This is a genomic window from Microbacterium tumbae, from assembly GCF_054780175.1.
On record NZ_BAAGWV010000001.1, the window covers coordinates 224,555 to 279,661 of the forward strand.

A 55,107-nucleotide genomic window follows, 5' to 3' on the forward strand; every position below is an offset into this window, starting at 1 on the left:
CGTGCCGCTGGACCACACCTCGGTGTCGGTCCCGGCGATGAGAACCTGGAACTGTGGCTGCACCGTCCCACCGTCCGGGTCGCTGACCACACCCGCGATCGTCGGAGTGGTCGACGCGATCGCCTGGCGTGCGGTCCCGGACGTGCAGGTGAGCGCCGGCGACGTCAGCCGCACCGAGGTGGGAGCGTTCGGGGGGCGGTTGTAGACGATGTCCAACCGAGCGTCCGCACGATAGGTCTTGTACCCGTTCGAGTTGGACTCGGAGTTCGCCTTCAGGCCGATGTTGATCGATGCGGCGTTGCCATCCGCCGCAGTCATGACGGCCGATCGCACATCCCAGCCCCGCCGCACACCCGAGTCACTGCAGGAATCGCCCTGAGGCGCCGTCACGTTCGCCAGGTACGAGGAGAAGGTCAGCGTGCTCCATGTCCGCTGCTCCTGCGTGATCGACACCGTGCGATAGGCATCCGTCCGCGTCGAGGTGCAGCTGCCGCGTCCACCGGGATCAGCGGTGAACGACGCCGAGATGATGTCCGAGCCGTCCAGCGTCTTCATCCAGGTCGACAGCGTGCCACCGAACTCCCATACCAGTCGCGACGTGAAGGTCGTCCCGCACGATGAACTCCAGCTCAGAGAACAGAGCCCCATCGATTCGCCGTTGCGCGCCGAGGTGTCCGTCCACTTGTAGATCGGGCTCGTATAACCGCCCGTGCGGATCGCCACCCATTCCGCCGGCGTCCGACCGCCCAGCGTCGGATCGATCCGCACCGGCCATACGGTCTCCGCCGCGGTGAGCATCTCCTCATCGGGCGACATCACGACCGTGCCGGCCCCCTCGTCCGCATCCGCCACGTGGACCGGCATTCTCACTGAGCGGTCCCCCGGCCGCGGGAACTCCGCGCGCTCCGGCCCCTCTGCCTCGTCATCTGGCCCAGCGGCTGAATCCCACATCGTCGAAGGCGGCGACCAGAACAGCACCTCCCCCTCTGCATCCGCGAACTCGAAGCCGACCTCGTCGACGCTTCGCAGTTCGAGTCCTGCCGATGCCTCCACGCGATACGCGATGTCGAATCCCGTACCCGGGAGCCCGTCCTGAACTCGCGCGTCCTCGAGCGCGTCACGGAACCAGGCAGCCGCATCAGGCGAGTCCAGTTCCACAATCGGCCGGAATCCCGATCCGTCCGCCATTACGGCGACCACGAGGCGAACGCCCGGTGCGAGCTCATACGTCACGAACCGATCCTCGACCACCGGCACCGGAAGCTCGAGCGGGAACCACAGCTTCACCCATGCGCCGTCCCGTTCCACAGCACCCAATGGCAGATCAGCTCCCGCCTCTCCGCCGGGGTTGAACTGCATCGGGAAGACCGGCGCGGCCACAGGCAACATGCCGCCCTCATCAGGGTCCTCCGCCGATGCCGGGACCCTTGCTGTCGACACGATGCCGCCCGATCCTGCTCCGCCACCGGATCCGGGACCGACGCCGGCTGCCGAATCGTCCTCCTCCGCCGGCTCCACCAGCACATCGGTATTCAGCGGCTCCCACTCGCCGTTCACGTCCGTCTGGGACGGCACCACGCTCACAGACATCCGGGAGGTTCCGTCCGGCCGCGCGAACACGCTCATCCACGGAGACCGTTCGGCGACGATCTCCACGTCGTCCCCGCATGCGGCGGCGAGCACCGCCGCGTCCGCCGCGTCCTCGCGTTCCAATCGCGAGCAGTCCGCCGTCTCGCTCGTCCCGGCCACGTGGATCACCACGAGACCCGTGGCAACTGCGAGGACCCCGGCGATCAGCATCGCCAGCCCCCGACGCCTCATCGGAACAGCCTTCACCGTCGACGCATCGCTCACGCCTGTCCTCCGCGACCCACACATTCAGGGGTCTCGAGAACGATCACGCTGACCCAGCCAATACTCTGCGAACCTGAGCATAGCCTGAAAGCGGCCCGCTGCTATACCCCGGCAGCCCGCCCCTACTCCACCTCGAACGCCTCCGCACCGGTCTGCGGGAACGGGTGCTGTCCGCGCGGCCCGAAGACGAGCACGAGCTCGGCCGGGGCATCCGATTCGTTGCGCACCCCGTGCTTCATGCCTTCCGGGGCATAGAAGGCGTCGCCGGAGCGCAGGACCCTGCGATCCTCTCCGGAGGTGATCACCACCTCACCCGCGGTGACGACGTACAGCTCGTCGGAGCTGTTCGGCGAGCAGCTGTCCTCGGCGCCGTCCAGGTGGAAGTGCTGCCCCTCCTCCGCTCCGGGCTCCAGATGGTAGAGCATGACCGAGATAGGCAGCGCGGTGGTCTGCTGGAAGTACCACTCGATGCCGATCCGTCCCTCCCCGTGGTAGAGCTCCCAGTCGTGGGCGTTGTCGCCCCGGCGTTGCACGCGCATCAGCTTCTCCAGACCTTCTCGTAGAGACGGAGCCAGTTCTCCCCCATCACTTTGGCGATCTCGTCCTCGGAGTATCCCCGCTCGCGCAGGCCCTCTGCGACGTTCGGCATCTCCGAGCTCCCGTCGAGACCTCTGAGCCTCGGATCCGGATCGGGCACCCGCGTGTCGAACTGCGGGGTCGTGCCGTGCAGGCGTCCGAGGTACGCCCAGAACTCGTGATCCCGGCCCTCGCAGAAATCGCTGGCGAAGCCGACGTGATCGATGCCCGCGACCTCGATGAGCCGTTCCACGCCGTCGAGGTACTCGCCCAGATCCGCGTCGAAGCCGCTCGGCAGGAACTGCGGGAAGGCGTTCGCCCCCACCACCCCGCCCTTCTCGACGAGCGCGCGGATGAGGTCGCGCGGCTTGTTGCGCGGGGTGTCGAAGAAGTCCCGCAGATGCGTGTGGGTGAAGGCCACCGGCTGCTCCGAGAGCTCGATCGTCTGCCTGGCGCTCTCGTCGCCGACATGGGAGAGGTCGATGAGGATCCCCAGCTCGTTCAGCTTGCGCACGGTCGCGATGCCGAACAGGCTCAGTCCGCCGTCGTGCGGCTCGTAGCATCCGTCCGCGACGAGGTTGCGGATGTTGTAGGCCAGCTGTGCGATGCGAACCCCGAGCACCTCGAAGGCCTCGAGCCGGTCCGGGTCGTTCTCGATCGGGGCGATGTTCTGCCAGCCGAGGATGATCCCGACCCTGCCCTCCCGGTGCGCCCTGCGGATGTCCTCCGCGGTGCGCACGTGCAGCAGCAGATCCGCGCGCTCCCGGAACCGCCGATGCCAGCGGGCGGTCTCGTCGACGGTGTCCGCGAAGCCCTCCCAGATCGCGGTCGTCGCGTTCACAGCGGTCACGCCTCCCGCCCTGAGGTTCTCGAACACCCCCGGCGCGTTCCAGTCGCTCGGGTTGCACCCGTCGATCGTGATGTGCTGCGGCATTCCTGCTCCGTCCTGTTTTCAGCTGCGGTACAGCACCGGCATCGACTCCAGCAGCCCCTGGGTGTAGGGATGCTGCGGGTCGGTCATGATCTGCTCGCCCGCACCCTCCTCGACGACCCGCCCGTCGTGCATGACGGCCACCCGGTGGGCGACGTGGTGCACCACGGACAGGTTGTGGGTGATGAACAGATAGGTCACCCCGGTCTGCTCCTGGAGGCGCACGAGCAGATTCAATACCTGCGCCTGCACGGAGACGTCCAGTGCCGAGGTCGGCTCGTCGAGCACGACGAACTCCGGCTCGGCGGCCATCGCACGGGCGATGGCGATGCGCTGGCGCTGCCCGCCGGAGAACTCGTGGGGATACCTCCCGGCAGCATCGGCGGGTATCCCCACCTGCTCCAGCGACTCGAAGACCCGCATCCGCCGCTCCGCTCCGGGGATGCCGGCGGCGACGAGCGGCTCGGCGACGGAGCGGGCGATCGTGAACCGCGGATCGAGGGAGTCGTTCGGATCCTGGAAGACCATCTGCACGCGCCGTCGATGGCGGCGCAGCGCACGTCCGCGCAGGCTCGTGACGTCCTCGCCGTCGAACTCGATCGCCCCCGCCGTCGGCCGGCGCATGAGCAGGACCGCCCTGGCCAGCGTGCTCTTCCCTGACCCGGACTCGCCGACGAGGCCGAGGGTCTCCCCGCGGCGCACGTCGAGGCTCACGTCGTCGAGCGCCGTCATGGCGCCCTCCCCGTGCCCGAAGCGCTGGGTGACGTTCCTCACCCTCAGGACGTCGTCGTTCACAGCGCCTCCTCGAGCACGGCGGGGACATCGGCGAAGTCGTTGTCCGCCGGGATCACCGCGAGCGGCGACCGCACGGGCACCGACGGACGCGGGATGCTCTCCAGCAGAGCCCGCGTGTACGGATGCTGCGGATCCGTCAGCACGCGCTGCGTGCGCCCGGACTCCACGATGCGGCCGCGGTACATCACGGCGACGCGCTCGCACAGCTGACCGATCACGCCGAGATCATGGCTGATGAAGAGCACGCCCATCCCGGTCTCGTCGCGAAGCGTGCGGATGAGATCGAGGATCTGCGCCTGGACCGTGACGTCCAGCGCGGTGGTCGGCTCGTCGGCGACGAGCAGGGTCGGATCGGCCGCCACGGCGATCGCGATCACGACGCGCTGTCGCTGCCCGCCGGAGAGCTGATGGGGGTAGTAGTTCATGCGGCGCTCCGCGTCCGGCATCCGCACCAGTCTCAGGATGTCCAATGCCCTCCTGCGCGCCGCCCGCTTGTCGGCCACGCCGTGGATCAGCAGCACCTCGGCGATCTGCGCGCCGATCCGCATGCACGGGTTCAGTGCGGACATCGGCTCCTGGAACACCATCGAGGCGCGCACGCCGCGCACGGCGGCCCACTCGCGCTCTCCGGCGTCCTTCATCTCGATGTCGGTGACGGACATCGTCTTCGCCGTGACCTCCGCGGAGTCGGGCAGCAGCCCCATCATCGCCAGGGCGACGCTGGACTTCCCGCTGCCCGACTCCCCGATGACGCCGACGATCTCCCCCGTGCGCACGCGCAGCGAGACATCGATGACAGAGGGAGCCGCTCCTCCGTACGCGATGGACAGGTCTTCCACCCGGAGAGCGTCGACGTCGCTGCTCACTGCTCCAGCCAGCTCTCCGTCAGGGTGTACATCGACGTGTACGGGTCGCTGTCGTAGCCGTGCAGCGTGCTCTCGTCCCAGATCTCCATGTACACCGGCAGGGCGAGCGGCATGAGGACGAGGACCTGCTCGGTGACCTCGGTCGTCAGCTCCGCGACGAGCTGCTCCTTGCGGTCCGCGTCGCCCTCCGCCCTGACCTGCTCGAGCAGTTCGCGCGCGTGCTCGGCATCCGGATCGTCGCGCCAGTAGTTGTAGAGACCGGCATCCGAGAGGAATCCGTCGAAGTACAGCGCGGGATCGGGCCGGTAGCTGCCCGGCAGCGAGACGAGGTCCGTGAACGACTCGCCCGTCGTGTAGATCGGGGCGAGCTCCGCGGTCGGCGTCGCCTTGAGCACGAGGTCGATCCCCGCCTCGGCCAGCTGCTGCTGCATCATCTCGTAGATCGGATGGTGCGCGGCGGCGACGTCGCCGAAGTAGGAGAGCTGGATCTCCGGGTTCGGCTGCCCGGCCTCGGCGAGAAGGGCCTTGGCCGCATCGACGTCGCGCACGTAGTAGGGCGTGCTCTCGTCGATCTCCGGGGCGGCGGGGTCGCCGGCGGGGATGATGGTCGAGACCTCGCCGCTGCCGAGCATCGCGGTGTCCACGAGCGCCTGCCTGTCCAGCGCGAGCGACACGGCCTGCCGCACCCGCACGTCGGCGAGCGGCCCGTCACCCGGGTTGATGTAGATGCCGACGCCCTGGGTGTTGGCGGGTGCGCCGAGCGTGTACCCGCTCTGCACGGCCTGATCGGCGATCACCTTGTCGATGAAGAAGCCGCCCTGGATCGTGCCCTGCTGGAGAGAGGCCAGCCTGGTCGCCTCGTCGGGGATGTACTGGTAGACGATGCTGTCGAAGTGGGGGCCCTCACCCCAGTAGTGCTCGTTCTTCTCCAGCGTCAGGGACACCCCGTCCTGCCACTCGACCACCTGGTAGGGCCCCGTCCCGTATGTGTGGGTCTGCCGGTCCTCCTCGGAGGCGCCGCCGTAGCCGTCGCGCCCGACGATGAAGAGGGTCTGATATCCGGACAGCGAGTTCAGGAAGGTCCCGTTCGGCTCCGCGAAGTGGAAGACCACCTCGAGGTCTCCGGTCGCCTCGACGCTCTCCAGACCCGCGAGGTACGCCTTCTTGCCGGTCTGCGCCTGCTGATAGGTCTCGAACGTGTAGACGACGTCGTCGGCCGTGAACTCCTCGCCGTCCGCGAAGGCGACCCCGTCGCGGAGCTCGAAGACGTAGGTGAGCTCGTCCGGCTGCTCCCAGGACGTGGCCAGCCCTGGCTGGATCCCGCCCTCCTCGTCCTTGGTGAGAAGCGTCTCGTAGGACTGGTCCATGATGACCTGGGCCGCCAGCGCGGCGGCGACCATCGGGTCGACGCCGCCGGCGGCGGGCTGCGCGGGGATGCCCCAGTTCAGGGTGCCGCCGTCGACCGGCTCGGCGGCGGCGTCCTCCGGGGTCTGCTCGGTCGTCGCGCAGCCGGTCAGCGCCAGCGCCCCGACGAGGGAGGCGATGAGGCCTGTTCTGATGGTTCGGGATCTCACTGCTGTGGTGGGGGATTTCACTGCTGCTCCTTCGGGAAGGTCCTGCGTGGATTCGGGATGCTTCGGGAACTGCGTATCGATGTGCCCCGGCGCCCTCGGGCGCCGGGGCACGGGTCATTCGCTCAGCCAGGCCGAGTCGAGTCCGGAACGGGAGTAGAAGACGTCGTTCTCATAGCCCTGCAGCCTGCTGCTGTCCCAGACCTCGAAGTACACCGGGACCGCGGCCGGCACGAACTCGAGGACCTGATCGGCCGCCTCCGTCGCAAGCTGCTCGACGAGATCCGCGTACTCCTCGGGAGTGGCGGCCGCCTTCGCCTGCGTGAGCAGCTCGCGCGCCTTCTCGGCGTCCGGGTTGCCGTCCCAGTGGTTGTAGACGCCGCCGGGGAGCAGCACGGGCTCGAGGTAGAACACCGCAGAGGCGCGGGGGCTGCCGGGGATCGCCACGAGATCGGTCCAGGTCTCGCCCGTGGTGAAGACCGGCGCGATCTCGGAGAGCGGCGTGGCCTCGAGGTTCAGGGTGATGCCGGCCTCCGCGAGCTGCTGCTGCATCATCTCGTAGACCGGGTGATGCGCCTGGGCGACGTCCCCCATGTAGCTGAGGGTGATCTCGGGGCTGGGCTGCCCCGCCTCTTCGAGCAGCCGCTTCGCCTCCTCCACGTCCCGCGTGTAGTAGGGCAAGTCGGCGGTGTCCGTGGCGCCGGGATCACCGGCGGGCGGGACGAAGGACACGCCGGCGTTCCCGAGCATCGCGGTGTCGACGAGCGCCTGCCTGTCCAGCGCGAGCGAGAACGCCCGGCGCACGTCCACGTCGGCCAGCGGCCCGGACTCCGGGTTGATGTAGATCGCGAGGTTCTGCCGGAACGCGGCATCCCCGAGCGTGAAGCCCGCCGTCTCGGCCTGCTGCGCGAGACTGCCGTCGATGAAAGAAGCCGCCTGGACGGTGCCCTGCTGCAGGGCGGCGAGCAGCGTGTTCTCGTCGGGGTAGAGCTCGAACACGATCGTGTCGAGGTACGGCTCCTCCCCCCAGTAGTTCTCGTTCTTCTCCATCGTGATGGAGACGCCCTGCTCCCAGTCGGTGACCTGGAAGGCCCCGGTGCCGACGCTGAGCGTCTGGCGCTCCTCCTCCGTCGCCCCGCCGTACGCCTCCTCGCTGACGATGAAGAAGGTCTGACGCGCCGAGACCGCGTCGAGGAAGGTGCCGTCCGGCTGGCTGAAGTGGAAGGTCACCTCGTGGTCGCCGGTCGCCTCCACGCTCTCCATGCTGCTGAGATAGGTGGCGTTCGAGCCGCCGTCCTTGCGGGTCTCGAAGGAGTAGACGACGTCACCGGCGTCGAACGGGGATCCGTCCGCGAAGGTCACGTCGTCGCGGAGCTGGAAGACCCAGGTCAGCTCGTCGGTCTGCTCCCACTCGGTCGCCAGGGCCGGTTCGACCGTGCCGTCGTCGTCGCGGGTGAGCAGGGTGTCGTAGGCGATCGAGTCGATCACCTCCGCGGCGATCGCCGAGGCGACCATCGGGTCGATGCCGCCGGCGGACGGCTCGGCGGGAACGCCCCAGGTGAGGGTCCCCCCGGCGACGGGATCGCCCGCGGGCTCCCCGGTCGGGGTGTCGCCGGTGGACGTGCAGCCGGTGAGCGCGAGAGCGGCGACGGCGACAGCGGCCGTCCCGGCGAGGATTCGCTTCTTCATTGCGGGCTCTCTTCTGTGAGGGTGTTCGGGACTTCTCCGGTGCGTGCGGTGCGAGGAGGACGACGGCGGCGACCGCCGAGCGAGAACGCGGGCTCGCGACGCGGGGCGAGCCAGTCCTGCAGGCCGTCGGCGAGCAGGTTCCAGGCGGCGGAGAGCAGGATGATGACGAGCGACGGCAGGATGATCAGCAGCGGCTGCATCTGCATGAACCGCGTGAACTCGCTGATCATCCGGCCCGCGGAAGGCTCCGGCGCCTGGACCCCCTGCCCGAGATAGCTCAGCGCCGCCTCGATGAGCACGATCTGCGAGGCGACGGAGGCGAACTGGACGAACAGGGGGGTCAGGACGTTCGGCAGCAGGTGCAGGGCGACGACGCGCGAGCCCCGGACGCCGGAGAGCGTGGCGGCAAGGACGAAGTCCCGCTCCCGCAGGGCGATCACCGGCGCCCGCATGACGCGTGCGAACCCGGGGGCGAAGACGAGCCCGAGCGCGACGATGAGCGGCCAGGGGCCGTTCCCGATCACGACCCCGACGACCAGCGCGACGAGGATCGCCGGAAGGGCGAGCATCGCATCGACGACGCGCATGATGACGGCGTCCACCCAGCCGCCGAGATAGCCGGCGACGAGTCCGAACGCGGTCCCGACGACGGCCCCGAGCAGCGCTCCAGCGCCGGAGATGAGCAGGCTCGTCCGCGCCGCGAGGATGAGACGCGTGAAGGTGTCCCTCCCGAGGTTGTCCGTGCCGAGCAGGTTCGCGGCGCTCGGGCCGGCCATCGGCGCTCCCGCGGTGCCGAGCGGGTCGTAGGGCGGCCACAGGCTCATCCAGCCAGCCAGCAGGAGGATGACCGCGAGGATGCCGGCGCCCGCCCAGAAGGCGGGACCGAGCTTCGGCCGACGGCGGCGCGTGCCGGCGGTCAGCGACAGGGCGAGCTCTCGGGTGACGGTCATCATCGCGCGTGCACTCTCACTCGGGGGTCGATGAGGGGATAGAGCAGGTCGACGATGAAGTTGATCGCGACGTAGACGGCGCCGATGAGGAGCACGGTCGCCTGGATGATCGGGTAGTCGGAGCTGCGGATGCCGGTGAGGAGCAGCTGTCCCATGCCGGGGAGGGAGAACACCTGCTCGATCACGACCGTGCCGCCGACGAGTGCCGCCAGCTCGATGCCCACGACGGTGGTGACGGGGATGAGCGCGTTGCGCAGCGCATGCCGTCCGACGAGGCGGCCCGGTGCGGCGCCCTTCGCTCGGGCGGTGCGGACGAAGTCCTGGCCGAGGGTGTCCAGCAGAGTCCCGCGGGTGTATCGCGCGATGATCGCGGCCAGCACGATCCCGATGAGGAGGGCCGGGAGGACGAGGACGCCGACGGCCCGCAGCGGATCGCCCGCCGCCCCCGCATAGCCCACCAGCGGCAGACGGAGGGTCAGCGAGTTCACCAGGATGAGCACGGCGCCGAGCACGAACGGCGGCGTCGCCAGGAGGACGAAGGAGGTGCCGCGCACGATGTGATCGCTCGGCCGGCGCCAGCGCGTCGCAGCGAGGACGCCGGCGGGCAGGCCCAGCACGACGCCGAAGACGGTCGCCATGACCGCGAGGGTGAGGCTCAGCGGGAGACGCGTCGCGATCATGTCGGACACCTGGCCGGGCAGGGTGATCGCCGCCCCGAAGTCGCCGCGCAGGACGCCGGCGAGCCAGACGAAGTACTGCGTGACGGCCGGCTGATCGAGCCCCAGCTCGTGGCGCAGCTCCGCCAGCGCTTCCGGATCCGGGTTCGCCGGGTCCGCGAAGGCCGCCAGCGGGTCGCCGGGGATGATGCGGACCATCGAGAAGACGATGACCGACAGCACGAGGAGGACGAAGAGCGAGGACAGCACCCGCGTCAGGATGTACCGGACCATTCAGCGGCTTTCGGCCGGGGCCGGGGCCGCGAAGGCGGCGATGTCATCCGCCGTCTCGCCGTCCAGGGCGAGCTCCGCGAGGATGCGCCCGAAGGCGGGCGTGAACTTGAAGCCGTGTCCGGCGGCGAGCGCGACGATGATGTCGGGATGCTGCGGCAGGGGGCCGAGCACGAAGCGCCGATCGGGGGTCAGCGCGTACTGGCAGGTCACCGTGCGCAGCTGCTCGCCGGCGTCGGGGATCAGCCCGTGCACGAAGGCGTCCAGCTGCGCGGTGAGCTCCGGCGATGGCACGAAGGTGCGCTCCTCCGGCGACATGCGGTTCTCCGAGACGTCGCGAGCCGCCTTCACCGTCGGCTCCCCGTAGGTGGGGAAGCCGTAATAGCACTCCTCGTCCTCCCAGATCCAGACCGGGAGGCGATCGGCGCCGAGCGGCGCCGGATCCGCCGGGCGGAAGTAGGTGACCTGCTCCTGCATGACATCCAGCGGGATCGCGGCGCCGAGCGGCTCGAGCAGCGTGTTCGTCCAGGCGTCAGCCGCCAGCACCACACGACCCGCGCGCACCTCCCCGTTCGCCGTGCGGACGATCACGCCGTCGCCGTCGGGGACGAGCGCCTGAACCGCCGTCCGGTCCCGGATGTCCGCGCCGAGCGCACGCGCACGCAGCTGCAGGGTGGCGACGGTCCTGGCGGCGTGGGCGATGCCCGAGTCCGGGGTGTAGACGGTCTCGACGTTCTCCGGCACCCGGAACTGCGGCCAGCGGCGGCGCACCTCGTCGGGGGCGAGCAGCTCGTGCTCGACTCCGCACTCCTCGAGCGCGGAGGTGAAGTCGGATGCCGAGTACGGACCGTCGATCGGCAGGAAGATCACGCCTCCCGTGATCGTCAGCAGACGCTCGCCCGACTCCTGCTCGAGATCCGCCCAGTCGCGGTATGCGGATTGGGCGAGGCGGACATACTCCGGCGCTCCGTAGGAGGTGCGCACGATGCGCGAGGTGTCGTGCGACGCCCCGCGCACATGGCCGAGGTCGTACTGCTCGAAGGCCACGACCTTCGCCCCTCGACGGGCGAGGTGATATGCGGCAGCGCTGCCGAGCGCTCCCATCCCCACGACTGCGACCTCGAAGGACTCCATGACGCTCCGCTCTCTGCACCGGCTGTTGAGAGCCCAGTGTGCTGGAGCGCGGAAACGGGGCCTATGGATCGATGACCCATGGTGGCGCGACGGAAGTGTGCGAGGAGCACGGGATCGCGGCTCGCATGGCCCGAGCGTGTCGTGCACGTTTCCGAGAGATTGCCGTCTGCTTTGTTTCGTCCCGTTTCGCGCGCGGTTGGCGGCGGTGGAGGGCAGACCTACTCTTGCCTGAACGCACCCGTCGATCGGAGATCATCGTGTCCAGCCCGCAGCCCGCCTTCTCGCCCCTTCAGGTGCGTGAGCGTGCGGCGTGCATGTGCGACCACGGTGATGTCTGCTCCTCCTTCGCACCCGGTCACGCGCTGCACCTGATCCAGGCGCGGCTCGCATCGGCGACGCCCGGCGAGTGGATCGACGGGATCGTCGAGTCGTCCGACGCGGTCTCGGGCGACCTGGTGGTGCGCGATCTCGAGGGTGCGGCGCACGTGCTGTGGAACGGTTCGGGAGCCGCTCTCGAGGCGGCCGAGGGAACACCGGTGGCGCTGCACGCCCGGTACCACGTCCTCGCCGTGGGGCGCGTGCAGTTCAACGTCGCGCTCTGACGGTTTCCTCCGCCAGTCGGTCGTTGAGCGAGGACGCGCAGCGACCGAGTCGAGACGCACCCACCCCGAACCCCGTTTCGACTCGCTCCGCTCGCTCAACGAACGGGGAGACCACGACTCGCTCCGCTCGCCCAACGAATGACCCGGACGAAGCGGGCCTCCTTCACCCGCCCACCGGACCACGACGCGCAGCACCCCACCCGCTCGTTGAGCGAGGACGCGCAGCGACCGAGTCGAAACGCACCCCGCTCAGGCGGCTGCCATCATCATGTCCTTCATGGCCATGCAGGCATCCATGCAGGCCTTGCACGCCTGAGCGCACATCTTGCAGACCTCGCTGTGGTCCGCGTGCTCCATGCAGGCGTCCATGCACATCTGACACATCGCCATGCAGGCGTCCAGCATCGACATCATCACCGCGGGGGTCATGCCCTGCATGCGCATCATCGAGCGCATCATCGTGTTGCACATGTCGGCGCAGTTCATGCACGCCGGCGCGCAGTCCATCAGCTGCATCGAGCAGACCGTGCAGGCCTGTTCGCAGGCCGAGCACGCGTCCATGCAGGCCTGCATGACGGCCATGTCCATCATGTCCATGCCCGGCATCGACATCATGTCCGACGGCACGGCGTCCATCATCATCGAATCCATCTCATACCTCGCTCGTCTAGCGGCTCTCGCCGGTGAGAAGCGGGCAGGAGACCCGCCTGAGGTCAGAGTAACCCCGTAAGCCCCCGCGCGTCGATGGTGTCCTTGATGCGATCAGACGACGGCGCGTGCCTCGTCGGGGTTCGACAGGAGCCGAGGAGCACGGCTCGTGATGCTGGTCAGGCGTTGTCCTCGGGGCGCACCCGGAATCCCTTCGCGAGGTTCTCGCGGAGTTCGTCCGCGTCCTGTCGCACGACGTAGGCAGGACGGTCGCGCTCGAGCCGCCATGACTCGCTCAGCGGGCCGGCCGAGACGGTGTCGAAGCCGATGCGGTCGTAGAGCTCCGCCACGAAGGCGATCGCCTCGTCGTGGTCGGACGCGGTTCCCAGCGCTCTGCGCCCCGGGGTGCCGGCGGGGCTGCCGGTCGTCGTGATGTCGGGTGCCATGATGTGGTTGAAAGCCTTGACGACCTTGGATCCGGGAAGATGCGCCTGGAGCAGGCCGGATGTCGTGGCCTCTCCGCGATCGAGCTCCGCGATGTGCCCGTCGCGCTCCCAGTAGTAGTTGTTCGTGTCGAGCACGATCTTGCCGTCGAGGGGCCCGGCGGGGATGTCGCGGTACGCGGCCAGCGGCACCGTCACCACGACGACGTCGCCCGCCTTGGCCGCCTCCTCCGCGGTCGCGGCTCGTGCCGAGGATCCGAGCTCTGCGACCAGCGACGAGAGCGTCTCCGGCCCGCGCGAGTTCGCGATCACGACCTCGTAGCCGAGACCGGTGACGGCGCGCGCCACCTGCGATCCGATGTGTCCTGCTCCGATGATTCCGACGGTCGTCATGCATGTGACAACCGCGCCGAAGGCGCGACGATTCCCGCAGAGGCCCGTCTTCCGCAGCGCAGGTCCCCCGATGCGCCTCCTGCGACGGCCTCCCGCAGCGCGCATCCTGCAGGGCGCCTCCCGCAATGCAGCTCCCACAACTCCACCTGGCTGCGCCAAGAGCCACCTGGCCGCATCGCCGCGCGCGGACCGCCTTCACTTCGAGCAGCCGGACATGAAGGCGGCGTACACCTGCATCGCCGCGCACGACCGCTTTCACACCGCGAGGTCGTATCGCGCCCGGCCGCCCAGGCGTGGCGTACGCGCCGGATCGACATGCGGCGGCGGGGTGAACCAGACCTTCGCGCGGACACCGGCGCCCTCGACGAGAATCTCCCAGCCGTTGTCGTGGATGCGATGGTGACACGTCTCGCACAGCAGCACCCCGTCGGCGAGATCCGTCCGCCCGGCATCGCGATGCCACCACCGGAGATGATGCGCCTTCGTCATGCTCGGCGGAAGCCCGCACATCGCGCATCCGCCATCCCGTTCGACCAGGGCCAGCCGCTGCGCCAGCGTGAACAGGCGCTTCTCCCTGCCCCAGTCGAGGATCTCGCCCTCGGAACCGCACACCCAGGGGATGACGCCTCCACCGGCGGCGAGCCGCCGCGCGGCGGTCGCGCTGATCGGCTGGTCGATCCCGTCGATCGTCCCGATCCCGGTGCCGGACTCCAACGACGGGAGATCGATGCGCACCACGACGCGCGCGCCGTTCAGGGGAACGTCCTTCTGCTCACAGCCGAGAGCGTGATCGGCCAGGGCCGCGAGCGCGTCGGCGCGGAGCTGCGCCACCGTCCGGCGGTCCTCCTCGTCGGGGTCGCTTCCGCGTGCCTGGAACTGCGCAGAGACATAGCCATCGATCGCGGTCTTGACCGATGCTCCCGCGATCGCATCCAGGACAGCAGTGATGTGCAGCGATCCGTCACGCTCGAACATCGTCATCGATCGGGCCGCCCTGGCCTCCTCCGCCCGCGGCTCGACTCCGTCCGGATCCAGCCACGCCTCCACCCGCACGATGAGCTTGCCGACCTGATCGAGACTGAGCCCCGGCGCCTGCTCGGCGAGCAGGCGCTCGCCCTCCTGCACCCGCTCACGACCCGCCGCGACCGCGACGCGATCGAGCATCGTCACGATCCGCGACGCCGCAGGCATCCCGAGCCGTCCCGCGCGCAGAGCCTCGGCGACGTGCGGATGCCGCGCCGGAGCCGGCTCCCCTCCGAACGTCATCCGCGGCGCCGTCGCCTCCCCCGCCTTGACGAGGCGGACGGCCTCCCCTGTCGACGCCCCTGTACCTGCCGCCACCAATTGCGCGGTGTTGCGGAAGCCCTGCTGCTTCGCGAGCGACTCCGCACCCAGCTCAGGGCGCGACTCCTCGGCGATCCGCGCCGCCACCTCTGCGAGCGCCGCATCCGTGAGCCGGTGCACCAGCCCGAGGGCGTCCAGCAGCCCGATCAGCGGAGAACCCGTGAGGCCCGCCACGTCGGGCGCATCACCCCATGCGGAGCGGAGGGCGTCGACCGCCTCCACAAGCCCCTGCATCGGATTCTTCATAACTCAAAGATACCAAACAGGAGTGTTCAGAGCAAGTATTTCTTCGTCCTTTTGTTCTATAAATACGTAAGAGCTCGATGTCCGTGGAAGGGCGTAGAGTCGCGCTGTGCCCGCCTTCTCATCCCTGCAACGCCTGGTGATCGCCATCGCCGTGCTCGCCTCTTTCGTCACCTTCCTGGACGGCACGGTCGTGACGGTCGCGCTCCCGGCGATCAGCGCGGAGCTCGGCGGCGGCATCACGACCCAGCAGTGGGCGGTCGACGCCTATCTCATCACCCTCAGCGCCCTGATCCTGCTGGCAGGCTCCGCCTCGGACGCCTACGGACGGGTCCGCATCATGCGCATCGGGCTGGCAGCGTTCGGCATCGCCTCGATCGCCGTCGCCGCATCCGTCGACCCCACCATGCTCATCGCCGCCCGGGCCGCGCAGGGAGCAGCGGGCGCCCTGCTCGTGCCGAGCTCCCTCGCCCTCATCACCGCGACCATGCACGCAGACGTCCAGTCGCGCGCGATCGGGGTCTGGACCGCGTTCACCACGGCGGCCCAGCTGGTCGGGCCGCTCATCGGCGGCCTCTTCGTCGACTACCTGACCTGGCGGCTCGTCTTCCTCATCAACGTCGTCCCCATCGCGGTGACACTCGTGCTGCTCGCCCGCCTGCGCCTGGAGGAGCGGCCCAGCGGCATCCGCGTCGACTGGCTCGGCGGGGCGCTGTGCGCGCTGGGACTCGGCGGCGTGGTGTTCGCCCTCATCGAGCAGCCGAACCTCGGATGGGCGTCACCGGCCATCTGGATCCCTGGCGGAGCTGGCGTCATCATGCTGCTCCTCTTCCTCCTACGCCAGCGCGCCGACACCGCGATGATGCCGCTGTCCCTGTTCCGGGTGCGCAACTTCGGATGGGGGAACCTCACGACGCTCTTCGTCTACGCCGCCCTCTCGCTGAACGGCTTCGTGCTCGGCGTCTACCTCCAGCAGGGCGCGGGCCTCAGCGCGACGGCGGCCGGCCTCGCCAGCCTGCCCATCACGATCCTCATGATCCTGCTCAGCTCGCGGGCGGGGACCTGGGCCGGGCGACTCGGCCCGCGCATCTTCATGACCGCCGGCCCGCTGCTGATGGCCGCGGGCGCGCTGCTCCTCCTGCTGGTCGGAACGGACTTCGACTACTGGTGGCAGGTGCTGCCGGCGATGCTGGTGCTGGGCGTCGGCCTGTCGCTGACCGTCGCACCGCTCACCTCCGCGATCCTCGGCGCGATCGACGAGGACCGCTCGGGCATCGCATCGGCCGTGAACAACGCCGTCTCGCGCGTCGCCGGCCTCCTCGTGGTCGCGATGCTGTCGACGATCGTGGGCGGCACGCTGGATCTCGCCGGCTTCCACAGCGCTGCGTGGGTGACGGCGGCGCTGTTCGCGGTCGGCGGCGCCGTCTCGTGGATCGGCATCCGCCGACCGGCCGCCTCTGCTCGGGCCGAGGAGCGCGTCAGCCCATGAACGGGCGCAGGTCCGGATACCCGGTCGTCGCCCACGCGCCATCGACGACGATGTTCTCGCCGTTCACGTATGAGGCGTCCTCCGACGCGAGGAACAGCGCGACGCCGGCGATCTCGTCCGGATCCGCAGGGCGCTTCGCGGGGATGCGGTCGAGGTAGGCGTCCATCACGCCGTCGATCGCGAGCAGTCCTCCGGTCAGCGGCGTGGAGACGAGGCCCGGCGACACCGCATTCACACGGATGCCCTTCTCGCCCAGTTCGAGGGCTGCGTTCTTCGTCAGCATCACGACGCCCGCCTTGGCGGTCGAGTACCCCGCGCCGAAGTGCATCGGCACCTGCGAGTTGAGCGAGGCGATGTTCACGATCGCGCCTCGCTTGCCCGCCGCGAGGAACTGCTTCGCGCCGAGCTTCGTGCCGAGGAACGCCCCGTACAGGTTGAGCCTGATGTTGAAGTCCCAGGTCGCGAGGTCCATGTCGATGACGGCGCCCGGCTTGGAGCCGCCCGCGACGTTGTAGACCGCGTCGATCGTCCCGAAGCGCTCCACCGTCGCGGCGAAGAGCGCCTCCATGGACGCCTCGTCGGTGACGTCGGTGCGGAGACCGGCGACGTTCGGTCCGAAGGTGTCGGATGCCGCCGCGACGGCGTCGGCGTTGATGTCGGCCACGAAGACCTTCGCCCCGCGATCCACGAGACGCTTCGTGATCGCGGCTCCGATGCCTGACACTCCGCCGGTGACGACGGCGACGCTGTTCTCGAATCCAGTCATAGCTCTCTCTCCGCGACCCGACTCCGGCGTCGCTTCCGCGCACAACACTACGCCCTATCTGACACATGTTGGATATAATCGAGACATGGACGCACGGTCGCGACGCTCGCAGGAGAGACTGCGCTCGGCCGTGCTGACCCTCGCGAGCCGGACGCCGATCGCCGACGTCACGGCATCCGCGATCTGTCTCGAGGCCGGCGTCACCCGCGACACCTTCTACCGCCACGCCGACAGCCCCGTCGAGCTGCTCGCCGACGCTCTCGCCGCGGAGATCGCCGAGGCCATGGACGTCCTCCCCGAGACGGACGCGATCGGCGACGGCGAGCGCGCTCTGCTCGAGCACATCCGGCACCGCCTCACGGTCTATCAGGGGGCGATGCATCCCCTGCTGGCAGCTCCCGTCCGCAGCAACCTGGAGCGCTCGATCCGGTCGGGGCTGGAGCTGTGGGCCCGCCTGCACCCGGGCATCCTGCCCGCGGTCTTCGCCGATGACGATGCCGCCATGCGGATAGCGACCGCCTACGCCGCGGCGGGGACGGTGGGGGCGATCGAGGAATGGGTGCGCGGCGGAGCGGCGGACATCGACAGAGCCGTCGAGCTCATCCTCGCGGCCTCACCCGAGTGGTGGCTGCGCTGAGGCGGCCGCGCGACAGAAAGAAGGAATCATGAAGGCAGCAGTGTTCCACGCGCAGGAGGATCTCCGCGTCGAGGAGGTCGCCGAGCCCAGCCCCGGACCCGGCGAGGTGAAGCTGCGGAACGCCTTCTCGGGCATCTGCGGCTCCGACCTGCACGTGTACTACTCGCCGGAGGCGGCAGGTCTCGACTTCGATCATCCTCATCCGCTGACGGGGGCCACCCTGCCCCAGATCCTCGGCCACGAGTTCTCCGGCACCGTCGTCGAGCTCGGCGAGGGCGTCACGGAGGTCGCCGTCGGCGATCGCGTCGCGGTCTGGCCGGTCTACTACTGCGGCGAATGCGCAGCCTGCCGCAAGGGCATGTACAACGCCTGCCAGAAGATCGGCTTCCACGGCCTGAGCTCGAACGGCGGAGGCATGGCCGAGTTCACCACGGTTCCGGCATCCAAGCTCCACGTCCTCCCCGAGAACGTCGACCTGCGCCTCGGCGCCCTCGTCGAGCCGATGTCGGTCGCGTGGCACGCGGTCTCCCGCAGCGGAGTGGATGCGGGCGGCACAGCCCTCATCGCCGGAGCCGGCCCCATCGGCATCGGCGTCTGGTTCGCCCTCAAGGCGCGCGGCGTCGAGAAGGTGCTCGTGTCCGAGCCCAGCGCCGACCGCCGTGCCACGATCGCGGCTCTCGGCGCCACGGTCGTCGACCCCGTGAACGAGGATCTCGCCGCCGCAGTCGCAACGCTCAGCGACGGCGACGGGGTGGACGTGGCGTTCGACGCCGCGGGCGCAGGTCCCGCGATCTCCTCCGGCCTGACCAGCCTCGCCCCCGGCGGACGCCTCGTCGTCGTCGCGATCCACGAGCGCACGATGGACTTCCTGCCGACGCAGCTCGTCATGGCGGAGACCGACATCGCCGGCGCGCTGGCGTATCTGCCCGAGGACTTCGATGCGGTCATCGAGGCGATGTCCCGCGGCGTGTACGACACCACCGGCTGGGTGCAGGACACCGCTCTGGAGGGCGTGGTCGACGCGATCCACGCCCTCCGCGGCGGCGTCGGGGCGAAGGTGCTCGTCTCCGCCGGCCCCGGCGCCTGAGCCGCCTCGGCGCACCCCGCACCCCGCACCCCGCACTAATCGGGAGTGTCTCGTCCGGCCGCCTCACTCCACGGGAGGCGACGAGACGAGGCACCCCACCCGAGCACAAGCGACCAGTCGGGGAACCTCCTCAGGCCGCGAGGGCACAACGGATGCGCGAGCACGGGGCGTGGGGGATCTCGTTCCTCCGTCCGTTGGCCGAGGACGGCGAAGCCAACCGAGTCGAAACGGAATACGGGTCGGGGGCGTTTCGGCTCGCTTCGCTCGCTCAACGAACGAGGCGGGGATGCTGGCGGAGGCTCAGTGCGGGGCGCCGATCTCGATCAGGAGCACACCGCCGACGATCAGGGCGATGCCGAGAGCCATCACCCAGGTGAAGGGCTCCTTGAACAGGAGCCGACCGGCGAGCGCGGTGAGTGCGACGCCGACCGCTGCCCAGACGCCATAGGCGACGCCCAGCGGCATCCCGAGCGCGAGGACCGCCGCCAGCGCGCCGAACGCGATGAGGTAGCCGACGACGACCAGCACGTACCAGCGCTTCGAGCCGTGCGTCGCCATGCGCAGCGACAGAGTGGCCCCGACCTCGCTGAGGATCGCCACGGCGAGCACGAGCCAGGCCATCAGGACTCTCCCTCCGCACGTCGCGCGGCGACCTGCGAGCCGAGCTCGACGCACAGCACCCCCGCCATCACCACGACGATCCCGAGACCCATGAGAGGCGTGATCGGCTCGCCGAACAGCAGGAACGAGAAGATCGCGGTCAACGCGACGCCGCACGCTCCCCAGATGCCGTAGGCGGTGCCGAGCGGCATCCCCACCCGCAGCGCCCCCGAGAGCATCGCGAACGCGGCGATGTAGCCGACCGCGGTGACGGCGTACAGCCATGGCGCGTCGAGCGCGGCCTTCATGGCCAGCGATCCGGTGACCTCCGTCACGATCGCTCCGCCGAGGTAGAGCCAGCGGATCATGTGCTCCTCCGGTAGATCACGACGCCCTGCCGCGGGCGACACGGGGTGAAACCGGCGAGCTCGAGCCTCCGTCGCACGTGGCGCGGCAGCTCGGGCAGCCGAGGCGCCGCGCCGGCCGGCACGCGGGCGAGGCCGGCATTCAGCGTCAGCTCCGCGGCCGCCGCCCGCACCTCGACGCGCGCGTAGTCGCTGTCGGTGCGCCACAGCAGCCGGTCGATCTGCTCGAGCGCGACGTCGAGGTCGATGTCCCCCGCATCCGCGCGCAACCGATCGGCGGAGATCGTGAGCACCGCGTCGACCGTGCGGAGGCGCAGCACGTGCCGGAGGACGAGGTATGCGGGAAGCACCAGCACCAGTCCGACGCCGACGATGAGCAGACGCGGTCCGAGCCGCTCGGCGAGATCGCCGGTCGCGACGAGCGCCCACGTCGCGACCGCGCCGAGCACGACGACGATGCCGACGATCGCCCAGGTGAGCGCACGCATCCGCAGCGGGATCGCGGCGAAGCGCAGCACGGATCGGTCCCCGTCGCGCAGCCACCCGGGGACGACGCGCTCCGGGGCCTTCGAGGCGTCGCGCCTCCCGATCGCGGAGGTCGCCCTTCCGAGCAGCCCCAGCCAGATCCAGCCTGCGGCCGGCGCGGCCGCCATCTGCATCACGACGACAGCGGCGCGGAGCACCTCCGGCGCCCGGGCCGAGAGCCCGTCGCCTGGCGACGCCAGCAGGAGCAGCAGGCCCCCCGCGCCGACGGCGCCGCACAGATGCACGAGGACACCGCTCGGCGCAGGCATCCGGAGCGTCGCGTTCACGAACCCGAATCCGCACAGCCAGCCGCCGCCGAGCATCAGCAGATAGCCGGGGAGCACCAGATCGTCCGCGGCGATCAGAATCGCGGTCGCCGTGACCAGGCAGAGGAGGGCCCACAGCCACGGGCCGGAGAGCCACCGCCGGAGGAGGGGCCTGCGCTCAGCGGAGGCGATCTCGGTCACCGCGTCAGTCTAGAGTCCCTCGATGGCGCCTCGGATCACCCCGTCGGCACCTGCGCGCGCACCCAGCCCAGGTGTGGTGCGACGTGCCCGGCGACCGAGGCGAAAACGCGCTTCTTCTGCGGCACGGTCAACTCGGTCAGCGGCGTCAGCACGAGTTCGTCGATGAGCTCCAGCGCAGGGTCCGCGGACAGTCGCTCGACGATCTCCTCCGGCGTCCCCGCGTACAGCGGGCTCGCCTGTCCGCCGGGTCGGGAGTCATCGGTGTAGCGGCCGTCCTCGGTGACAAGACGATCGTAGAAGTCCTTGAGCCCCGTGAACTCACCTCGATCCTCGTCCTCCAGGATCGGCAGGATCGAGCGCCCGAGCGCCACGCGCGGAGAACGGTCGGGATGGTGCGCCGCGAACTCGTCCCGATAGCGGCGGATGACCTCGGCCTGGGTATGGCCGAGCGTGGGTCCGGTCGCCTCCGAATGGATGGTCGACAGCACGAGGTTCAGCCCGAGACGCGCGGCGCGCAGCGCGCAGCGCGCTGGAGAGCGAACCCGCACCGTAGCCGAGCCTGTTCTCGAGCCCCGGACTCCGCGGAAACGCATGCAGCTGCTCCGGCGCCGAGCCGTACGGCCCGTGCGGAAGAGGGACGACGTCCCCGTCGCTCACCGCCTGAGCGACGGGGACGTCCCGTGCCCGGAACGGAGCGTCGCCGAGCGCCTCCCCGCGAACGGCTGCGATGATCCCGGACAGTCTCTCCTCGACTCGGCGCGTCCGATCGCCCGGGTCTTCGGAGGCCTTGATGAAGCCGCTGCTCAGTCCCAGGTCGAGGCGGCCCCCGCTGAACAGATCGGCCGTGGCGGCATCCTCCGCGAAACGCAGCGGATCCTCCCAGCCGATCGGGATGATGCCCGTCGCCAGCCGGATGCGCTCGGTGCGCAGTGCCGCGACGGTGAGGAACGGGAAGGGCGAGGACAGCGTGCGCACGCCGTGGTGGATGCGGATGCCCGCGCTGTCGTAGCCGAGCGCCTCGGCGTGCTCGAACAGCGACAGGCCATCCTCGAGCGCCTGTCGCGCATCGGCGTCCTCGTCGTAGTTGAGGAAGACCAGGAACCCCAGATCGACGCTCACAGCAGTTCCTTCCCGTCGAAGTCGATGGCGTGCTTCTCCCCCGCACGCACGGGGATGTCGAGGGTGTTCTCCGGCGCGGGGATCGGACAGTTCCACGCCAGGCTGAAGGCGCACGGCAGGAGCGACGCCCGGTTGAAGTCGAGCTCGACCCGGCCGGCACGACGATCCGGGAGGCGCAGAACACGGCCGGCGGCGTAGGTGCCCGCACCGTTCGTGGCGTCGCGGAACAGCAGCGTGATCCCGGCATCCCCCGGCCCTCCGGCCGTTCCCCACAGAACGTGCTCGCGTCCGTCGCGGGCGAATCGCACCTCGGCGATGATCGGCACGTCGACCGGGTTCGGATCGCGGTGGTGCGCGATCGCGACCGTGCGGCCGGAGTCCACCGGCGAGACCTCGCCGTCGACCGTCCAGGAGGCATCGTAGGGGTACGTGGAGATGCCGGCGAAGCGCTGCGCCCACGGCGAGCGCGGATTCCACACCTGCAGGGCGAAGGTCGCACCGTCGTAGCTGAAGATCACGCCTTCGGCGCCGTCCGCGAACTCCGCGACAGCGGGCCCGTCCGCCGCATCCGCGTGCAGGACGCCGATGCCGTCGACGATCTCGCCGCCGATGCGGATGCCGTCGGCGGCGGTCGCCGTCACGGCGAGGCCCGCACGTCCGTCCGTCAGCGGCGCCCAGGTGCCTGCGGCACCTGTCACGGTCGTGCCCGGAGCGGTCACGAAGTCGCCCCAGACGAAGGACGCCGGTCCGCGCCGGCTCACGGCGGCGGTGCGTCGCTCGGCGCGGTGCTGTTCGAGTTCACGCTCTGGATCCAAGACGTCGGTGGTGGTCATGACGCGACCATACCCAGCGTCGCGACGGCCCGTCCCCGGTCACGAGCCGTCGCCGTCATCCGCGTTCACATGGCGAAACAGACGGGCTCAGCGGCCGTACGGATCCCGGCAGCTCGGCACCGTGCCGGCGGGCGTGACGACGCTCGCGCCCGCCGGCCGTCGCCGCTCCGAGAGGCATGTCCCGCCCCGGCGCCGCCGGCGTCCGTGATCGCGTCGCGCGGGCCGGGGCGGATGCCGAGCGCGCCGCCGAGCATCCGGTCAAGCCCGCTGACGCTGCGCCCTGCGCTGACGGAGGTGCTCACCGATGCTGTTCCCCTCGTCGGCGCGGAACCGTCCGCGACGGTGGAGCTCAGGCAGGAGGAGCTCCGTGACCCCCCGCAGAGCACCGGGCAGCCACGGGAACGAGACCGTGAAGCCGTCGGCGGCCCCGGCATCCACGAACTCCTCGATGCGGTCGGCCACGTCCTGCGGCGACCCGATCACCGCGCCGTCGCCGGCGGAGATGAGCCGCACCAGATCGCCGATCGTGAGGTTCTCCCGATGCGCCTGCCGGTAGATCTCCGCCTGCGCTCCGCGGCTGGCGTTGTCCGCCGTCGGTGCGGGCAGCGGCGCATCGGACGGGAGGCCCGCGAGCTCCGCCCCGGTCCAGTACTCCAGGTCGGCCAGGGCGACCGCGGGGTCCAGCAGCCCGCGGACCCGGTCGAACGCATCCTCCGCCTCGGCCCTGGTGGGCGCGACGACGATCGACAGCTCGGGCAGGACGAGGACGGATGCCGGGTCACGCCCTTCCCGCGCGACACGGCGCCGGATGTCCACGGCGTACGCGAGCGCCTCGTCCAGCGGTTGGGCCCGGGTGAACACGAGGTCGGCGACACGGGAGGCCAGGGCTCTGCCCGCATCCGAGGATCCCGCCTGCGCGATGAGCGGATGCGCGATGCCCGCCGCGTCCCACTCCCGTCGTACGGCGTCGACGAACTCCTCGGCACGGCGGTAGCGATCGCCGTGCTCGGGGTGCGCATCGAGGCCGAAGTTGCGGGCCTCCGCGTCGTTGAGGCTCGTGACGGCATTCCACCCCGCCCTGCCCCTGGACAGTTTGTGCAGCGAGGCGAACTCGCGCGCCACCTCATCCGGCGTGGCGTAGGAGGTCGACGCGGTCCCGAGCAGGCCGATGCGCTGGGTGACCGCGGCGAGGGCGGCGAGCAGAGTGATCGGCTCGAAGGTGTCGTTGACCACGGCGACGCGTTCGAGGACCTCCGCGCGGACATCGGGAAGCCCGGCGAGATCGGGGACGAAGACGGCCGAGAATCCGGCCCGCTCCAGCCGCTGCACCTGCTCCGCCACGAACGCGAAGTCGGTGCCGGCGGCCGGCGGGCTCTGCGGGTGCCGCCATCCCGCCGGGTACTCGCCGGCGGGCTTGAGGAACCCGACGAGCGGGATCGTCCCGGTCATCGGACGACGGCCGGGACCTCCGCGTGCACGGAGACGGGTCTGTGCAGGCCCAGATGCTCGCGCAGAGTGCGGCCACGGTACTCGGTGCGGAAAAGCCCGCGACGGCGCAGCTCGGGCACCACGAGCTCCACGAAGGAGTCCAGCGTGCCCGGCAGCGACGGGAACGACACGTTGAAGCCGTCCGCGGCTCCCGCCTCGAACCACTCCTGGATGTGATCGGCGACCTCCGCAGGCGTTCCGACCACGATGCCGTCCGCTCGCACCCTGCGATCCACGAACTGCCGGATGGTCAGGTTCTCCCGGCGCGCGGTCTCGTAGATCTGCGCCTGGTGGCTGTGCGACTGGTTGCTCTGCGGGAACTCCGGCAGCGGGCCGTCGAGATCGTGGCCGGTGAGGTCGACGCCGCCCAGCCAGTACTCCAGGTCGCCGAGGGCGACACGGGGATGCAGCAGGGAGATGAGCTTCTCGTAGCGGTCCTCCGCCTCGGCGCTGCTGGGTGCGACGAGGACCGAGAGACCCGGGAACAGCAGGATGTCTTCCGCTCGCCTCCCGGATTCGACGGCGCGACGGCGCAGGTCATCGGCGTAGGCGACGGCGTCCTCGAGCCGGCGGAGCCCCGAGAAGATCAGCTCGCCGTGCCGACCGGCGACGGCGCGGCCGTCCTCCGAGGCGCCGGCCTGCGCGATCACGGGCCGCCCCTGCGGCGGGCGGGCGATGTTGAGGGGACCGGCGACGCGGAAGAACTCGCCGGCGTGGTCCAGCCGGTGGATCGCCTCCTCCGCGAAGGCGCGGCCGCTCTCGGCGTCCCAGACGAAGGCGTCGTCGTCGTAGCTGTCCCACAGCCCGTAGACGACCTGCAGGAACTCCTCCGCCCTGCGGTAGCGGTCCGCGTGCCGCAGATGCTCGTCGGCGCCGTGGTTGCGGGCCTCCGCGTCGATGAGGCTCGTGACGACGTTCCACCCCGACCTCCCCTTCGAGAGGTGGTCGAGCGAGGCGAAGGCGCGCGCGAGCGTGTACGGCTGATTGTAGGTGCTCGACGCCGTGCCGATGAGCCCGATCCGCGTCGTCGCCGCCGCCAGCGCGCTCAGCAGCGTCACTGGCTCGAGGCTGTCGTTCACGGTCGCGACGCGCTCGATGACGTCGGGATGAGAATCAGGGACAGCCAGAAGATCGGCGACGAAGATCGCGTCGAACGCGGCCGCTTCGAGCTTGCGGACCTGCTCCACGATGAACGGGAAATCGACGCCGGCGCGGGCCGGGGCGTCCGGATGGCGCCAGCCGCCCAGGTATCCGCCGGCGGCGGAGTAGATGGCGTTGAGGTGCAGTTCGCGGGTCATGCGCGGGCCTCCTGGAGCTGGGCGATGGTCAGATCGGGGCGCGGCAGCCGCAGCGTCTCGCGCAGCGTCGACCCGTAATGCGGGCTCCAGACGCCGCGACGGCCGAGCTCGGGAAGCACGTTCTCGATGAACACGTCCGCCGCGTCCGGCAGATAGGGGAAGGCGAGGTTGAAGCCGTCGGCGACGCCGGCATCCGTCCACTCCTGGATGTGGTCCGCGATCTCCGCAGGCGTCCCGACGACGCCGCCGCCCGCCCACCGGACGGCCAGCTGACGCAGCGTCAGCCCCTCCTCGCGCGCCAGCGAGATGATGCTCGCCGCACGGCTCTTCGAGCGATTCGACTCGGGGAGCTCCGGCAGCGGAGCGTCCAGGTCGAAGCCGGTGAAGTCGATGTCCCCGACGTTGTCCTGGATGACGCGGCGCAGGACGTCCTCGTGCAGCAGGTCGTTGAGCTCGTCCCTGATCCGAGCTGCCTCCTCGTGCGTGGAGCCGATGATCGGGGTGAGCGCGGGCCAGACGCGCACATCGCCGTGGGAACGGCCGGCGGCAGCGAGAGCGACGTCGAGCCCTGCCCGGTATTCGCGCGCCTCCTCGATGCCGCGGGGGCCGGCGAAGATCACCTCGCCGTAGCGTGCGGCGAAGGCGCGCCCCGTCTCGGAGGCCCCGGCCTGGAAGATGACCGGATGCCCCTGCGGCGGACGGGAGATGTTCAGGGGCCCTGCGGTCGCGAGGTGCTCCCCTCGGAAGTCCAGCGCGCGGCGGCCTCGACGGTCGAGGTACAGCCCGGACTCCTTGTCTCGGGGGAAGGCGTCGTCGGCCACGGTGTCCCAGAGGCCCTGCACGGCGTCCACGAACTCCGTGGCGCGCGCATAGCGCTCCTCATGCCCGTAATGCGCCTCGCGGCCGAAGTTCGCCGCCTCCAGCGGGACGACGCTGGTGACGACGTTCCAGCCGGCACGGCCGGCGGAGAGGTGATCGAGCGAGGCGAGCTTCCGCGCGATCGTGAACGGCTCGTTGTAGCTCGTCGTGGCCGTCGCGACCAGGCCGATGCGCTCGGTGACGGCGGCGAGGGCCGCGAGCAGCGTGAGCGGCTCGAAGTAGCTGGCCCGTGTGGTGCGGCTGAGCGAATCGAGGTGCTCGCCCCAGATGCTCACGACATCGGGGACGAACAGGGCGGAGAAACCCGCCGCCTCGAACTGCCTGGCGAGGCGGATCGCCTCATCGACGTCGAGCTCCTTGCCGGCGTTCCCGCCGGGGAAGCGCCATCCGGCGAGGTGGTGCCCCGAGGTGCCGAACAGCACCCCGAAGTCGATGGATGCGGTCATGAGCTGCTCCGTTCAGTGGTGGCGAGAGAGGATGCGATCAGCGCGGGCCGGATGTCGGCGGCGATGATCTCGAGGGTCCGGATCGCGTCCGCGATCGAGGTGGACGCGGCCTGCACGGCGAAGACGTACTCGGTCGCGACGGGGAACGAGGGATCGGCGTGCACGGAGTCGATGATGTCGACGGCGGTGCCGTGGTGGATGAGGAGCGCCTCGAGGAGCCCTGCGACGTCGTAGGCGACCCCGGTGCGCCCGGTGAGCTGCGCGCCGAAGCGCTCGACGTCCGGCCAGATGACGGCGGCGCGTTCGGCCCGTGAGGTGCCGGGGAACGCACCGCGGAAGGCCCCGATGCGGGGATCGTCCGGCGCCTCGGCGAGGTAGGCGTCCGCGAGCGCGCGCTGCTGCTCGGGCGTTCCGACGCCGAGGAGCAGCCCGTTGCCGGCGCGCGCGGTCGCCGCCGCGCGCTCCGGACTCGACGCCGCCTCCCAGATCCGGCCGAGGAGCGCCACGCCGCCGGGGGTGAGCGAGAGCCCCTCTGCCAGCCCCTCGCCGGCGAGGACAGCGGTCAGCCGGGCGAAATGCAGCTCGTACAGGGAGCGGCGCTGGGCCGGGTCCTTCCCGAAGGCGGCGAACTCCTGGGCGGAGTACGCGCCGGCGCCGAGACCCAGTTCGAGGCGGCCTCCGGAGAGCGCGTCCAGCACCGCGGCATCCTCGGCCAGACGCAGCGGATCCTCCAACGGCAGGACGATGACCGTGGTCCCGAGGCGGATGCGCCGGGTGGCGTTCGCAGCGGCCGCGAGCAGTACGAGGGGCGCCGGCAGGCGCCCGGCGTCGTTGCCGAGGTGGTGCTGGGCGACCCAGCCGGAGTCGAAGCCGAGCTCCTCGGCGGCGACGAACAGGTCCACCAGCCCTGGGTACAGCTCGCCGGCGGGAGCGGTGCCGTGCACGTGCGTCTGGAATCCGAAGCGGAGAGTGGTCATGCGTCCTCCTCGATCAGGGTCGGCACGGAGTCCAGCAGACGCCGCGTGTAGGGATGCCGGGGCTCGGCCAGCACCTCGTCCACCTCGCCGGTCTCGACGATCCGGCCGTCCTTGAGGACGACGAGCCGGTCGGAGAAGCGCTGCACCAGGCCGATGTCGTGGGAGACGAGGACGATCGTGAGCCCGAGCTGGGCGCGCAGCTCGCGCAGCAGATCGAGGATCTGCGCGCGGATCGTCACGTCCAGGGCGCTGAGCGGCTCGTCGCCGATGAGCACCTTGGGGCCGTGCACGATCGCGCGGGCCAGGGCGACGCGCTGGCGCTGACCGCCGGAGAGCTCATGCGGATAGTTGCCGGCACGCCAGTCGTGCAGTCCCACCCGCGCCAGGACGTCGCGCACCAGGACGCGATGGTCGCCGCGGATGCCGAGGGCGCGCAACGGCTCGGCGATGCTCCACCCCACCGTCCGACGCGGGTCGAGAGAGGCGTACGGCTCCTGGAAGACGATCCCGGTCTGCGCGCGCAGCCAGCGCAGTGATCGCGCGCCGCCCGGCTCGACCCGGCGCCCGTCGAAGAGGATCTCCCCCTGCCCTCCCCCGTCCAGGGCGAGGAGCGCGCGGATGAGCGTGGACTTCCCCGACCCCGATTCGCCGATGATCGCCAGCGACTCCCCCTCGCGCACCTCGAGGTCGGCGTCGACGAGGGCGTGGCGGACCTGGCGCGGTGCGAACAGCTCGGTGCGCGGCAGCGCATAGTCGCGGGACAGGCCGCTCACCGTGATGAGCGCGCTCATGCGATCACCCCGGCCGGGCGTCGCCAGCTCGTCTGCCGCGCTGCGGCGATGAGGTGCCGGGAGACGTCGTGCTGCGGGTTCAGGACGAGCTCGCGCGTCGTCGCCTGCTCGACGATCCGGCCGTCCGCGAAGACGACCACGCGGTCTGCGATGCGCGAGAGCACGGCGAGATCATGGGTGATGAACAGCAGCGAGGAGCCGGTGTCCGCCACCACCCTCTCGAAGAGGTCGAGGATCTCCGCCTGGATCGTGACGTCCAGCGCCGTCGTGGGCTCGTCGGCGATGAGCAGGCGGGGGTCAGCGATGATCGCCTGCGCGATCGCGATCCGCTGACGCTGCCCGCCGGACAGCTGGTGCGGGTAGTGGCGGACGATCTCCGCCGGATCGGGCAGCCGCACCCGTCCCGCCGCGTCGACGGCCCTGCGGCGCGCCTCTCGGCGATCGATGTCGAAGTGGTTGCGCAGCGTGGCGGCGATCTGCGCGCCGACGGTGCGGATCGGGTTGAGCGCGCTCGCGGGCTCCTGGAAGACGATCCCGATCTCCCTGCCCCGGATGCCGGCGAGCTCCCGGTCGCCCAGGGCGAGCAGTTCCCGCCCGTTCCAGCGCACCGAGCCGGACACCTCGGCGACCTCCGGGAGCAGGCCGAGCACCGCGAGCGCGGTGAGGGACTTCCCCGACCCCGATTCCCCGATGAGTCCGACGCGTTCCCCGTCGCCCACCGCGAAGCTCACACGGTCGACGACCGTGCGGCCGCCGAGACGGATGGACAGCTCTTCGACCTCAAGCGCCAAGGCGGGCCTCCTTCGGGTTCCGTTCGCGGTCGCGCGTGCGACCGCGCTTGAGGCGGGGATCCGTGGCCTCTCGCAGGGCGTCGCCGAAGAGGGTGAGCCCGAGCACGGCGAGGGAGATGGCGAGGCCGGGGACGATGACGGCGTCCGGCGACGTCGTGATGAGCCGCTGCGCCTCGGTCAGCATCCGCCCCCACGAGACGACGTCCGACGGTGCGCCGTAGCCGAGATAGGAGAGCCCTGCCTCCGAGAGGATCGAGAACGCCGCCGAGGTGGACAGCAGCACGATGAACAGGGCGCCGACGTTGGGGACGAGGTGCTCGATCACGATCCGGATCGGTCCCGCGCCGGTCGCCCTGGCCGCGAGCACGTAGTCGGTGGAGCCCACCCGGACGATCTCGTTCTTGATGATCCGGGAGATCCCCACGCCCGAGGCGATGCCCACCGCGAGCACGACGACGAGGAGCGATCCGCCGTAGGTCGCCGCGAGCAGCATCGCGATGAGCAGGGTGGGGAACGCGATGAGCACGTCGACGACGACGGCGACGGATTCGCGCAGCCAGACGCGGGTCAGCGAGCCCAGCACGGCGAAGACGAGGCCGACGACGCCGGCGATGAGCACGGTGCCGACGACGACGTACAGCGCGGTGCCCGAACCCGCCATCAGCCGGGACAGCACGTCGCGGCCGAGCGCGTCGGTGCCCAGGAGGAACTCGGCGCTCGGCGGCTGGAGCCTGCGGTACGGGTCGGCGTAGGAGGGATCGTGCGGCGTCCAGAACGCGGAGACGACCGCGGTCACGAGGATCACGCCGATCGTGAGCACTCCGAAGACGCCGGTGGGACGCCGGACGAGCTCGCGCGGCCAGCCGGTCATGCGCGACGCAGCCTCTGCTGCGGGTCGATCGCGCGCTGCGCGATGTCGACGAGGGCGCCGAGGACCAGCACGAACGCGGTCATCACGAAGATCGTGGCCTGGACCTTGGCGAGGTCCCTGGCTCCGACATCGCCCACCAGCATCCGCCCGAGACCGGGCAGCTGGAAGAGGTTCTCGATGATGATCGCACCGACGACGAGGGTGGCGATCTGCATCCCGAACAGCGTGAACAGGCTGAGCCCGGCGTTCGGGAGCCCCTCGACCAGCAGCGCATGCCGTCGGGTCGTGCCCTTGGCGGCCCCCGTGCGGACGTAGTCGACGGTGAGCACCTCGAGCACCGAGCTGCGCACGTAGCGCAACAGGATCGCCCCCTCCACGAGGCCGGCGGTGAGCGCGGGCAGCAGCAGGGCGTAGAGGGCCGCGCCGGGGTCGGCCCATGCCGCCCGCGGGAACCCCCCGGTCGGGAACCAGCCGAGCACGAGGGAGAACAGCACCACGAGCAGGAGCCCGGCCCACAGCGTCGGCACCGAGGCGACGCCCTGCGCCGTGAAGCTGATGACGCTGCCCCATCCGCCGCGGTGCCGGACGGCGGCGAGATAGCCGAGTGTGACGCTGAGCGCCGTCGCGACGAGCAATGAGAGGAGTCCCAGCGGGATCGTCACCTGCGCCTTCGCGAGGATCTCGCTGCCGACGGGCTGACCGGTCACGTAGCTCGTGCCCAGATCGAAGCGCAGCAGCCCCGCCAGCCACTGCCCGTACTGGACGATGAGCGGCTGGTCGAGTCCGAGGCGGTCGCGCAGCTGCTCCAGCTGGGCTGCGGTCGCCTCGGTTCCGGCGATCATCTGCGCGACGTCTCCCGGCAGCACCCGCAGCGTGAAGAAGATCAGCATGGTCGACAGCAGGAGCCCCACGAGCAGGAGCACGCCGCGAGCGAGGATGAAACGGATCATGATGCGGCGACGGGCTCCTGCAGTGAGGTGACGGATGAGGTTCGGAAGGCCGCGGCCGGGGTTCAGTCGGCGGTCTCCGTGGCGACCTTGACGCCGGTGAGGTCCAGTCGCGCCGACAGGTCGTTCGTCGGGAAGCCCTCGATCCGGCTGTCCAGGACCACGAGGGACGTGGATGCGCTGGTCCAGTCCGCCGGGGAGTCCTCGGCGACGATGCGGGCGGCCTGACGGAGCAGGTCGGCCTGAGCCTCGGGATCCGTGGCCTTCTGCGACTGGGCGTACAGCTCGTCGACCTCCGGGTTGGAGTAGTTGAAGTAGTACCGCCGGCCCTCGGCGGCCAGCTCCGGATTCGACGAGAGCCGGCCCGCGAAGTTGAACAGGTCCCGCGCCTCAGCGTGCAGCACGTAGCTGAGGTCGTAGTCGGCGTTGGTGTGCACCTGCTCCAGCCAGACCGGGAACTCCACCGAGTCGACCTTCAGCGTCACGCCGACCGCGGCGTACTGCGAGACGAGCAGGTCGGGCAGCGTCGCGCCGTAGAACGCCGGGATCGTGAGCGTGAGCTCGAGCCCGTCCGCGTAGCCGGCCTCGGCCAGCAGCTCCTTCGCCTTCTCCGGGTCGTAGGGGAACAGGCCGGTGAGATCCTCGTAGCCAGGGTCGGCGGGCGGGATCGGTCCGCCGATGAGCTCGCCGAGACCGTCGGATGCCTCTTTCAGAGCCGCCTTGTCGAAGGCATAGCGCAGTGCCTGGCGCACACGGACGTCCTTGAGCGGGCCGCGTTCGGAGTTGAAGGCGATCGTGCCCGTGGCGCTGGACGTGGACTCGATGACCGTCCAGTCGGCGTCGTCCTCGTAGGTGCGCGCGTCGGCCGCGCTGGGGGCGCCGACCTGGATCTCGCCGGCCTTGAGCGCGTTGGCGAGCGCGTTCTGGTCGCTGTAGTACCGGACGGTCACGACCGCGATGCCGGCCTCCTCGCCCCAGTAGTCGTCGTTGCGGGTGAGGGTGATGCTGTCCCCCTGCACCCAGTCGCCCTCGTTCAGCACGAAGGGACCGGTGCCGTTGGCGCTGACGGCGAGGTCGCCTGCGGCATCCTCGTCGAGCACGAGCCCGGCGCGCCCGGTGAGCAGCCAGAGGAAGTCGGCGTTGGGCTCGGCGAGGGTGATCTCGACGGTGTCGTCGTCTGTCGCCTCGATGGCGGTGACATCGGCGAAGGCGCTGTGCCCCTGGACAGCCTCATCCTCCCGGACCGCGTTCAGCGACCACAGCACGTCGTCGACCGTGAGCTCGTCGCCGTTGTGGAAGGCGACGCCGCCGGCGAGGTCGAACGTGTACGTGAGGCCGTCGTCGGAGATCGTGTAATCCTCGGCGAGCTTCGGCTCGATGCCGCCGTCGGCGCCGCGGCTGACGAGCCCCTCGTAGACATTGTCGATGAGCACCTGATCGAGGGCGACGCCGGACGTGGCGCGGATGTCGAGGTTGTCCGGTTCGAGGATCTGACCGACGACGAGTTCGGCGTCGGCGTCGTAGTCGGCGCCGGCGGCCTCTCCGCTCGGCGCGCTGTTCGCGACGGCCGCCCACGCGACGCCGCCGCCCACGAGCACGACGGCCGCCGCGCCCGCGATGATCGCGGTGCGCCGGGGGCGTCCCCGGCTCTTCTTCGCGGAGAGCCCCTCGGCTCCCGTCTGCGTCTCGGATCCCGTCTGCGCGCCGTCCGGCGCGGTGCCGTCATCTGCCATGTCTGCCGCCTCTCTGATGGATCAGTGCTGTGGGAGGCGACGCTAGTGAGGCATCCGCGTGCCGGAGGAGGAGTCGTCACACGGCGAAAGAAACGGTCATCCGCTCCTGCTGCCCATCCGTGCGTGACCGCATGTTGCGGTCGGACGTGCGCGAAGCGCCGAGGATGTCTAGCGTCGCGGTAGGAATCCGTCTACCCGAGAGCAGAGCATGAGCGACTACTTCGACCGCGAAGAGGACAAGACCTACACGAAGGTCTACAAGCAGCACACCCCCGACATCCTCGCCGCGTTCGCCGCGTTCGACGGCGCGGTCTTCGCCGCCGACGAGAAGCGCGCGATCCCGCTGAAGTACCGCGAGCTCATCGCCCTCGCCGTCGGCATCACGACGCAGTGCGTCTACTGCATCGACTCGCACTCGCAGCGCGCCGTCGAGGCGGGCGCCGACGAGGCGGAGCTCGCGGAGGCGGCCTGGGTCGCCACCGCGATCCGCGCGGGCGGAGGCTTCGCGCACGGACGCCTCGCGTTCAAGCTCGCCCAGCCGCACGAGCACTGAGCGATCCGCATGGCTGAGGCATCCTTCGACCCCGCCAAGCAGTGGATCGTCGTCGACACCGACACGGGCATCGACGATGCGCACTCCCTGCTGTACCTGCTCGCGCAGCCCGATGTCGAGATCGTCGGCATCACGACGATCTACGGCAACTGCGCGGTGGAGGACTCCGCCCGCAACGTCGCCTACGTCCTGGACGTCGCGGACGCCGCGGGCATCCCGATCCACGGCGGCGCAGCGGCCCCGCTGGACGGCGATCCCTCGATCGCCTGGTTCGTGCACGGGCACGACGGCCTCGGGGACCGCGGCTTCGAGCGTCCGGATCCGACGCTCGAGGCGGAGTCCGCCGCCGACTACCTGGTGCGGATCGCGAACGAGCATCCGGGGCAGATCGACCTGCACCCGCTCGGCCCGCTGACGAACATCGCGCTGGCGCTGGAGAAGGATCCGGAGCTGTTCCTGAAGTTCCGCTCCGTCGTCATCATGGGCGGGGCGGGTCCCTACCCGGCGCCGGGCACTCCGACCGTCACCGACGCCAACACGCACAACGACCGCGCTGCGGCGGAGCGCGTCTTCGGCGCCGTGAACAGAGGCAACGTCGTCATGGTCGGCGTGAACGTCACCTCCCAGGCGCTGCTCGAGGAGGACGTCACGGCGCTCCTGCTCGGCTCCGAGCGGCCAGCCGCACGGTTCGCCGGCACGATCCTGGACGCCTACGAGGACTTCTACCAGTACAAGTGGGGCCGCCGGATCTCGGCCGCGCACGACGGCCTCGCCTCTGTGGTCCTGCACCGCCCCGAGATCGTCACCGGCTGGATCGAGGGTCCCGTCGACTTCACCCCGGCCGCCGGTTCGCTGGCGACCCGCGTCGCGCTGACCAGCGACGGCCTCCCCCTCGCGTGGGGAACGCCGGAAGGCCCGTCGACGAGGGCGATCACCTCCTTCGACCTCACCGAGTTCCGCCGCCGGTTCGTGCACGCGCTCGCCTACGGCCGCACGCGCCCCGCGCTGGATCCGGCAGGGCGCGCCGTGCCCGCGGGCTGGCCGAACTCCGGGCCGTCCGGCCGCCAGGACTGACGGATGCCGGAGGATCTCCTCGCGCCCCTCTCGGTCGCCGACATCGGTCTCGATCTGCCGGCAGCGGACGAGATCGACGCCGTGATCGCCCGGATCGCCGCCGCGGCCCCGCACCGCGACCACGACGGCGACCCGCAGGGCGGTCTCCGCGCCGACGTGCGCGAGCTCGCCGCTCTCGGGCTCACGGCTGCACGCCTGCCCGTCGCCGCCGGCGGAGCCGGGGCGAGCTACCCGCAGCTCGTCGACCTGCAGATCCTCCTCGCCAGGGCCGACTCCAACGTCACGCAGAGCCTGCGCACCCATTTCGCCGTCAGCGACCGCGCGGCCCGCGCCGCCCAGCGCGGCGAGGAGGACGCCGCGACGGAGGAGATCGCCGCCGGCCGGATCTTCGCCGGGGCGACTACCGAGATCGGACACGGCGCCCTCGGCACGGTGGCCACGACGCTGAGAGCGGATGCCGACGGCATCCTCCGCGTGAACGGACGCAAGCACTACGCGACGGGCAGCGGCTACGCGGACTGGCTCTCGGTCCTGGTCTCGGATGAGAACGGCGGGCATCTCGTCGCGACGGTTCGCGCGGACGCGGAGGGCGTGCGGCTGCACGACGATTGGGATGCCGTGGGGCAGCGCCTCACCACATCGGGAACCGTCGAGTTCACCGACGTGGCGGCGGAGGCGGCGCTCGTGCGCGTCGGCGAGGGTTCGAGCGCGGACCGGCTCGGACATCTCGACGCCGTGCTGCAGCTCACCCATCTCGCGACCCTCGCCGGGATCGCGCTGCGCACAAGGGACGACGCGATCGCGTGGCTGCGCGGACGCACGCGCACCTTCAGTCACGCATCCTCGGGAACCCCCGCGCAGGATCCGCAGCTGCAGGAGCGCATCGGCACGCTCGACGGCCTCGCGCAGAGCGTGGTCGCCTCCGTGCGCACCGCGGCGGGCGTCCTCGCCGCCGATCTGGAACGCCCGCTCGAGGAGCAGACCGGCGATGGCCATCTGGCCGTCACCAGGGCGCAGATCACCGTTCCGGCGCTCGTGCTGCAGGCGACGCAGAGCCTCTTCGACCTCGGAGCCGGCTCTCTCGTGGACGGGCGTCTCGCGCTGGACAGGCACTGGCGCAACGCCAGGACGCTCAGCAATCACAACCCCGTGCACCTCAAGGCGCGCGCTCTCGGCGAACGCGCGCTCGGAGGCGCCGAGCTGCCGGAGATCTGGTACGTCGGGACGTCCGGCGCATGACCGCTCGCGAACGCACTCTGATCCTCGGTGCGAACGTCTACGACTACGGCACGGATGCCGGCGCCTGGCGCGCGCCGGGCGAGGACCCCCTGCGCCCCTTCGGCGCGGCCTTCTGGCGGGATGCCGCCGTGACCGCTGAGCGTGCCGGGATGGATGCGATCTTCCTCGCCGACACCCCCGGCCTGTCGTCCAATCCGGCGATCCGGCCGATGCGCCTGGCGGAGCCGCTGTCGGCGCTGGCCGTCGTGGCCGCGGAGACCGAGCGGCTGGGGATCATCTCCACCGTCTCGACGAGCGCCAACGACCCCGTCGAGCTCGCGCGCCGCCTGCTCTCCGTCGGCGCGTTCAGCGGAGGACGCTTCGGCTGGAACGTCGTCACCGGCGTCACCGGGCCCGCCGTCGCGGACTTCGGCTTCGCGGCCGACCCCACTCCGGCCGAGCGCTACAGCAGGGCGGAGGAGTTCCTCGCCGCCTACACGGCATTCCTCACCGCGGTCCGGGATGACACCGACTACATGCACGACGGGGCACTGTTCCCGGCGCGCATCGCCCGGGGGGATCTGGGCGTCGATCCGGCCATCCGTGCCCTGCTGCCGGATGCCGCGCCGCTCATCGTGCAGGCCGGCGGCTCCCCGCGCGGGCGCGAGCTCGCCGCGGCGAGCGCCGAGGCCGTGTTCGCCGCGGAGACCGTGCGCGAGACCGCCCTCGCCAACGCCGACGACCTGCGCCGCCGCGCCGCCGCGCTCGGCCGGCCTGCACCGGCGATCCTGCCCGGCATCCACCTCGTCGTCGGCTCGACCGAGGAGGAGGCCGAACGCCGCTTCGCCCTGATCCACGATCGAGGGCCCGCGGGCTATCTGCTCAAGCGCTTCGCCGCGATGTTCGGCATCGACGGAGACCGGCTCGATCTGGACGCCCCCGCAGAGGAGGAGCTGGCGCGGATCTCGACCGACCCGGGCTCCGCGCCGGAGGGGTTCCGGAAGGCGACCGCGGCATACGGGGCGGCGGGCGGGCTCACCGTCCGGGAGCTGCTGCGGTACTTCGCCGGCTTCGGCCACCAGCTGTTCGTCGGCAGTCCGGAGCGGCTCGCCGACATCATGACCGAGTGGCTCGACACCGGTGCCGCGGACGGCTTCACCCTGCTCTTCGACACGAACCCCTGGGGTCTGCGCGAGTTCGCCGAGCACGTCACGCCGGTGCTGAGGAGGCGGGGGCTGCTCGCCGACCGCCCGAGGTCGCCGTTCACGAGATGGATGCGGGAGGCCCGCCGATGAGCGCGCGGATCCGCCGGATCGGCGATGCGGCGCTGGCGGGGCTCGCCGCACGCGCGAGCGCGGATCTCCCGACGCGACGTGCGCTCGGCATGGAGCTGGACGCCTCGGCCGACATCCTCCTGCTCGGCGGCGGCGCGGGCGGCGGACCCGATCGCACGGCGGCGGCAGGCTTCCTGCTCGCCCTCACCCGCCGGGTGATCGTCGTCCCGGTCATCGGCTCCGGCCAGCATCCGATCAACGTGGGGCGCGCGATCGCGACGCTCACGAACCTGCACGACCGCCGGGTCGGGATCGCCGGCGAGGATGCGAGCGTCCTGACGCTGCTCTCCCGCCTCTTCGAGTCCTGGCCGCTGGCCAGCGTCGTCGGCGACGTCGAGGGCGGGGTGTACGTGGACGATGCGCGGATCCTCCGCATCGATGATCCCGCGCACGCGATCGGCGGCCCGCTGACCGTCCCGGTGGACGTCGCGGACAAGCCGGTGACAGTGCTGCTGGATGCCGCGGGCGAGGTCGCGCCGGGGATCGACGTCGTGCTCGATCCGACGGCCGTTCCCGCCTGGGATGCCGCGGAGCCGCCGGTGTCGTCGGAGCCACCGGTCTCCGGCGCCCCGGTCGGCGCCCGCACGGCGTTCGGACTCTCCGCATCCGTGCCCTTCGCCACGGGTTCCCCCGCTTTCACGGGTGCGGGCCGCCTCGATCAGGTCTGACCCCGCCCCCCTTCGTCGAGCGAGCGGCCCCTCCGCTCGTTGAGCGAGCGGCCCCTCCGCTCGTTGAGCGAGCGAAGCGAGTCGAAACGCCCCACCCCAAACCCCGTTTCGACTCGGTCGGCTCCGCCGTCCTCGCTCAACGACCGAGAAACCCGCACCACCCGCACATCGCCCCGCTCGTTGAGCGAGCGATTCTCCTCTCGCTCGTTGAGCGAGCGAAGCGAGTCGAAACGCCCCCACACGCAACCCCGTTTCGACTCGATCGGCTCCGCCGTCCTCCCCCCTCCGCTCGTTGAGCGAGCGATTCTCCCCTCGCTCGTTGAGCGAGCGAAGCGAGTCGAAACGCAGCCTGCACCGAACCCGTTTCGACTCGTCACTGCGCTCCTCGCTCAACGAACGGGAAAGCCGGATCCAGGGCTCAGGGCCGGCGGAAGCGCTCCAGGACGCCGCCCGGGGCGTACTCGCGACGGAAGATCCCGCGGCGCTGCAGCTCGGGGACGACCTGATCGACGAAGTCCTCCAAGCCGGACGGGAACAGATCGATCATGATGTTGAAGCCATCCGCGGCGCCGCGGCGGAACCAGTCCTCCATCGTGTCCGCGATCCGCTCCGGCGTCCCGGCGAGGAAGCGCTGACCGTACCCTCCGAAGTCGCGCAGCAGCCGGCGCACGGTCGGCCGCTCGGCGCGGATGCGCTCCACGAGCACGCGCCGATAGGCGGCCGACCATCCGGCATCCTGCCGCTCCGCGTCGAGGAGGATCCGCTCCGGCACGGGACCGTCCAGATCGACAGCGCCGAAGTCGGCGCCGAGCGCCTTCGACAGCTCGTTGAGGCTGTACGTCGCCGGCGCCAGGTGCTCCCAGTGGTCGAAGCGATCCCAGGCCTCCTGCTCGGTGCTGCCGATCACGATCGCGAGCCCGGGGAACACCCGGACGTCGTCCGCCTTGCGCCCGGCCTCCACCGCGTAGTCGCGGATCCTCTGCCGATGCTCGGCCGCCGATGCCGGATCGTGATCGACGGAGTAGACGCCGTCGGCGACGAGCCCGGCGAGTCGCCAGCCGGGCTCCGAGCCGCCGGCCTGCACGATGGCGGGGCGCTCCGGCACGAGGCGCTCCATCTCCAAGCCCTCGCGCACGACGAACGTGCCCTCGTGCTCGACGATCTGCGTGGTCCCGGCGGTTTCCCACAGGCGCTGGATCACGGTGACGAACTCCTCGGCGCGGGCGTAGCGGACCTCGCGCTCCGGCAGTTCCGAGATGCCGAAGTTGCGCACCGCCTCGACGTCCCAGCTGGTCACGGCGTTCCAGGCGAATCGCCCGCCCGTCGCCGTGTGCAGCGCCCACAGGCGACGTGCGAGCTCGACGGGCTCGTTGAGCGTCGTCGACGCCGTGGCGACGAAGCCGAGGTGCGCGGTGACCGCCGCCATCGCCGGCACGAGGACGCTCGGATCGAGGTACTGCACCGGACGACTGCGCGGGTCGGTGATGGCGGGCCGGTCGGCGAGGAAGATCGCGTCGACGAGCCCGCGCTCCGCGATCCTGGCGACGTTCTGCCAGTGTGCGAGATCCACGATCGCATCGGGTCGGATGTCCGGCGCTCGCCAGGCCGCTGGCCGCTGGCCGACGCCCAGCACGTTCACGTTGACGGTCAGCAGCCGTCCTTCGTCGCTCATGAGGCCTCCGTCTCGCTACCGCGAGGGAATCGGGGCCCCGCTCCGGGGAGCTCCGAGAGCTCCGGTACAGGGAGGCGGAGCCGTTCGCGGAGGGTGCGGGCCGGATGCTCGCCGGCGGGTCCGAGCCGCCGTGCGATCGCCAGGAGCCCCTCGGCATCCTCGGCGCTGCGGACGACGGCGACCTCGCGTCCGGCGGAGCCCGGCAGCGCCCATGAGTCGCCGCGGAGCAGCAGATCGACATGACGGTGCGGGTCATCGCGGGCTTCATCGAGCGCCACGACCACCGGGAGGTGCTGCGGGCTGGAGGGAACGTTCAGGGGACCGGCGACCCGATACGTCCCCTCGGCGCCGATCCGCCGGATGCCCTCGGTCTCCGCGAAGTGCTCGGCCGAGGCGTCCGCGGCGATGCTCTCCCGTGGCCAGCTGCGCCAGAGCTGGGAGACCACGCGCAGATAGTCGCGATGAGCGTCGCCGCTGCCCGGCTCCGAGACCACCCAGGCGGTGCGTCCGCCGGAGAGCTGATCGAGCGAGGCGATCCGCCTGGCGAGGTTGTAGGGATGCCCCGCGTCGGCCAAGCGAGCGGTCTCCACCGCGAACCAGGATGCCGGGAGGCGGTGCAGCCAGGTCGCGATCGCGGTCGCGGGGTCGAAGCGCTCGCCCGGACGCTCGCCGAACTGGAAGAGCACGGGCTCCTTGCCGGCGAACGCCACAGCCACCCTGTCGAGCACATGGCGCTCGGCGGCGAGACGGATGCTGAGCGCGGGGTCGACCCGGACGACGGTGAGCGGGCGGACGGGATCCTCCCGATCGGCATCCGGTCCCGGATCGTGGGGCTCATGATCGGCGAGGGAGCCGGCCGGACGCGACGTCATGCTCACAGCGTAGTGAGCCCCTGCGCTCGAGCTCGGGCAGATTAACCCGCGTGACGTTCCGCCGCTTGCGCCTGCTCGTCGCCGGCCGTCCTCCTCTCCCCGCCCCGCTCGTTGAGCGGGCCATCGCCTTCCCGTTCGTTGAGCGAGCCGGAGGCGAGTCGAAACGCAGCCTCCCACGAAACCCGTTTCGACTCGGTCGGCTCCGCCGTCCTCGCTCAACGAACGGGAACGGATGATCCACACGCCGTCCTCGCTCGACGAACGAGAGGAGGAGCCCGCTCCGCCGTCCCCGCTCGACGAGCGAAGGGGCGCCGACGAGCGGGGACTCAGGTGTAGAGCGAGAGGGGCTGGCGGACACCGAGGAGGAAGTCGGCCCCGACCTCGAGCTTCTTGTAGTCCACGGGGTCGTGCAGGGAGTGCGTGCGGACGTTGCGCCAGTGCGCGTCCAGACCGACCTTCGTCGCCGTCGAGCTGGATCCGGTCGCCTCGAACACCCGGTTCGCCACATCCACGGCCGTGTCGCTGGAGACGACTTTGAGCTGCGCCACGCGCACCTCGATGTCGCCGCGGATCCGCTCGTCGACGGCATCCCCCCGGGCGACCACCGCGTCGTACTCCTCGTTCACGCGGTCCGCCAGGGCCTCGACGGCGGCGACCCGGGAGACGAGCTCGCCGTACAGGCGCTGCACGAAGGGGTCGTCGCGGTAGCGCTCCGCCCGGCTGAGGAACCACGCGTTCGGACGCGCGTTGGTGAGCTCGCGCGCCTGGGCGAGCGCGCCCTCCGCGATCCCCAGGTAGAGGTTGCCGAACACGAGCTGGATGCCGGGCGTGAGCAGCTGCGGGAACCACTCGTCGGTGCCGAAGCCGAGCAGCAGCTCCCGCCCGACGACGACGTCCCGGAAGCGCACCGAGTTGCTGGCCGAGAGCCTCTGGCCGAGGAAGTCCCAGTCGTCGACGACCTCGACGCCCGGATGGCCGGCCGGCAGCACGAGGAACGCGAATCGCCCTTCGTCCGGTCCCGAGGAGACGACGGCGTTCACGAGGATGACGTCGCCGACGGAGGAGCCGGTGGAGAACCGCTTGACGCCGTCCAGCCGATAGCCCTCGCCCTCCGGCGTGAGCGTGAGCGCGGGATCGACCGGGTTGACCGAGTCGCCCCACAGCCAGCCCTGCTCGATGCTGCGCCGCTGCCACTGCTCGCGCTCTCCCGGCGCCGCGATCAGCGGGACGTTCGCGGAGTTCGCATAGTGGTAGCCGAGCAGCTGGGCGATCCCGGCATCCACGCGGGCGATGACGCGCACCGCGAGGAACGCCGAGGACCAGTGTCCGCCTCCGCCTCCGAGCTCGGTCGGCTCGAGCAGGCCCAGGAGACCGGAGCTCCGCAGCAGCTCCGCCTCGGCGCGGGGGACGGCGCCGGCGCGCTCGCGCTCGCGGACGTCCACGGCGAGCTGCCCCGCGACGCGCTCGGCGATCGCACGCCAGTGCTCGTTCTCCGCACGGTCGGCCGTGCCCGTCCAGTGGGTGCGAGCGGTCATCGGTTCTCCTGTCCGAGGTGGCGTCCGACGGCGGCGAGCGCGGCATCGAGGTCGGCGATGAGGTCGTCGACCGTCTCGATCCCGACGGACAGCCGGACCAGGCCGTCGGCGATGCCGAGCCGGTCACGGATCTCCTGCGGGAACGACTGATGCGTCGTGGTCGCAGGGTGCAGCGCCATCGACCGCACGTCGCCGATGTTCGTCATGCGGCTGAAGACGCGCAGACTGTCGACGAAGACCTCCGCGGCGGGTCTGCCGCCGTGCAGCGTCACCGCGAACACCGAGCCCGATCGCCCCGCGAGGGTGCGCTCGGCGATCTCGTGCTGCGGGTGTCCCGGGAGGCCTGCGTAGTCGACGCTCTCGACGGCCGGATGCTGCGAGAGCCATCCGGCGATCCGCCGTGCGTTCTCCACATGACGCTCCATCCGCAGCGAGAGCGTCTCGATGCCCTGCTGCAGCAGGAACCCGTGCAGCGGCGACAGCGCAGGACCGAGGTCGTTCACGATCCCGCCTCGCAGGTACAGCTCATAGGCATTTCGGCCGTATGCCTCCAGCACCGACGGCTTGCCAGGGCCGACCGGATCCGTGATCCCCGGATAGGCGCGCGGGCTGCCCGCCCAATCGAAGGCGCCGCCGTCGACGATGATCCCGGAGAGCGCGGCGCCGTGTCCCGACAGGAATTTCGTCCCGGAGTGCACGACAACGTGGGCGCCCTGCTCCAGCGGACGGACGAGGTACGGGGTGCCGATCGTGTTGTCGACGATGAGGGGAAGCCCGTGGCGCTCGGCGATGCGCGCGACGGCTGCGATGTCGATGACGTCGTTCTTCGGGTTCGGGATGGTCTCGGTGAAGATCGCCTTGGTGTCGGGGCCGATCGAGGCCTCCCACTCGGCCTCGTCGGCCGGATCCCAGACGTAGTCGACCTCGACGCCGAAGCGGGCGAACGAGCGGCCGAACAGGATGCGGGTGCCGCTGTAGATGCTGGCGGTCGAGACGAACCGCTCGCCCTTGCCGGTCAGCGACAGGATCGCCGCGCTGATCGCCGCCTGCCCCGAGGAGACCACGATCGCGCCGGCGCCGCCCTCGAGAGCGGCGATCCGCCGTTCGGCGACGCCGTTGGTCGGGTTGAGGTTGCGCGAGTAGATCTGGCCGAGGTCCTCGCCGCCGAAGCGCTGCGAGCTCTCCTGGAAGGACTCGAACCGGAATGCCGCGCTGAGGTAGATCGGAGGCGTCCTCGCGCCGTAGACGGTCTCCTCGAACTCGCCGGCATGCACCTGCCGGGTGTCGAAGCCGAAGCCGTCCCAGTCGTAGACGGGATCGAGCACCTCGTGCGGAAGGGACTCGGGGACCTGCGGCTCGCTCATCGCCTCGACGCTAGACGACCGGGTCCTCCGCCGCTGAGGCCGCGTCACGCGAGGTCACAGATCGCCCCTCCGACCCCTCTGTCGCGGTAGCGTCACGGAGTGACCGCAGCTTCCTCGCGCGACGCCGCATCCCCGACGGCGCATACCGGCGGCTTCCCGCTCGCCAGGGCGGCGATCGCCGCGCATCCGTCACCGGGGCATCGCGCGCTCGGCTGGCGGTTCCCCGCCCTTCCGCCGGAGGCCGCCGCGTTCGCCGAGGCCGAGGCCGATCTGCGCGTCGTCGAGGATGCGGAGGCCGCCGAACCGCAGCGGACGCGCGCGTTCGGCGCCCTGTTCGCGCATGCGCGCTCCGAGCAGATCGTCCGCGCACTGGCGGGCAGGACGAACCTCGTGCTCCCCGCCGCTTCCGCCCTCGTCGTCGGCGACGGCCCCCTCGCCGCCGTGATCGCCGGAGCCCTCGCCCGCGGCGGCGCCCGCGCGACCCGCGCCGTCGCGGATCCCGTCGCCAGGCTCGCCGCGCACCTCGACGGCGTGCGCACGACGTCAGCAGCGGTGCTCCCGGCATCCGATCTCCTCGTCGTGACCGGCGAGGGGCACGCGCCCGCCGACGCGACCGCCCGGCGAGGCGTCGCGATCGACGCGTCGCCCTCGGGGGATGCGCTCCTCGCGACGCCCGGCGAGGAGGTGCGTCCCTCCGTGCGAACGGCGGCAGAGGGTTCCTGGGTCGTCGAGGCCCCCGGCGTCTTCAGCGCGGGATCGCCGCTGTCCGCGCACATCGCGGATCTGCTCCTGGCCTTCTCGATCCTCACCGTCCGCACCGACGCCGCGGACGCCCTCCTCGCAGAGCTGGCGCTCGCATGACCGGCCGGATCGCCGACCCGCGGCTGTGGCGCGAGGGCGCGGAGCGGATCGCCTGGGCACGCTCCTTCATGCCGGCATCCGCGGCGATCGCCGCCGAGCTGAGCGCGAGCGGACGCGTCCGCGGCATCCGCGTCGCCGTGTCCGACGTCCTCGAGCCGAAGACCGCGACGGTCGCCCTGCTCCTCGCCGAGGCCGGTGCGGAGGTCGCCGTGTCCTGCGTCGGCCGCGACACCGACGACGCCGTCGCCGCCGCGCTGGTGCACGCCGGCATCCCCACCTACGCGCGCCGGGAGGCGGGCGACGCGGAGGACCGTGCGAACGCGCTGGCCCTGCTCGATCACCGCCCGGAGGTGATCGTCGACGACGGCGCGGCGACGATCCGCCTCGCGCACACCGAGCGGCCTGGCATCCTCCCCGACATGGCGGGGGCGACCGAGCAGACCACCAGCGGAGTCCGACCCCTGCGCACGATGGAGCGCCTGGGCGAGCTGCGCATCCCGGTCGTCGCGGCGAACGACGCGCGCACCAAGTCGCTGTTCGACAACGCGCACGGCACCGGCCAGTCCGTCGTGCTCGCCATCGCCGACCTGCTCGACCGGCCGTGGGCGGGCAGCGACGTCGTCGTCGCCGGCTTCGGCAGGGTAGGCAGCGGCATCGCCCGCCACGCCGCGGCCCTCGGCGCGCGCGTGACGGTCGCCGAGGTGGATCCGGTCTCCGCCCTGCAGGCCGCCTTCGCGGGCTATGCCGTGCAGCCGCTCGCGGATGCCGCGGCGCACGCCGACGTGCTCATCTCGGCCACCGGCGTCGCGCACACCGTCACGGTCGAGCATCTGGAACGCCTGCCGGAGGGGGCGGCCGTCGCCGTCGGCGGCGGCGTCTTCCAGGAGATCTCGCTGCAGGATGCGGCCGTCGCCGGAGCGGTGGAGACCGCCAGGCACGGAGCCGTCTCGACGCTGCGACTGCCGAACGGGCGCAGCATCCGCGTGCTCGACGACGGGAACTGCATCAACGTGTCGGCGGCGGAGGGGAACCCGATCCAGGTCATGGACCTGTCGTTCGGCGTGCAGCTCTCCGCCGTCGACCACCTCCTCGCCGAACGCGGGGCGCTCTCTCCCGGGGTGCACGCCCTTCCCGCCGCTGCGGACGATCGCGTCGCGGCCCTCGCCCTCGCCGCGTTCGGCGGCGGCCTCGACCGCGTGTCCGCCGCGCAGCGCGCCGCCCTGACATCCTGGCGCCCTCGCGACATCACTCCCTGACTCCCCTTCCCGCACGACCGAACCGGACGCCCATGAGCACTCTCACCCTGCACCGCGCACGCACCGTCCTCCCCGTCGCCTCCGCACCCATCGCCGACGGCGCCGTCGCGGTCGCCGACGGCCGCATCCTCGCCGTCGGCACGCACGACGACCTCGGCGCCAGGCTGGGCGACCGCATCACCGATCGGCGGGAGTGGGACGGCGTCCTCGCACCGGGACTCGTCAACGCGCACACCCACCTGCAGTACACGGACATGGCCGAGGTCGGCCTCGGCTCCTACACGAGCTTCGAATCCTGGGCGATGGCCTTCGAGAAGTCCTACCGGACCGAGCACGACTGGGCGGCCTCCGCGTCCGACGGCGTGCGCCGGGCGATCGCGGCCGGGACCACGGCCGTGGCCGAGATCGTGACGGACCCGGCGGCCGGATCGGCGGTGCACGACGCCGGTCTGCACGGCGTCGTGTTCTGGGAGGTGTTCGGCTGGAAGACCCCCGCCTGGATGCTGGACGGCCCCCGACGGGTGCTCGCCGAGCTCGACGCCATCCCCGCGCCGCCGGCGACGGGGCTCTCGCCGCACGCGATCTACTCCCTCGACACCGAGGTGTTCCGCTCGCTCGGGCGACTGGCGGAGGAGCACGACGTGCGCCTGCACATCCACGCCGCGGAGTCGGCGTCGGAGGACGAGTTCGCCCGCTTCGGCACCGGAGCGCTCGCGGAGCGCTGGCGCTGGCTCGGGCACTCCGATCTCGAGCTGCTCGCCGGCAGCGGATCGGGGCTCGGCGTCGTGCGCTATCTCGACACTCTCGGCGTACTCTCGCCGCGCACGCACCTCGCGCACGGCATCTACGTGGACGCCGACGACCGCGCCCTCCTGCGCGAACGCGGCGTCTCCGTCGCCCTCTGCCCGCGTTCCAACGCCGTCATCGGCCTCGACGCCCCGCCGATCGCCGACTATCTGCGCGAGGGGAACCCGATCGCCGTCGGCACGGACTCCCTCTCCTCCTCGCCGTCGCTGCGCGTGCAGGACGACGTCGCCGAGCTGCACCGGCTCGCCAGGGAGCAGGGCTACGCCGAGGCGGATCTGCACGAACGCCTGCTGCACGCCGCGACCGCCGGCGGGGCGAAGGCGCTGGGGCTCGACGCGCTGCCGGTCCCGAGCGGCACGATCTCCGCCGGTTCGCGCGCCGATCTCGCCGTGTTCGACGTGGGCGCCGCCGTGGCGCGGGATGCTCTCGCCGAGCTCGTCGAGAGCGCACCGCCCGCGCTCGCGACGATCGTCGGCGGACGGATCGCCTGGACGGCCCCCGCGGCGAGGAGCGCACAGCGATGACCGAGCGGCGGCCGCTGCTGTACGGACTGTACGAGCAGGCCTGCGTCGGGAACGGCTCCGGCGCCGTGAGCCTGTGGACGCATCCGGCGGACGAGCGCCTGGGCGCGACCGGCCTGCGGTACTGGCTCGACCTGGGGCGCCGTGCCGAGGAGGCCGGCTTCGACCTGTTCTTCTTCGGCGACGTCCTCGGGCTCTACGACACGTACCGGTCCTCGGCGGAGACGGCGCTGCGGTGGGGCGTGGAGCTCCCCGCTCACGACCCGCTGCTGCACATCCCCGCCCTCGCCGCCGTGACGGAACGCATCGCCTTCGGCGCCACGGTGTCGACCACCTACGAGCATCCCTTCGCGCACGCACGGCGCTTCAGCACGCTCGACCATCTCACCGAGGGAAGGATCGCCTGGAACATCGTCACCTCGTACCTGCCCGGAGCTGCCGCGAACTTCGGGCTCGACGTCCTGGCGCACGACCGGCGCTACGACAGGGCGGACGAGTTCCTCCAGGTCGTCTACGACCTCTGGGAGCGCAGCTGGGACGACGACGCCTACATCGGCAGCAGGGAACGCCGCCTGTTCGCCGATCCGACGAAGGTGCACGCCATCGACCATGTCGGCGAGAGCTTCCGGGTCGCGGGCCCGCATCTGAGCATCCCCTCCCCGCAGCGCACGCCGTATCTGATCCAGGCCGGCTGGTCCCCGCGCGGCCGCGAGTTCGCCGCACGGCATGCCGAGCTCGTCTTCGTCGGCGACTCGGATCCGCAGGCGATCAGGCAGGGGCTCGCCGGCATCCGCGCCCGCGCGGCCGAGCTCGGCCGCGATCCGGAGCAGATCCGGGCCGTCGTCGGCATGAACCCGGTGCTCGCACGCACGCGCGACGCGGTGCAGGAGAAGCTGGACGGCTATCAGGCGCACTACAACGCCGACGCCCAGCTGGCCGCATACGCGGGCTGGAGCGGCGTCGACTTCAGCAGCTACGCCGATGACGAGCCGATCGCGAAGCAGGCCACCACGCACACCCACACGTCCGAGACGAGCCGGAGCGCACCGCCGCTGCTCGCCGGCGATGTACGCCGCCGTTTCGCCTCCGTCACCGCTTTCGCCGACGAGCGCTACATCGGCACCCCCGATGAGGTCGCGGACAACATCGAGAGGTTCGTGGACGAATCGGGCGTCGACGGCTTCCTGCTGCACCAGTTCCTGTCGCCCGGCTCGCTGGACGACTTCGCTGAGATGCTCGTCCCGCGCCTGCGCGAGCGCGGGCTGTTCGGCGGGCTCCCCGGCGAGGGAACGCTGCGGTCACGGCTGCGGAGCGACCGCAGCGACCTCCTGGGCTCCGATCACCCCGCCGGAGCGCGTCGCCGATGAGCGGATGCCGGATGACGAGGGGCGTCGAATCATGTCGCCGTGTTTCCGAACGCATGACATCCGGCCCCCGGACGGGTGAGACTACCGTCCTACCCTCCCTTCACCCGATCGTCCGGTCCACAGCCCGGTCGAGATAGGACCGCACCATGGCACACCGCTCCTCGCGCGCCCGACGCCTGGCCCTGCCCGCCGTCGGCCTCGCCGCAGCCGTCATCCTCGCCGGCTGCTCCTCCGCACCCGCCGAGCCCGAGGGCTCCGGCGACGACCCGACGTCCTTCGAGGGCGTCGAGCTGACGGTCTGGAACAACATCGACTTCGACCCGTATCAGTCGCTGCAGAAGGAGTACTTCGAGCAGTGCGCGGCCGATCTCGGCATCACGGTCGACGTGCAGACGCTGTCCGGCGACTACACGACCAGCCTGCTGCAGGCGGCGAGCTCGAAGTCGCTCCCGGACATCGCGCTGCTGAGCACCGACACGCAGCTCCCGCAGCTCGCCTCGCAGGGCGTCCTCGCCGATCTCGGCGAGCTGGGCGTCACGACCGACGGCCAGGCGGACGCCGTCGCCGGCCTCGGCCAGTACGACGGCGCCCTGTACGGCCTTCCCGTCCAGGTCGAGGACTACTCGATCTTCTACGACAAGGCCGCCTTCGAGGAGGCGGGCATCACCGAGCTGCCCACGACCTTCGACGAGCTCATCGCCGCGGCGAAGGCCACGACGACCTCCGACCGCTACGGCATCGCCCTCCCCGGCATCGCGGGGGACGGCTCCACCTCCTCGTACTTCCTGCCCTTCCTGCTCAGCGCAGGCGGCGACCCGGCCGAGGTGACGGGAGACGGCGCGGTCGCCGCCGTCGACCTCTACAAGACCCTCGTCGAGGACGGCAGCCTGTCCAAGGAGTTCGTGAACTGGGGCTGGGACGCGATCGACCAGTGGACCAGCGGCAAGGCGGCGATCACGGTCTCCGGCCCGTGGAACCTCGTCGACACGAGCATCGACTTCGACTACGGCACCTTCTCGATCCCGGCCGGCACGAGCTCGGACGAGAGCAGCGTCGGCCTCCTCGGCTACGCCTATGGGGTCGCCCTGCAGGCCGACGAGACCCGCGAGAAGGCGGCCGCCGCGCTCATCGAGTGCCGCGCCTCCGAGGAGAACCAGGTCGACACGGCCGTCCAGGGCGGCTACGTCCCCGCGCTGACCGCGGCTCAGGAGCAGTTCGTCGCCGAGGTCCCCGCGGCCGAGGCATTCGTGACCCCCGTCGAGAACGCCTTCAACCCGGCGTCCCTCGGCACCGAGTGGAATGCCCTGCAGCAGCAGTACGTCGACGCGCTGCAGAACGCGACGGTCAACGGCGTGAGCGCCGAGGAGGCGCTGAGCAAGGCCGCCCAGGGCTGATGACCTCAGCCGCGACGGCGCCGAAGCGGCCGGGGACCTCCGTCTCCGGCCGCTTCGGCCTGACCCTCGTGCGGCGGCGGAACCTCGAGCTGTGGGTGTTCCTCCTGCCCGCCATCGTGTTCTTCGCCCTCTTCTTCCTCTTCCCGCTCGGCTACGGCGTGTTCATGAGCACGACGGAGTTCACCACCGGGACCTTCATCACCGGCGAGGCTCCTTTCGTCGGCTTCGCCAACTTCGCCGACATCCTCGCCTCGGAGGTCACCGGCAGGGCGATCGCGAACACGCTGACGATCACGATCGTCGCCGTCAGCGCCGAGCTCGTGCTCGGGATGCTCCTCGCGCTGCTCTTCACCCGGCGCTTCCCCGGCAGCAGATGGCTGCCGGCCCTCATCCTCATCCCCTGGCTGCTGCCCGCCGTCGTCGTCGCCACGGTCTGGAAATCGCTCCTGGCGGGAGACGGCGCGATCAACGACATCCTGCGCACCCTGGGGCTGCCGACGAACGCCTGGCTGGCCGACCCCGCGACGGCGCTCGCCTGCGTCATCGTCGTCGCGGTCTGGGCGAGCCTCCCGTACTGGTCGACGATCCTCGCGGCCGCCCTCCGACAGGTCCCGCCCGAGCACCTCGAGGCCGCGGAGCTGGACGGCGCCGGCGCGTTCAAGCGCCTGCTGCACATCATCGTCCCGAGCATCTGGCCCGTCATCTCCGTGCTCGTCGTGATGAGCGTCGTGTACACCCTGCTCATCGTCGACCTCGTGCTCGCCCTCACGCAGGGCGGGCCGGCCGACAGCACCATGACCCTCGGCGTGCTCGCCTACCGGTCGGCGTTCAACCTCTTCGAGTTCGGGCACGCCGGCGCCTACGGGATGCTGCTGCTCGTCATCAGCCTGGGCTTCGCGGTGGTCTACACCTGGCTGTCCGCCAGGCAGGAGCGCAGCGAACGATGAGCGCGCATTCCCCCCGCCGCGGTCGCGGCTGGTTCTGGACGGTCCTCACCGTCGCCATCCTCGTCGTCTACCTCTTCCCGATCTACTGGATGCTCTCGGCATCCCTGCAGCCCGGCGCGAACTCCACGGACACCGAGTGGTGGCCCTCCGCTCCGAGCCTGGACGGATACGCCACGGCCTTCACGAGCGGAGGGCTGGAGAGTCTTCGGACGAGCGTGATCGTGGCGATCGGATCGGTCCTGCTCAGCCTCGTCGTCGCCGTGCCGGCGTCCTACGCGCTGAGCCGGCTGCGCTCGCGGGCGGTCAGCCTCGGCCTCATCCTGCTGCTGCTCGCCCAGATGATCCCCAGCATCGTGCTCGCGAACTCGTTCTACGCGATATTCAACACCTGGGGGGTGCTCAACAGCTACCTCGGTCTCATCCTGGCGAACTCGACCGCGGGCATCCCGTTCGCGATCATCCTGATGCGCTCGTTCATGCTGCGCCTGGACGCCGAGGTGCTCGAGGCGTCGACCCTCGACGGGCTCGGCCCGCTCGGGACGCTGTGGCGGATCGTCGTCCCGCTGTCGCGCAACGCGATCATCACCGCGGGGGTCTTCACGTTCCTGTTCTCCTGGGGCGACCTGCTGTTCGGGCTCACGCTCATCACGAAGACCGACATGTACCCGGTGACGGTGTTCATCTACGCGCTGGCGAACTCGAACCTCAACACCTGGGCGGCGACGATGGGCGCGTCGCTGATCGCGAGCCTGCCCGCGCTGGTGCTCGTGCTGGGCGCTCAGCGCTTCGTCAAGGAGGGTGTCATCGCCGGCAGCGGACGCTGACGCTCGCTGCTCGGCGGGCAGGGTGCCCGCTCGCACGCCTCGACGACGTCGCACGGATGCTCGAGGCGCGCGGCTCGACGCTCATCGGGCCGACGCGACTGGATCAGACGAGCGCGTCCTGCGCAGCGAGCAGGCCGCCGAGGTGGCGCGCGATCGACCGGGGACCGCTCACCGGGGAGGCCGCCTCGACATCGGGGTTGTAGTTCGTGTTCGTGTTCACGTCGTAGGTGACCGTACGTCCGTCCAGCGTCTCGATGAACTCGATGCCGGCGACGGCGATGCCGGCATCCTGGAGGAAGGCCCGGTAGCTCTCGACGAGCGGATGCCGGGCATCGATCTCCTCGCGGATGCGGAAGAGCGGCTCCGGCTCGACGACGTCCTCACCCACGGAGCCCTCCGTTCCCGGGACCGCGCACGCCTCGGCGGGGCAGAGCTCGAAACTCCCCGCGCTGGTGTCGACCCTGACCGCGTACACGAACTCCCCGCCGGCGAACTCGACCCGCGTGACGAACGGCTCGCGCGCCCAGAGGTACTCCTGCAGCAGGGTGATGCCGTCGGGCGAGGCCTCGAAGTCCTCCCCGTCCACCCAAGCGTCGAAGTCGGCATGGCTGTCGTGGCGGCGCACGCCCAGACCCTTGCCGCCCTGGTTGTGCTTGCTGATGAACGGCGCGTCGAAGGCACGGGCGCGCTCCTTCAGGTCGGCCGTTCCGAACACGGCGACCGTGCGCGGGACGTCGATGCCCGCGCGCCGCAGCAGCGCGTGCTGGGCGACCTTGCTGACCTCGAGCTCGAGGACGGAGCCGCCGTTCACGACGGTGCGGCCCGACGCCTCCAGCCAGCGCAGCACGGCACGGCCGTACTCCTTCGAGTCCGCATGATCGCGCGTGTGCGCGGAGGCGCTGAGGCGCGACCAGAAGACGCCCTGCGGAGGCTCGGCGGAGAGGTCGATGGACCCGTCGGTGAGCAGCCATTCCTCCGCTGGCACTCCCTCCGCCTCGAAGGCGGCGGCGAACGGCGGGAACCATTCGGAATTCTCGTGGATCACGTAGACGCGGGGCTCGACGCTCATAATCTCACGCTAGGCGATTCCTGCGCCGTCGGGGCCGTCCGCGTGACATGGCGTAATGCGGCCTGCTCCGTTGCCCGTCCGACCGCCCGACCGCGCCGCGCAGGCCCACCCCCCGCGCAGGTGTCTCGTGTTGCCACCTCACCCCACGCAGGTGTCTCGTGTTGCCACCTCACCCCGTCAAAGGCGACCACATGAGACCCCCCGACCACCGGAAGGCGACCACACGGGCGACCCGCCGAGGCGCGTGACTCCGCTGAAGTGTGACACCGCCGGAGCGGCAGACGACGGCCAATCGCCCGCGAAGGGCTCAGGCCAGGATCGACGCGACGTCCGCGACGGCCGGGGATCGATGCTGCTCCGGCACGGCGAAGCCGCGCTCGGCGAGCCAGGCGTCGTCGTAGAGCTTGTCGAGGTAGCCGCGCCCGTGGTCGGGCAGCAGGACCACCACCACGTCGTCCTCCGTGAGCGACTCCGCGACGCGGAGGGCGGCCACGACGGCCATCCCGCTGGAGCCGCCGACGAAGAGGCCCTCCTCGGCGGCGAGCCGGCGGGTCATCGCGAAGGCGTCGGCATCCGAGACCATCTCGTACGAGTCGACCACGGAGGCGTCGAAGGTGTCGGGCAGGAAGTCCTCGCCGACGCCCTCCACGTGGTAGCCGTGGATCGGTCCGCCGGAGTAGATCGATCCCTCGGGATCGGCCCCGATCACGCGCACAGCGCCCGCGCTCGCCTGCTTCAGATAGCGGCCGGTGCCGCTGATGGTGCCGCCGGTGCCGATGCCCGCGACGAAGTGCGTGACGGCGCCGTCGGTATCGGTCCAGACCTCAGGGCCGGTGGTCTGGAAGTGCCCTCGCGGTCCGTTCTGGTTCGCGAACTGGTTGGGGTTGAAGGCGCCGGGGATCTCGGCGGCGAGGCGGGCGGCGACGCTGTAGTACGACCGCGGGTCCTCCGGCGGCACGCTCGTCGGCGTGATGACGACCTCGGCGCCGTAGGCGCGCAGCGTTGCCACCTTGGCCCCGTCGAACTTGTCCGGCACCACGAACACCATCCGATATCCCCGCTGCAGGGCGATCAGGGCGAGGCCGACTCCGGTGTTGCCGCTCGTGGCCTCGACGATCGTGCCGCCTGCCTTCAGATGGCCATCGCGCTCGGCGGCGTCGATGATGGATGCCGCGATGCGGTCCTTCGCGGATCCGCCGGGGTTGAAGTACTCCACCTTGGCGAGCACCGTCGCCCGGATTCCGGCCGTGACGGCGTTGAGGCGGACGAGCGGGGTGTAGCCGACGAGTTCGGCGATATGGTTCGCGTAGCGCACGAGAGGTTTCCTGACGGGAGGCGCCGGTGGGCGCGGGTGTTCTGGGGTCGGTTGAGGGCGAGCGGAAGCGCTCAGCGACAACAACGACACGTCAGGGACACACGGGAACTGTAGCACTACGCCATAGGCTGGCCTCGTGATCGACGTGCGAGGGGCGGGGCGCAGCGCGAGCAGCGCCGTGTCCAGTGCCCTGCGGACCTTGTTCAGCAGGCGCGCGCTGCCCGCGTGGATCACGATCGCAGCGATGGCGGCGTGCCTCACAGTCCTGGTCGTCACCGGCGGTCTCGACGAGACGGAGTCGGTGCCGGAGCCCGTCGCCCTCGGTACGGAGGTCCGCCTCTCGACGTATGCGGTGACGGTGCTGGACGTGGAGTTCGCCGACGCCGTCGAGGAGGAGTTCCTGGAGGCCGACCCCGGCGAGACGCTGCTCGTCGTCACGATGCGGATGGAGAACCTCTCCGATCGCGCCGTCGGCGTGGACAACGCGGCGGACCGAATCTCCTCGCGGCTGGTCAACGTCGCAGAGCCGCTGCTGGCGCTCTCCGGCGCGGAGCCCACGTCGAGCGCCGCCGTGTGGCGGGACGACGGCTCGGCCGGATCGGTCATCCTGCAGCCCTCCGTCCCGGCCGAGGTCAGGATCGCCTGGCCCGTCTCCGAGGCCGACGTCGCCGAGGAGGGCGTGCAGCTGGACGTCTACGACGCCGTGGCGCAGAGCGGCCAGATCATCCTCGCGTCCGACGTCGTCACCTGGCGACGTGCGGGGCTGGTCGCCCGGATCGACCTGGGCGGCGCGGCATGAGGAGATCGCTGCCCTGGATCGCCGGAGCGGCCCTCGTCGTGGCCGCCGGCACCGTGACGGCCCTCACGCCGGCGCCGGACGCGCTCCGCGGGGCATTCCTCATCCGCGGCGGCGAGACGGTCACCTCGCGAACGCTCGTCGCCGAGCTGCAGGATGCCGTGCTCGCCGACCGCGTCAGCACCGAGGACGGCGCGTGGGCGGCGGACGGCAACTGGCTCGTCGTGACCGTGGTCGTGTCCGCGCCCGAGACCGAGGCGGACGCGACCCTCGAGCTCGCGAAGCTCGTGATCGACGGCCGCGAGTTCCTCGCGAGCGAGCGTCCGTCCACCTCCCTGGTCCGCACGGATCTGCGGGTCGGCATCGACACGACGGGGATGCTGGCCTTCGAGCTGCCGGACGGGCTGGACGCCGGAGACGCCGACCTGCGCCTGTCCCTCCCCTATGCGACGCCACGGCTGGACGACGTGATCGTCCTCCCGCTCTCCCTCGAAGGGCTGCCCCGCGAGAGCACCGTGGAGATCCTCGAGCCGACGCTGGCGGGGACGTCATGACGTGGCTGCGC

Annotated in this window: 54 protein-coding genes (2 of these 54 only partly in view); 19 read left to right on the forward strand and 35 right to left on the reverse strand. The window is 70.9% G+C overall.

The annotated features are described in order from the left end of the window. From ACYVGQ_RS01040 to solA, 10 genes are all read right to left on the reverse strand, one after another. A protein-coding gene (locus ACYVGQ_RS01040; protein WP_460782630.1) for a LamG domain-containing protein crosses the window boundary here: on the reverse strand, window positions 1–1,821 show its 5' portion. Its footprint begins 1,254 nt before the window's first position; the window shows 1,821 of its 3,075 coding nt (coding positions 1–1,821); it begins with the start codon at window positions 1,819–1,821; the stop codon falls past the left edge of the window. Between the two features lie 155 nt (window positions 1,822–1,976). Beyond that, entirely contained in the window at window positions 1,977–2,393 is a 417-nt protein-coding gene (locus tag ACYVGQ_RS01045; RefSeq protein ID WP_460782631.1) for a cupin domain-containing protein, read from the reverse strand. Beyond that, window positions 2,393–3,364 carry a dipeptidase gene (locus ACYVGQ_RS01050; RefSeq protein WP_460782632.1) on the reverse strand — a complete coding sequence of 324 codons (972 nt, stop codon included), beginning with the start codon at window positions 3,362–3,364 and terminating at the stop codon, window positions 2,393–2,395. The genes ACYVGQ_RS01045 and ACYVGQ_RS01050 overlap by 1 nt, the downstream gene beginning before the upstream one ends. An 18-nt stretch (window positions 3,365–3,382) precedes the next feature. Beyond that, window positions 3,383–4,156 carry an ATP-binding cassette domain-containing protein gene (locus ACYVGQ_RS01055; RefSeq protein WP_460782633.1) on the reverse strand — a complete coding sequence of 258 codons (774 nt, stop codon included), beginning with the start codon at window positions 4,154–4,156 and terminating at the stop codon, window positions 3,383–3,385. After that, a complete protein-coding gene (locus ACYVGQ_RS01060) occupies window positions 4,153–5,022 on the reverse strand; it encodes an ABC transporter ATP-binding protein (RefSeq protein ID WP_460782634.1) in 870 nt (289 codons plus the stop codon). The genes ACYVGQ_RS01055 and ACYVGQ_RS01060 overlap by 4 nt, the downstream gene beginning before the upstream one ends. Beyond that, window positions 5,019–6,617: an ABC transporter substrate-binding protein gene (locus tag ACYVGQ_RS01065; RefSeq protein WP_460782636.1), complete on the reverse strand. Its 1,599-nt coding sequence runs from the start codon at window positions 6,615–6,617 to the stop codon at window positions 5,019–5,021. The genes ACYVGQ_RS01060 and ACYVGQ_RS01065 overlap by 4 nt, the downstream gene beginning before the upstream one ends. Window positions 6,618–6,710: 93 nt before the next feature. After that, a complete protein-coding gene (locus ACYVGQ_RS01070; RefSeq protein WP_460782637.1) occupies window positions 6,711–8,282 on the reverse strand; it encodes an ABC transporter substrate-binding protein in 1,572 nt (523 codons plus the stop codon). Further along, the gene (locus ACYVGQ_RS01075; RefSeq protein WP_460782638.1) at window positions 8,279–9,235 is read right to left on the reverse strand and encodes an ABC transporter permease; all 957 of its coding nucleotides are present in this window, start codon (window positions 9,233–9,235) and stop codon (window positions 8,279–8,281) included. Before ACYVGQ_RS01075 ends, ACYVGQ_RS01070 begins: the two co-directional genes overlap by 4 nt. Then, window positions 9,232–10,182: an ABC transporter permease gene (locus tag ACYVGQ_RS01080; protein WP_460782639.1), complete on the reverse strand. Its 951-nt coding sequence runs from the start codon at window positions 10,180–10,182 to the stop codon at window positions 9,232–9,234. Before ACYVGQ_RS01080 ends, ACYVGQ_RS01075 begins: the two co-directional genes overlap by 4 nt. Next, a complete protein-coding gene (gene solA, locus ACYVGQ_RS01085; RefSeq protein ID WP_460782640.1) occupies window positions 10,183–11,313 on the reverse strand; it encodes an N-methyl-L-tryptophan oxidase in 1,131 nt (376 codons plus the stop codon). A gap of 257 nt (window positions 11,314–11,570) precedes the next feature. Between solA and ACYVGQ_RS01090 the strand changes: the two genes are divergently transcribed. Next, a complete protein-coding gene (locus tag ACYVGQ_RS01090) occupies window positions 11,571–11,915 on the forward strand; it encodes a hypothetical protein (protein ID WP_460782641.1) in 345 nt (114 codons plus the stop codon). Between the two features lie 249 nt (window positions 11,916–12,164). Here the strand turns inward: ACYVGQ_RS01090 and ACYVGQ_RS01095 are convergent, their stop codons facing one another. From ACYVGQ_RS01095 to ACYVGQ_RS01105, 3 genes are all read right to left on the reverse strand, one after another. Then, window positions 12,165–12,557, reverse strand: coding sequence for a hypothetical protein (locus ACYVGQ_RS01095; protein ID WP_460782642.1), 393 nt, complete (start codon window positions 12,555–12,557; stop codon window positions 12,165–12,167). Between the two features lie 185 nt (window positions 12,558–12,742). After that, entirely contained in the window at window positions 12,743–13,399 is a 657-nt protein-coding gene (locus ACYVGQ_RS01100) for an NADPH-dependent F420 reductase (protein WP_460782643.1), read from the reverse strand. Between the two features lie 255 nt (window positions 13,400–13,654). Next, window positions 13,655–14,989, reverse strand: a complete 1,335-nt coding sequence (locus ACYVGQ_RS01105; protein ID WP_460782644.1) for a DUF222 domain-containing protein — start codon at window positions 14,987–14,989, stop codon at window positions 13,655–13,657. Window positions 14,990–15,095: 106 nt separating this feature from the next. Here ACYVGQ_RS01105 and ACYVGQ_RS01110 point away from each other — a divergent pair, with 106 nt between their 5' ends. Beyond that, a complete protein-coding gene (locus ACYVGQ_RS01110) occupies window positions 15,096–16,475 on the forward strand; it encodes an MFS transporter (protein WP_460782645.1) in 1,380 nt (459 codons plus the stop codon). Here the strand turns inward: ACYVGQ_RS01110 and ACYVGQ_RS01115 are convergent. Then, a complete protein-coding gene (locus ACYVGQ_RS01115; RefSeq protein ID WP_460782646.1) occupies window positions 16,465–17,241 on the reverse strand; it encodes an SDR family NAD(P)-dependent oxidoreductase in 777 nt (258 codons plus the stop codon). The two genes, ACYVGQ_RS01110 and ACYVGQ_RS01115, sit on opposite strands and share 11 nt — an antisense overlap. Before the next feature lie 85 nt (window positions 17,242–17,326). Here ACYVGQ_RS01115 and ACYVGQ_RS01120 point away from each other — a divergent pair, with 85 nt between their 5' ends. Further along, window positions 17,327–17,878 (forward strand): TetR/AcrR family transcriptional regulator, encoded by a 552-nt coding sequence (locus ACYVGQ_RS01120; protein WP_460782647.1) that lies wholly within the window; start codon window positions 17,327–17,329, stop codon window positions 17,876–17,878. Window positions 17,879–17,906: 28 nt separating this feature from the next. Next, complete coding sequence (locus tag ACYVGQ_RS01125; protein ID WP_460782648.1) at window positions 17,907–18,965, forward strand: 2,3-butanediol dehydrogenase; 1,059 nt, start codon at window positions 17,907–17,909, stop codon at window positions 18,963–18,965. A gap of 300 nt (window positions 18,966–19,265) precedes the next feature. On the opposite strand, the gene ACYVGQ_RS01130 is transcribed toward ACYVGQ_RS01125, so the two are convergent. From ACYVGQ_RS01130 to ACYVGQ_RS01200, 15 genes are all read right to left on the reverse strand, one after another. Further along, the gene (locus ACYVGQ_RS01130; RefSeq protein WP_460782649.1) at window positions 19,266–19,586 is read right to left on the reverse strand and encodes a DMT family transporter; all 321 of its coding nucleotides are present in this window, start codon (window positions 19,584–19,586) and stop codon (window positions 19,266–19,268) included. Next, on the reverse strand, window positions 19,586–19,933 hold the full coding sequence (locus tag ACYVGQ_RS01135) for a DMT family transporter (protein WP_460782650.1): 348 nt from the start codon (window positions 19,931–19,933) through the stop codon (window positions 19,586–19,588). Before ACYVGQ_RS01135 ends, ACYVGQ_RS01130 begins: the two co-directional genes overlap by 1 nt. Beyond that, entirely contained in the window at window positions 19,930–20,922 is a 993-nt protein-coding gene (locus ACYVGQ_RS01140) for a hypothetical protein (RefSeq protein WP_460782651.1), read from the reverse strand. The genes ACYVGQ_RS01135 and ACYVGQ_RS01140 overlap by 4 nt, the downstream gene beginning before the upstream one ends. Window positions 20,923–20,957: 35 nt before the next feature. Further along, entirely contained in the window at window positions 20,958–21,293 is a 336-nt protein-coding gene (locus tag ACYVGQ_RS01145) for a hypothetical protein (RefSeq protein ID WP_460782652.1), read from the reverse strand. Beyond that, a complete protein-coding gene (locus tag ACYVGQ_RS01150; RefSeq protein WP_460782653.1) occupies window positions 21,241–22,041 on the reverse strand; it encodes an LLM class flavin-dependent oxidoreductase in 801 nt (266 codons plus the stop codon). Before ACYVGQ_RS01150 ends, ACYVGQ_RS01145 begins: the two co-directional genes overlap by 53 nt. Then, a complete protein-coding gene (locus ACYVGQ_RS01155) occupies window positions 22,038–22,874 on the reverse strand; it encodes a DUF1684 domain-containing protein (protein ID WP_460782654.1) in 837 nt (278 codons plus the stop codon). Before ACYVGQ_RS01155 ends, ACYVGQ_RS01150 begins: the two co-directional genes overlap by 4 nt. Before the next feature lie 258 nt (window positions 22,875–23,132). Beyond that, complete coding sequence (locus ACYVGQ_RS01160) at window positions 23,133–24,323, reverse strand: LLM class flavin-dependent oxidoreductase (protein WP_460782655.1); 1,191 nt, start codon at window positions 24,321–24,323, stop codon at window positions 23,133–23,135. Beyond that, complete coding sequence (locus tag ACYVGQ_RS01165; RefSeq protein WP_460782656.1) at window positions 24,320–25,660, reverse strand: LLM class flavin-dependent oxidoreductase; 1,341 nt, start codon at window positions 25,658–25,660, stop codon at window positions 24,320–24,322. The genes ACYVGQ_RS01160 and ACYVGQ_RS01165 overlap by 4 nt, the downstream gene beginning before the upstream one ends. Next, complete coding sequence (locus tag ACYVGQ_RS01170; protein ID WP_460782657.1) at window positions 25,657–26,985, reverse strand: NtaA/DmoA family FMN-dependent monooxygenase; 1,329 nt, start codon at window positions 26,983–26,985, stop codon at window positions 25,657–25,659. Before ACYVGQ_RS01170 ends, ACYVGQ_RS01165 begins: the two co-directional genes overlap by 4 nt. After that, window positions 26,982–27,962 (reverse strand): LLM class flavin-dependent oxidoreductase, encoded by a 981-nt coding sequence (locus ACYVGQ_RS01175; protein ID WP_460782658.1) that lies wholly within the window; start codon window positions 27,960–27,962, stop codon window positions 26,982–26,984. The genes ACYVGQ_RS01170 and ACYVGQ_RS01175 overlap by 4 nt, the downstream gene beginning before the upstream one ends. Then, window positions 27,959–28,753, reverse strand: coding sequence for an ABC transporter ATP-binding protein (locus ACYVGQ_RS01180; protein ID WP_460782659.1), 795 nt, complete (start codon window positions 28,751–28,753; stop codon window positions 27,959–27,961). The genes ACYVGQ_RS01175 and ACYVGQ_RS01180 overlap by 4 nt, the downstream gene beginning before the upstream one ends. After that, window positions 28,750–29,544, reverse strand: coding sequence for an ATP-binding cassette domain-containing protein (locus ACYVGQ_RS01185; RefSeq protein ID WP_460782660.1), 795 nt, complete (start codon window positions 29,542–29,544; stop codon window positions 28,750–28,752). Before ACYVGQ_RS01185 ends, ACYVGQ_RS01180 begins: the two co-directional genes overlap by 4 nt. Beyond that, entirely contained in the window at window positions 29,534–30,415 is an 882-nt protein-coding gene (locus ACYVGQ_RS01190) for an ABC transporter permease (RefSeq protein ID WP_460782661.1), read from the reverse strand. The genes ACYVGQ_RS01185 and ACYVGQ_RS01190 overlap by 11 nt, the downstream gene beginning before the upstream one ends. Continuing rightward, window positions 30,412–31,365 (reverse strand): ABC transporter permease, encoded by a 954-nt coding sequence (locus ACYVGQ_RS01195; RefSeq protein ID WP_460782662.1) that lies wholly within the window; start codon window positions 31,363–31,365, stop codon window positions 30,412–30,414. Before ACYVGQ_RS01195 ends, ACYVGQ_RS01190 begins: the two co-directional genes overlap by 4 nt. A gap of 62 nt (window positions 31,366–31,427) precedes the next feature. Next, complete coding sequence (locus ACYVGQ_RS01200; RefSeq protein WP_460782663.1) at window positions 31,428–33,095, reverse strand: ABC transporter substrate-binding protein; 1,668 nt, start codon at window positions 33,093–33,095, stop codon at window positions 31,428–31,430. A 208-nt stretch (window positions 33,096–33,303) separates the two neighbouring features. On the opposite strand from ACYVGQ_RS01200, the gene ACYVGQ_RS01205 reads away from it, so the two are divergent. From ACYVGQ_RS01205 to ACYVGQ_RS01225, 5 genes are read left to right on the forward strand one after another with little or no spacing between them, the layout of a single operon-like run. Then, window positions 33,304–33,648 (forward strand): carboxymuconolactone decarboxylase family protein, encoded by a 345-nt coding sequence (locus tag ACYVGQ_RS01205; protein WP_460782664.1) that lies wholly within the window; start codon window positions 33,304–33,306, stop codon window positions 33,646–33,648. 9 nt (window positions 33,649–33,657) lie between these two features. Further along, window positions 33,658–34,722 carry a nucleoside hydrolase gene (locus ACYVGQ_RS01210; protein ID WP_460782665.1) on the forward strand — a complete coding sequence of 355 codons (1,065 nt, stop codon included), beginning with the start codon at window positions 33,658–33,660 and terminating at the stop codon, window positions 34,720–34,722. A gap of 3 nt (window positions 34,723–34,725) precedes the next feature. Next, window positions 34,726–35,961, forward strand: coding sequence for an acyl-CoA dehydrogenase family protein (locus ACYVGQ_RS01215; protein WP_460782666.1), 1,236 nt, complete (start codon window positions 34,726–34,728; stop codon window positions 35,959–35,961). Further along, window positions 35,958–37,235 (forward strand): LLM class flavin-dependent oxidoreductase, encoded by a 1,278-nt coding sequence (locus ACYVGQ_RS01220; protein WP_460782668.1) that lies wholly within the window; start codon window positions 35,958–35,960, stop codon window positions 37,233–37,235. Before ACYVGQ_RS01215 ends, ACYVGQ_RS01220 begins: the two co-directional genes overlap by 4 nt. Continuing rightward, window positions 37,232–37,942, forward strand: coding sequence for a hypothetical protein (locus ACYVGQ_RS01225; protein ID WP_460782670.1), 711 nt, complete (start codon window positions 37,232–37,234; stop codon window positions 37,940–37,942). The genes ACYVGQ_RS01220 and ACYVGQ_RS01225 overlap by 4 nt, the downstream gene beginning before the upstream one ends. 418 nt (window positions 37,943–38,360) lie before the next feature. On the opposite strand, the gene ACYVGQ_RS01230 is transcribed toward ACYVGQ_RS01225, so the two are convergent. From ACYVGQ_RS01230 to ACYVGQ_RS01245, 4 genes are all read right to left on the reverse strand, one after another. Next, entirely contained in the window at window positions 38,361–39,614 is a 1,254-nt protein-coding gene (locus ACYVGQ_RS01230) for an LLM class flavin-dependent oxidoreductase (RefSeq protein WP_460782671.1), read from the reverse strand. Next, complete coding sequence (locus ACYVGQ_RS01235) at window positions 39,611–40,486, reverse strand: hypothetical protein (protein ID WP_460782672.1); 876 nt, start codon at window positions 40,484–40,486, stop codon at window positions 39,611–39,613. The genes ACYVGQ_RS01230 and ACYVGQ_RS01235 overlap by 4 nt, the downstream gene beginning before the upstream one ends. Before the next feature lie 326 nt (window positions 40,487–40,812). Then, a complete protein-coding gene (locus ACYVGQ_RS01240; protein ID WP_460782673.1) occupies window positions 40,813–42,021 on the reverse strand; it encodes an acyl-CoA dehydrogenase family protein in 1,209 nt (402 codons plus the stop codon). Continuing rightward, entirely contained in the window at window positions 42,018–43,385 is a 1,368-nt protein-coding gene (locus ACYVGQ_RS01245) for an O-acetylhomoserine aminocarboxypropyltransferase/cysteine synthase family protein (RefSeq protein WP_460782674.1), read from the reverse strand. The genes ACYVGQ_RS01240 and ACYVGQ_RS01245 overlap by 4 nt, the downstream gene beginning before the upstream one ends. Before the next feature lie 99 nt (window positions 43,386–43,484). On the opposite strand from ACYVGQ_RS01245, the gene ACYVGQ_RS01250 reads away from it, so the two are divergent. The 7 genes from ACYVGQ_RS01250 (at window position 43,485) to ACYVGQ_RS01280 (ending at window position 51,362) form a co-directional block, all read left to right on the forward strand. Further along, a complete protein-coding gene (locus tag ACYVGQ_RS01250) occupies window positions 43,485–44,246 on the forward strand; it encodes a hypothetical protein (RefSeq protein WP_460782675.1) in 762 nt (253 codons plus the stop codon). Beyond that, a complete protein-coding gene (locus tag ACYVGQ_RS01255; protein ID WP_460782676.1) occupies window positions 44,243–45,502 on the forward strand; it encodes an adenosylhomocysteinase in 1,260 nt (419 codons plus the stop codon). Before ACYVGQ_RS01250 ends, ACYVGQ_RS01255 begins: the two co-directional genes overlap by 4 nt. Before the next feature lie 32 nt (window positions 45,503–45,534). Next, window positions 45,535–46,833, forward strand: a complete 1,299-nt coding sequence (locus ACYVGQ_RS01260) for an amidohydrolase family protein (RefSeq protein ID WP_460782677.1) — start codon at window positions 45,535–45,537, stop codon at window positions 46,831–46,833. Next, window positions 46,830–48,197, forward strand: a complete 1,368-nt coding sequence (locus tag ACYVGQ_RS01265; RefSeq protein WP_460782678.1) for an NtaA/DmoA family FMN-dependent monooxygenase — start codon at window positions 46,830–46,832, stop codon at window positions 48,195–48,197. The genes ACYVGQ_RS01260 and ACYVGQ_RS01265 overlap by 4 nt, the downstream gene beginning before the upstream one ends. Before the next feature lie 146 nt (window positions 48,198–48,343). Continuing rightward, the gene (locus ACYVGQ_RS01270) at window positions 48,344–49,591 is read left to right on the forward strand and encodes a sugar ABC transporter substrate-binding protein (protein WP_460782679.1); all 1,248 of its coding nucleotides are present in this window, start codon (window positions 48,344–48,346) and stop codon (window positions 49,589–49,591) included. Beyond that, window positions 49,591–50,538, forward strand: coding sequence for a carbohydrate ABC transporter permease (locus ACYVGQ_RS01275; RefSeq protein WP_460782680.1), 948 nt, complete (start codon window positions 49,591–49,593; stop codon window positions 50,536–50,538). Before ACYVGQ_RS01270 ends, ACYVGQ_RS01275 begins: the two co-directional genes overlap by 1 nt. After that, entirely contained in the window at window positions 50,535–51,362 is an 828-nt protein-coding gene (locus tag ACYVGQ_RS01280) for a carbohydrate ABC transporter permease (RefSeq protein ID WP_460782681.1), read from the forward strand. Before ACYVGQ_RS01275 ends, ACYVGQ_RS01280 begins: the two co-directional genes overlap by 4 nt. A 103-nt stretch (window positions 51,363–51,465) precedes the next feature. Here ACYVGQ_RS01280 and ACYVGQ_RS01285 read toward each other — a convergent pair whose 3' ends face one another. Both ACYVGQ_RS01285 and ACYVGQ_RS01290 read right to left on the reverse strand, forming a co-directional pair. Next, window positions 51,466–52,431, reverse strand: coding sequence for an ATP-grasp domain-containing protein (locus ACYVGQ_RS01285; RefSeq protein WP_460782683.1), 966 nt, complete (start codon window positions 52,429–52,431; stop codon window positions 51,466–51,468). Window positions 52,432–52,738: 307 nt separating this feature from the next. Continuing rightward, on the reverse strand, window positions 52,739–53,746 hold the full coding sequence (locus tag ACYVGQ_RS01290; protein ID WP_460782685.1) for a PLP-dependent cysteine synthase family protein: 1,008 nt from the start codon (window positions 53,744–53,746) through the stop codon (window positions 52,739–52,741). Between the two features lie 136 nt (window positions 53,747–53,882). On the opposite strand from ACYVGQ_RS01290, the gene ACYVGQ_RS01295 reads away from it, so the two are divergent. The 3 genes in view from ACYVGQ_RS01295 to ACYVGQ_RS01305 are tightly spaced (each overlapping or abutting the next) and all read left to right on the forward strand, a layout consistent with a single transcriptional unit that may run on beyond the window. Then, on the forward strand, window positions 53,883–54,545 hold the full coding sequence (locus tag ACYVGQ_RS01295; protein WP_460782686.1) for a hypothetical protein: 663 nt from the start codon (window positions 53,883–53,885) through the stop codon (window positions 54,543–54,545). After that, window positions 54,542–55,096 carry a hypothetical protein gene (locus ACYVGQ_RS01300; RefSeq protein ID WP_460782687.1) on the forward strand — a complete coding sequence of 185 codons (555 nt, stop codon included), beginning with the start codon at window positions 54,542–54,544 and terminating at the stop codon, window positions 55,094–55,096. Before ACYVGQ_RS01295 ends, ACYVGQ_RS01300 begins: the two co-directional genes overlap by 4 nt. Beyond that, on the forward strand, window positions 55,093–55,107 hold the beginning of the coding sequence (locus ACYVGQ_RS01305; protein ID WP_460782688.1) for a hypothetical protein. Its footprint extends 474 nt past the window's final position; only the first 15 of its 489 coding nucleotides appear in the window; its start codon is at window positions 55,093–55,095; the stop codon falls past the right edge of the window. Before ACYVGQ_RS01300 ends, ACYVGQ_RS01305 begins: the two co-directional genes overlap by 4 nt.

What these genes read in the sequence shown, in the direction of transcription:
- ACYVGQ_RS01045 (WP_460782631.1), bottom strand. Translation starts at nt 2,393, where the DNA reads ATGCGCGTGCAACGCCGGGGCGACAACGCCCACGACTGGGAGCTCTAC.
- ACYVGQ_RS01050 (WP_460782632.1), bottom strand. Translation starts at nt 3,364, where the DNA reads ATGCCGCAGCACATCACGATCGACGGGTGCAACCCGAGCGACTGGAAC.
- ACYVGQ_RS01070 (WP_460782637.1), bottom strand. Translation starts at nt 8,282, where the DNA reads ATGAAGAAGCGAATCCTCGCCGGGACGGCCGCTGTCGCCGTCGCCGCT.
- ACYVGQ_RS01075 (WP_460782638.1), bottom strand. Translation starts at nt 9,235, where the DNA reads ATGATGACCGTCACCCGAGAGCTCGCCCTGTCGCTGACCGCCGGCACG.
- ACYVGQ_RS01080 (WP_460782639.1), bottom strand. Translation starts at nt 10,182, where the DNA reads ATGGTCCGGTACATCCTGACGCGGGTGCTGTCCTCGCTCTTCGTCCTC.
- solA (WP_460782640.1), bottom strand. Translation starts at nt 11,313, where the DNA reads ATGGAGTCCTTCGAGGTCGCAGTCGTGGGGATGGGAGCGCTCGGCAGC.
- ACYVGQ_RS01095 (WP_460782642.1), bottom strand. Translation starts at nt 12,557, where the DNA reads ATGATGATGGACGCCGTGCCGTCGGACATGATGTCGATGCCGGGCATG.
- ACYVGQ_RS01100 (WP_460782643.1), bottom strand. Translation starts at nt 13,399, where the DNA reads ATGACGACCGTCGGAATCATCGGAGCAGGACACATCGGATCGCAGGTG.
- ACYVGQ_RS01105 (WP_460782644.1), bottom strand. Translation starts at nt 14,989, where the DNA reads ATGAAGAATCCGATGCAGGGGCTTGTGGAGGCGGTCGACGCCCTCCGC.
- ACYVGQ_RS01115 (WP_460782646.1), bottom strand. Translation starts at nt 17,241, where the DNA reads ATGACTGGATTCGAGAACAGCGTCGCCGTCGTCACCGGCGGAGTGTCA.
- ACYVGQ_RS01120 (WP_460782647.1), top strand. Translation starts at nt 17,327, where the DNA reads ATGGACGCACGGTCGCGACGCTCGCAGGAGAGACTGCGCTCGGCCGTG.
- ACYVGQ_RS01125 (WP_460782648.1), top strand. Translation starts at nt 17,907, where the DNA reads ATGAAGGCAGCAGTGTTCCACGCGCAGGAGGATCTCCGCGTCGAGGAG.
- ACYVGQ_RS01130 (WP_460782649.1), bottom strand. Translation starts at nt 19,586, where the DNA reads ATGGCCTGGCTCGTGCTCGCCGTGGCGATCCTCAGCGAGGTCGGGGCC.
- ACYVGQ_RS01135 (WP_460782650.1), bottom strand. Translation starts at nt 19,933, where the DNA reads ATGATCCGCTGGCTCTACCTCGGCGGAGCGATCGTGACGGAGGTCACC.
- ACYVGQ_RS01155 (WP_460782654.1), bottom strand. Translation starts at nt 22,874, where the DNA reads ATGACCACCACCGACGTCTTGGATCCAGAGCGTGAACTCGAACAGCAC.
- ACYVGQ_RS01160 (WP_460782655.1), bottom strand. Translation starts at nt 24,323, where the DNA reads ATGACCGGGACGATCCCGCTCGTCGGGTTCCTCAAGCCCGCCGGCGAG.
- ACYVGQ_RS01165 (WP_460782656.1), bottom strand. Translation starts at nt 25,660, where the DNA reads ATGACCCGCGAACTGCACCTCAACGCCATCTACTCCGCCGCCGGCGGA.
- ACYVGQ_RS01170 (WP_460782657.1), bottom strand. Translation starts at nt 26,985, where the DNA reads ATGACCGCATCCATCGACTTCGGGGTGCTGTTCGGCACCTCGGGGCAC.
- ACYVGQ_RS01175 (WP_460782658.1), bottom strand. Translation starts at nt 27,962, where the DNA reads ATGACCACTCTCCGCTTCGGATTCCAGACGCACGTGCACGGCACCGCT.
- ACYVGQ_RS01180 (WP_460782659.1), bottom strand. Translation starts at nt 28,753, where the DNA reads ATGAGCGCGCTCATCACGGTGAGCGGCCTGTCCCGCGACTATGCGCTG.
- ACYVGQ_RS01190 (WP_460782661.1), bottom strand. Translation starts at nt 30,415, where the DNA reads ATGACCGGCTGGCCGCGCGAGCTCGTCCGGCGTCCCACCGGCGTCTTC.
- ACYVGQ_RS01195 (WP_460782662.1), bottom strand. Translation starts at nt 31,365, where the DNA reads ATGATCCGTTTCATCCTCGCTCGCGGCGTGCTCCTGCTCGTGGGGCTC.
- ACYVGQ_RS01200 (WP_460782663.1), bottom strand. Translation starts at nt 33,095, where the DNA reads ATGGCAGATGACGGCACCGCGCCGGACGGCGCGCAGACGGGATCCGAG.
- ACYVGQ_RS01205 (WP_460782664.1), top strand. Translation starts at nt 33,304, where the DNA reads ATGAGCGACTACTTCGACCGCGAAGAGGACAAGACCTACACGAAGGTC.
- ACYVGQ_RS01210 (WP_460782665.1), top strand. Translation starts at nt 33,658, where the DNA reads ATGGCTGAGGCATCCTTCGACCCCGCCAAGCAGTGGATCGTCGTCGAC.
- ACYVGQ_RS01215 (WP_460782666.1), top strand. Translation starts at nt 34,726, where the DNA reads ATGCCGGAGGATCTCCTCGCGCCCCTCTCGGTCGCCGACATCGGTCTC.
- ACYVGQ_RS01220 (WP_460782668.1), top strand. Translation starts at nt 35,958, where the DNA reads ATGACCGCTCGCGAACGCACTCTGATCCTCGGTGCGAACGTCTACGAC.
- ACYVGQ_RS01225 (WP_460782670.1), top strand. Translation starts at nt 37,232, where the DNA reads ATGAGCGCGCGGATCCGCCGGATCGGCGATGCGGCGCTGGCGGGGCTC.
- ACYVGQ_RS01230 (WP_460782671.1), bottom strand. Translation starts at nt 39,614, where the DNA reads ATGAGCGACGAAGGACGGCTGCTGACCGTCAACGTGAACGTGCTGGGC.
- ACYVGQ_RS01235 (WP_460782672.1), bottom strand. Translation starts at nt 40,486, where the DNA reads ATGACGTCGCGTCCGGCCGGCTCCCTCGCCGATCATGAGCCCCACGAT.
- ACYVGQ_RS01240 (WP_460782673.1), bottom strand. Translation starts at nt 42,021, where the DNA reads ATGACCGCTCGCACCCACTGGACGGGCACGGCCGACCGTGCGGAGAAC.
- ACYVGQ_RS01245 (WP_460782674.1), bottom strand. Translation starts at nt 43,385, where the DNA reads ATGAGCGAGCCGCAGGTCCCCGAGTCCCTTCCGCACGAGGTGCTCGAT.
- ACYVGQ_RS01255 (WP_460782676.1), top strand. Translation starts at nt 44,243, where the DNA reads ATGACCGGCCGGATCGCCGACCCGCGGCTGTGGCGCGAGGGCGCGGAG.
- ACYVGQ_RS01260 (WP_460782677.1), top strand. Translation starts at nt 45,535, where the DNA reads ATGAGCACTCTCACCCTGCACCGCGCACGCACCGTCCTCCCCGTCGCC.
- ACYVGQ_RS01265 (WP_460782678.1), top strand. Translation starts at nt 46,830, where the DNA reads ATGACCGAGCGGCGGCCGCTGCTGTACGGACTGTACGAGCAGGCCTGC.
- ACYVGQ_RS01270 (WP_460782679.1), top strand. Translation starts at nt 48,344, where the DNA reads ATGGCACACCGCTCCTCGCGCGCCCGACGCCTGGCCCTGCCCGCCGTC.
- ACYVGQ_RS01275 (WP_460782680.1), top strand. Translation starts at nt 49,591, where the DNA reads ATGACCTCAGCCGCGACGGCGCCGAAGCGGCCGGGGACCTCCGTCTCC.
- ACYVGQ_RS01280 (WP_460782681.1), top strand. Translation starts at nt 50,535, where the DNA reads ATGAGCGCGCATTCCCCCCGCCGCGGTCGCGGCTGGTTCTGGACGGTC.
- ACYVGQ_RS01285 (WP_460782683.1), bottom strand. Translation starts at nt 52,431, where the DNA reads ATGAGCGTCGAGCCCCGCGTCTACGTGATCCACGAGAATTCCGAATGG.
- ACYVGQ_RS01300 (WP_460782687.1), top strand. Translation starts at nt 54,542, where the DNA reads ATGAGGAGATCGCTGCCCTGGATCGCCGGAGCGGCCCTCGTCGTGGCC.